Genomic DNA, 55313 nt, shown 5'->3' with positions numbered 1-55313 from the left:
GCCGGCGGCCATCTCGGCTGGCGATTGCGGATTGGTGAAGCGCTCGAGACCTCGCTCCCGCAGGGGATTGAACGTGATGATGTTGGCGCCGCGCCGCCTTGCCTGCTGCAGGTCGTGCAGCATGCGGGGGCTGTTCGAGCCCACGTTCTGGCCGAAGAAGAACAGGAGGTCGGTCTTCTCGAAATCGTCGAGCAGCACGGTGCCGACGGGGGCCCCGATGGATTCCGGGAGCGCCACGGAGGTGGTCTCGTGGCACATGTTCGAGCTGTCGGGCAGGTTGTTGTTGCCGTAGAGCCGCGCTAACAGCCCGTACATGTAGCTCGCCTCCAGGGAGGCTCGCCCGGAGGCGTAGAACACGGCCTTCTTCGGATCGGCCGCGCGCACGGCCTGGAGCTCGCGCCCGATCTCGGCAAAGGCCTCCGCCCAGGAGACGGGCCGGTAGGTGTCGGTCTGGGCGTCGTACCTCATCGGCTCGGTGAGACGGCCCTGCTCCTCGAGGGCGAAGTCGCTCCAGCCGCGCAGATCGGACAGCGTGTGCTCGCGGAAGAAGTCCGGCGTGCAGCGCTTGTCGGTGATCTCCCAGGCGGTGGCTTTGGCGCCGTTCTCGCAAAACTCGAAGGGGTGGTGGTCGGCGGGTTTCGCCCAGGCGCAGCTCACGCACATGAAGCCGTCCGGCTTGTTCTGGGCCCAGAGCACCCGCGAGCCTTTGACCGGCACCTCCTCCTGCTGGAGAATGTTGCCAAGGGACTTCGCCGAGCCCCAGCCGCCTGCCGGACCCTCGTAGGGCTGGATGTCGGTTTCGTCGTCGCGCTGCATCCTGGTTCTCCTGCTCGCCGGCCCCGACCGCCCAGGGATGGAGATAGAGGATGCGTTCCCGAAAGGAAGGTGAGCCATGGCGTTCCTGCGGTCACGGAGGGGTGACAGGGCGGGGGACTTGGCCTATCGGCAGGGCACGTCGCAACCCTCTCAGCTCACGCGGTCCCGCACCGCCGACAGGCTTCCCGTGCTCCCTCCTCGAATCCTTCCCTGTGGCGACGCCGCCGTCTCGGTCGAGTTCGGCGACGCCATCGATCCAGGTCTCAATGCCAGGGTCCTGGCCTTGGACGAGGCCCTGCGCCGGGCCGCGCCGAAGGGAGTGGTCGAGACGGTTCCGACCTACCGCTCGCTCCTTGTCCACTTCGACCCTCTGGCGACGGATCACGACGCCCTGACGGCCTTCCTCGAGGAGCAGGCGCGGTCCGTCGCGCCGCTGGAATCCACGGGACGCCGCTGGAGGGTGCCGGTGGTGTATGGCGGCGCCTTCGGAGAAGACCTCGACGATCTGGCGGGCGCGCACGGGCTGACCGCCGCCGAGGTGATCGAGCGGCATGCCGGAGCGGTCTACAGGATCTACATGATCGGCTTCCTGCCCGGCTTCGCCTATCTGGGAGGGCTCGATCCGGCGCTTGCGACCCCGCGCCGGACCCAGCCGCGCGCCAGGATTCCGGCGGGGTCCGTCGCCATCGGCGGCGCCCAGACGGCGATCAGCTCCATCGAGGGCCCGAGCGGCTGGCATCTCCTGGGCAGGACGCCGGTGCGCAGCTACGATCCGGGTCGTGAGCCCGCTTTCCTGCTGGCGGCCGGGGACGAGGTGGTGTTCGAGCCGGTCGATCCCTCCCGTTGGGACGATTTCGAGCGCGCCGCGCAGGCAGGCCAACCCGTCGCCGAGCAGGTGCATCCATGAGCGGCCTCCTGGTGCGGGAGTGCGGTCCGATGACGAGCCTCCAGGACCGGGGGCGCTACGGCTATCAGAACGTGGGCGTGTCGCCGTCCGGGGCCATGGACGGCCGGGCGCTGGCGCTCGCCAACGCTCTCGTGGGCAACGCCCTGGACGTTGCCGCCATCGAGTTCATGAACCTGGGCGGAGCCTTCGCGGCCATCGGGGGAGACGCCCGCATCGCGGTGGCGGGCGCGTCCTCCCTCGCCGTCGACGGTGTTCCCGTACCGCCGAACACCGCCGTGCTCTTGCGGGACGGACAGGTCGCAGGGGTCAGCCACACGCGGGGCGGGGCGTTCGCCTATCTGGCGGTGGCGGACGGCTTCGATCTCCCGCCCCAGCTCGGCAGCCGCTCCCTCCATCCGCGCTCGAAGCTCGGCGGGTTGAACGGCGCGCCCTTGAGGGCCGGCGACCGCCTGCCCCTGCGGGGGGATCCCGGCGGCGAGCCGCTTCATTACCCGGGCGAGATACCGTCGGAATCCGGGCCGATCCGGGTGATGCTCGGGCCGCAGGACGATTACTTTACGCCCGAGGGCCTGCGCACCTTCCTGGAGGAAGAATTCACGATCAGTCCGCTGGCCGACCGGATGGGCTATCAGCTCGCCGGCCCGGCGATCGAGCACGCCAGGGGCTTCAACATCGTGTCGGACGGGATCGTCACGGGCCATGTCCAGGTGCCCGGCAGCGGGCAGCCCATCGTTCTGATGCGCGACCGGCAGACCACCGGTGGCTATCCGAAGATCGCCACCGTGATCAGTGCCGATCTCGACCGTTTCGCGGGGATGCAGCCCGGCGCCGTGCTCCGGTTTCGCGCCGTGGGACGCGACGAGGCCCTGGCGGCCGCCCGGGCGCTGGCGGATTGGCGGGACTCCTTGCCGTCCGCGCTGGTGCCGGTTCGGTTCGAGCCGACGACGGAGCGCCTGATGGGTCTGAACCTGATCGACGGCATGGTCGATGCCAGGGCAGCGCATCTCTAGAGCGGCGGGGGCCCGCCAGGCTCTTGCGCCGCCTGGGGTAGGCCTAGCGGCTCGACGGCTCTCAGGAGACCGTGGGCTCCGGCACGTCTTCCAGCGGGACCAGGGCCTCGTCCTTAACGAGGTCCAGGGTCAGCGCCGTGCGCACGTTGCGCACGTTGGGCAGGGCGGTGAGCTCTGACACGAAGCTCTGGAAGGCGGACAGGTTCGGCGCCACGCATTTCAGGATGAAGTCAACGTCGCCGGACAGGACCCAGCACTCCCGCACCATGGACCATTCCTTGATCCGCTTCTCGAAGCCGTCGAGCTCGGTCTTGCCCTGGACCGCGAGCTGGACCATCGCGAAGCAGACGATCTCGAACCCGAGCGCCTTGGGGTCCAGCATGGCCCGGTAGGCCTTGATGATGCCGGCATTCTCCAGGGCCCGCACCCGCCGCAGGCAGGGCGGCGCCGACAGCCCGACACGGCGCGCCAGCTCCACGTTCGTGATGCTGCCATCGGCCTGAAGCTCCCTCAGGATAGCCCAGTCTATGGAATCGAGGCGTCCGCGCACATGACCTCCGGGAATGGCTCGTCTTGGCTGACTAGACCGTGTAGAGGGAAGGCACAAGGAGGACGCGCGCTCAAGTCGCAACGATCCTCATGAACTCCACAGGCAGTTTGATCGAATGTTGCGTGATCCAGCCGGCCCGACCGAGCCCGGCCCCATCACCTCCTGGGTGCTCACGGACGGCAAGGCCGGGGACGAGAACCAGTGCCTGGGGGTGGCGACGGCCCTGGGGATGACGCCGGAAATCCGCCGGGTCCGGCCGCGTCCGCCCTTCACGTGGGCGATGCCGTGGGGACCCATCGACCCGCGCGAGCGGCCCGGCGCCCACAACAGCCCCATCGTGCCGCCTTTTCCGGATCTGCTCATCGCATCCGGCCGGCGGGCGGTGCCCTATTGCGCCTTCGTCAAGCGGGCGACCGGCGGACGCACCTTCACGGTGTTCCTGAAGGATCCGCGCACCGGAGCGGGGGCGGCCGACTTCATCTGGGTGTCGGAGCACGACCGGCTGCGCGGCCCCAACGTGCTGGCCACCCTCACGCCGCCCCACGGCATCCTGCCGGGCCGTCTCGCGGCCGCGCGGGCGGCGCCGGATCCGCGCCTGGCGGGCCTGCCCCGGCCCCGCGTGGCGGTGCTGGTGGGCGGGTCGAGCCGCCACCACCGGTTCACGGATGCGGACGTGTCGCGGTTTCAGGCTCAGCTCGAAACCCTGGCGAAGGGCGGCGCAGGGCTCATGATCTCGGCCTCCCGCCGCACCCCCGACGCCCTGAAGCGGGCCTTGGCAGGCCTTGCCGCGACCCATGGCGGCTTCTTCTGGGACGGAACCGGCCCCAACCCTTTCCTGGCCATGCTTGCGCTCGCCGACGCCCTGGTGGTCACGGCGGATTCCACCAACATGGTGGGCGAAGCGGCCGCCACGGGCCGGCCCATCCTTCTGTTCGAGCCCCAGGGCGGCCACCCCAAGTTCACCGCCTTCCTGAACGGCCTGAAGGGCAAGGGAATTGTGCATCCCTTCACGGGCTCCCTTGTGGGAGACCCGTACCCGCCCTTAAATGCTACCCTTGAGATCGCGGCGGCCATCGCAGAACGATGGAACCGCCACCGCCGGGCCCTCGGCTTGCCCGCAGCGGACCTTGCACCGGAGACACCCTGATGGCCCATATCCACGCCAAGCTCATGATCATCGGCTCCGGCCCGGCCGGCTATACGGCGGCGATCTATGCGGCCCGCGCCCTGGTGGAGCCGGTGCTCATCTCCGGCTTCCAGCCCGGCGGCCAGCTTATGATCACCACGGACGTGGAGAACTATCCGGGCTTCGCCGACACGATCCAGGGACCCTGGCTCATGGAGCAGATGCGCATGCAGGCCGAGCATGTGGGCACCCGCATGATCTCCGACCACGTCACCCGGGTCGACCTGAACCAGCGCCCCTTCCGCCTCGAGGGCGATTCCGGCAACACCTACAGCTGCGACGCCCTGATCATCTCCACGGGCGCCCAGGCCAAGTGGCTGGGCCTGCCCTCCGAGGCGCTCTTCCAGGGCTTCGGCGTCTCGGCCTGCGCCACCTGCGACGGCTTCTTCTACCGGGGCAAGGAGGTGCTGGTGGTGGGCGGCGGCAACACGGCCGTGGAGGAAGCGCTCTATCTGGCCCAACTCGCCTCCAAGGTAACCCTCGTGCACCGGCGCGACTCCCTGCGCGCCGAGAAGATCCTGCAGGACCGGCTGCACAAGCATCCCAACATCAGCGTGATCTGGAACTCGGCCGTCGAAGAGATCTGCGGCACGCAAGGGCCCGCCTCGGTGACCCATGTGCGTCTCAAGAACCTCGTCACGGGGCAGGTCTCGGACTTCAACACGGACGGCGTCTTCGTCGCCATCGGCCACAAGCCCTCGACGGAGCTGTTCGCGGGCCAGCTCGACATGAAGGCGGGCGGCTACCTCCAGACCAAGCCCGGTTCCCCGGAGACCAACGTGCCGGGCGTGTTCGCGGCGGGCGACGTGACCGACGACGTCTATCGCCAGGCCGTCACGGCGGCCGGCATGGGCTGCATGGCGGCGCTGGAGGCCGAGCGCTACCTCGCGACCCTGGAAGAATCCCGCGAAGCTGCCGAATAGCCACACATAAACAGAGAATTAAGCCTTCGAACGGAATTCCTGTTGCGTCTGCCCATGTATTGGTAAGACGATCACGCGACCTGCTTCCAGAGGGAGGGTCATCGGGGGAATACCGTGGACTGGGACAAGATCCGGATTTTTTACACCGTCGCCGAAGCTGGCAGCTTCACGCGCGCCGGTGACGATCTGGGGTTGAGCCAGTCGGCGGTGAGCCGCCAGATCAGCGCCCTGGAGCGGGAGCTCAAGGCCCCCCTGTTCCACCGCCACGCCCGCGGTCTCATCCTGACCGAGCAGGGCGATCTCCTGTTCCGGGCCGCCCGTGACATGCGCATGCGGCTCGAAACCACCAAGGCCCGCCTCGTGGAGACGAGCGAGCGCCCGTCGGGGGACCTGAAGGTCACCACGACGGTCGGCCTCGGTTCCATCTGGCTCGCGCAGCGCATCGCCGAGTTCATGGACCTGTATCCGGATGTGCGGGTCGAGCTGCTGCTCTCCAACGAGGAGCTGGACCTGGCCATGCGGGAAGCCGACGTGGCGATCCGCCTGCGTCGCCCCGCCCAGCCGGACCTGATCCAGCGCCGCCTGTTCACGGTGCACTTTCACGTCTATGCGTCGACGGACTACATCAAGCGTTTCGGCGAGCCCAAGAGCCTGGAAGACCTGGACGAGCACCGCATCGTTTCCTTTGGCGGCCAGCAGCCCTCCTACCTCATGGCCGTGCACTGGCTCTCCACAGCCGGCCGCGAGGGCAAGGAGCCGCGCGCCTATCATTACGTGGTGAACAACATCACGGCCTTGAAGATCGCGGTGGAGACCGGCGCGGGAATCGGCGTGCTGCCGGATTACGCGGTGGTGGGCAATCCCAACCTCGTGCAGATCCTGCGTGACGTGGAGATGCCCTCTCTCGACAGCTATCTGGTTTATGCAGAGGAAATGCGCTCGGTAGCGCGGGTGCAAGCCTTCCGCGACTTCCTCATCAACAAGGCCCAGCGCTGGACGTTCTAGACTCATCTTTGCAGAAAAGCCTGCACAGACAGCCTCTTGAGCCTTCTAGCCTAAAGCCAAGCTTCAAAGCTTGACGGAATTATGTCGTCCCTTGCGTCAAGCTATGCGCGCGGCGCAGCCCTTTCATGAGGCATATTGCATTGCGAAAAAGCACGATGCTTGCGATATCGGCATTGGCTGATTTCACACGGCACCGCTACTTCCTCCCAGCGCTGTCGTGTCGGCCGTTCCCTCTGGAAGGTTTTGACGAATTTTTGTCGGACCTCTTGACTTAGCCGGGCCCCGCGCCCGGCTTTTTTCTTTTGAGCCCCCCGCATTGAGCGTAGAATCCGGGACATCCGCCGGAGGATCGCGCCATGCTGCGCATCATGCTCACGATTGCGGCTCTGGTCGCCGCTCCCGCCCTATCGATTGGTCAGGTCCACGAAGCCAAGCTGCCGGACTGCTATTGCCGCATGGAGGGCCGCATCTTCGCCGAAGGAGAAAGCGCCTGCATGGCCACGCCGGACGGCCCTCGGGTGGCCGAGTGCGGGATGGCCATCAACGTCATGTCATGGGTGGTGACGAGCCGGCCTTGTCCGGTGATGTGAGGATTGCCGGGGGGCAAAGCGCAAGTCCTCATCCTGAGGGAATAGCAGAGCCATTCGTCTCGAAGGATGATTCAGCGGAGTGCTTCCGGTGCCAACTGGACCATCCTTCGAGACGCCCGCTATGCGGGCCCTCAGGATGAGGCTTCGAGACAAACGACACTGCGATCATGAGGCCGGCACGACCTTTTACGCCGCGCCCATGGCCTCGTCCTTGAGCGCCCGGCGCAGCACCTTTCCGACGTTCGTCTTCGGAAGCGCCTCCCGGAACTCGATCCGGCGCGGCACCTTGTAGCCCGTCAGGTTCTCGCGGCAGAAGGCCCGCAGGGCATCGGCCTGAAGGGCCTGATCCTTGCGCACCACATAGGCCACCACGGCCTCGCCGGACGCCTCATCCGGCAGCCCGATCACGGCGGCCTCCAGGACGCCCGGATGGCGAACGAGCACGTCCTCCACCTCGTTGGGATAGACGTTGAAGCCCGACACGAGGACCATGTCCTTCATCCGGTCGACGATCCGCACCCTGCCGTCCGGCTCGATTACGGCGACGTCGCCGCTGCGGAAATAGCCGTCGGCGGTCATGACCTTGGCGGTCTCGTCGGGTCTCTTCCAGTAGCCCGCCATCACCTGGGGGCCCTTGATGCAGAGTTCCCCGCGCTCGCCGTAGGGCAGGGGCGTGCCGTCACCGGATCGCACGGACACGTCCGTGGACGGGATCGGATACCCGATGGTGCCCGTGAAATCCTCGATGTCGAGGCGGTTGATGCACACGATGGGCGAGGTCTCGGACAAGCCGTAGCCCTCCACGATGGGTTTGCCCGTGATGAGCTTCCACTTGCGCGCCACGGCCTCCTGCGTGGCCATGCCGCCGGCCGCCGCCAGCACCATGCGGGAGAAGTCGACCTGCTCGATGCCCGGCGCGTTGGCGAGGGCGTTGTAGAGGGTGTTCACGCCGGCCATGAGAGTGAAGGGCCGGGACTTGAGCGTTTTCACGAAGCCCGGAATGTCGCGCGGGTTGGCGATGAGGAGCTGGCACCCGCCGATCCTCACCACGAGCAGGGAACAGACCGTCAGCCCGAAGATATGGTAGAGCGGCAGCGCCGCGATCATCACGTGATCCGTCCGCTCGCCGAAATGCGGCCGCATCCAGAACTCGGTCTGGATCACGTTGGCGGCGACGTTGCGGTGCAGCAGGACGGCCCCCTTGGCGATGCCCGTGGTGCCGCCGGTATATTGCAGGAAGGCCACGTCGTCTGGCGAGACCGCCACCGCCTTCGGCTTGCAGCTTCCCTCTTCCTTCATCACGGTCTTGAACGTGATCGAGCTCGGCAGACGGTAGGGTTTGACGGCCCGCTTCACCCGGCGGGACACGAGGTTGACGATCGCGCCCTTGAGGCCCAGCAGGTCGCCGGGCGCCACGATGACGGTACGGTCAAGCTTGAGGGAGGGAAGCGCTTCCTCGACGGTGTGGGCGAAGTTCTCCAGGACGAAGAGGATCCGGGCGCCGGAATCCTGGATCTGGTGACCGAGTTCCCGCGCCGTATAGAGCGGGTTGACGTTGACCACGGCATAGCCGGCCTTGAGGATTCCGAAGATGACCGCCGGATAGGCCATGACGTTCGGAAGCATGATGGCGACGCGGTCGCCTTTCTCGAGCCCCTGATGCTGGAGCCAGGACGCCACGGCGTCCGAGGCGCGGCCGAGCTCGGTATAGGTCATGCGGGAGCCGAAGCTCTCCACCGCCGGGCGCTCCGGAAAGGCCGAAACGCTGGCCTGCAGCATGTCCACGAGGGTCCCGACATTCTCGTCGATGGCGGGCGGTACGCTGGGCGGGTAGGACGCAAGCCAGGGTTTTGATGGAGCATCCGCTCCGGCCGAGAAAGTGGCCGCCTGGGGCGTGGCGTTCATGGATCCTCCCTTCGCGCTGCACGCGAAGCTGTTACGCTGGAGATGGCGTCTCCTTACATGGCTCTAATGTGGCGCGACGGAACTCTTTTGTCGATGGGGAGGCGGCAAAGCTTGGATGCGAGGATTCTCGACCTCGCTGAGGCAAGTTGCAAGACAATGCCTGCCAAGCTCAAGCCGGAGTGGAATGTTCCAGCGTCAGGCGCTTGGGTTCTCTGGAAATGAACTACGAATCCTCCGAGGCATCGATTTTGCCGCCCGCGAATTCATAGAATCCTGCCAATTGGCGGGCGAGCATGCCGGCCAGGAGCGCTTCCATCTTCGACACATTGACCTGACCGTGGCTCCAGGCTTCATCCGCGGCGTCCAGGGCATCGAAATAGGGGACGCGGTTTTCAACAATCTGATCGGGGATCGTCGGTGTTCCAGGAAGCAAGGACTGCGCCCGGATCGACATCACGACATAAGAGAGGATGCGGGACGTCCTGCCATTGCCATCCGCGAAAGGATGAATCCAGTTGAGGCGCCACATAAGATAAGCCCCAAGGTGGATTGGCGTTGAACTCTCCCAGTTCTCATTGACGTAATCACACATTTCCTCGATCAGTTCCGGAACGAGGTGTGCCCCTGGCGGCTCGTGCTTGCTTCCTTCGATTTCCATTCCGGCAGGCCGAAAGTTGCCAGCATACATGCTGATCCCCTTCAGCGCTTCTCGCTGAAGTCCCAATACGAGCGACGGTCTCAACTTGAACGACCCTCGATCGAGCGCGCTTTGTACGGCAGAGATACCAGCATCGTATTGCCGTAGGCCATTGAGAGCCTCCGCCTCCGCTTTTATCTGCGGGTCATTGATGAGTTCAGGCTCAAACGCCTTACTGTCCCGCTTCTCAGGGCCGCTTGGGTTCATGCTCTTCCCTGGCGAGCTTCTCCGCCTGTTCATCAATCATCTTGCGCGTGATGCGACTATTCTCGAAATGGGTGTTCCCATAAGCGAAGCTGCGCCTTTGCTGCTCGCGATGCTCGCGCGTTACCTCCACGGTTTTAGCGGCCTCCAGCAGTGCTTTGAGAGACTTCGTCATATCATGTCCTAAGAATCGCCCTATGAGGGAGCCAATGCCGCTCAGCCTACCGAGGCTGACGCTCCACCAATCTGAACCTCGTGACAAGGCTGCCGTTCCGCTGCTTCCTGTGGAAAAGGTCAAGCTTGTCCGAATGGGGGTGACGCTTCCACAGATCCTGGAACCTCGCAACTTCCTTAAGGCTGTATTCAGGGATGCGATGAGGTCATCGGTATTCTGACACACCGATGACCGTCCAGATCTGATTATCCAACCGCGAATATCGTCAGCCCTAGTGGGCATTCATCCGCACCACCGCCTCGGAGGGCCGCCCCGACATCTCGGCCATGTGGTCGAACCGGGTCGAGAACGTGCCCACCCCCGCCGTCACAGAACGGAGCTCCACGATGAGGTCGCCCATCTCGGCCTCCGGGATCGAGGCGCTGAGCACGTCCCAGCCGTCCCAACCGGGGCGTGCGTCATAGCCCAGGATCTGGCCCCGGCGGGCCGTCACGAGGCCCGTGGCCCGGGCGAGCGCCTCCGACGGGACGGCGATTTCCACGGACAGGACCGGCTCCAGCAGGACCGGCTTGGCCTTGGGCAGGGCCTCGGCCAGGGCGATCCTGGCGGCGGCCTGGAAGGCCGCGTCGGAGGAATCGACGCTGTGATAGGAGCCGTCCGTCAGCCGAACCGCGAGGTCGACGACGGGAAAGCCGAGGGGACCGCACCTGATGGCGTCGCGCACTCCCGTCTCCACGGACGGTATGTACTGCCGGGGCACCACGCCGCCCGTGATGCTGTCCTGGAACGCGAACCCCTCACCCCGGGGCAGGGGGGCCACCTCGATGGCCACGTCGCCGAACTGCCCATGTCCGCCGGTCTGCTTCTTGTGGCGTCCCCGTGCGGCAGCCGGCGCCCGGATGGTCTCGCAATAGGCCACGTGAGGCTTGGCCGTCTCCACCTGGACCTGGAAGCGCGAAGCCAGACGCTCGATGGCGACCCGCAGGTGCATCTCGCCTTGCCCGTGAAGGCGGATCTCTCCCAGCTCGGGCCGGGTCTCGACCGACAGGGCCGGATCCTCCTCGACGATCTTCGTCAGCGCGCTGGACAGGCGCACGTCGTCCTTGCGGTCCCGCACCTTGAGAGCGAAAGCGTAGACGGGTTTGGGCACGACGACTGACAGGACCGCGTCGGGCTTGGCCTTGCCGGTGGCGAAGCTTTCCGCCGTGGCGATGCCCTCGAGGCGGCCGAATCCCACGAAATCGCCCGCCCTGGCCTCCTGGATGCGCGTCGCGCCCGAACCCACCAGGGAAAACAGGCTGGCGATGCGGCTCTCCTGCCCGCGCGATCCGATCACGGTCTCGCCCTCATGGAAGGCGCCGCGCAGGACCCGCGCCAGGGACAGCTTGCCGCCTTGCCCCGCATGGAGCGTTTTGACGGTCTGGGCCAGCGGCGGCCCGTCGGGCGCCACGCCCAGCCGCGCGCAGGTTTCGGACAGGAGCGGGGCCTCGTGGCGCAGGGCTTTCAGGAGCCGTGTCACGCCGTTGCCCCGCTCGGCGGAGCCGATGAGCGCCGGGACCACATGGCCGCCCCGCAACTCCTTGGCGAGATCGTCGAAGACCCGGTCCTTGGGCGGCTCGATCTCAGAGATGAGTTCCTCCATCAGGGCGTCGTCGTAATCGGCGAGCTTTTCCAGCATGGCGAAACGGGCCTCGCGCTCCCGGGGCAGCTCCCCGTCCGGCACGTCCACGATCTCGCTCGGCGCATGCTCGCGGTAGATGAAGGCTCGCTCCAGGGCGAGGTCGATGAAGCCGATCGCGATGCCGTCCTTCCAGATCGGGATCTGGCGCAGCAGGAGCGGGGTGCGGGAGGCGCGCTGCAGGAGCGCAAGCGTTTCCCGCAGCCGGCGCGTGGCCGTATCGATCTTGTTGACGAACAGAAACCGCGGGATCTGCGCCTCCTCGAGCTCGCGCAGAACGATTTCCAGCGCCGGGATCTTCCGCTCGTCCGCCTCGCACACCACGATGGCGGCGTCGCAGACCGGGGCCACGTTGCGCAGATCGTGCAGGAACTCCACCGAGCCTGGGCAATCGATGAAGGTCATGGCCTCGCCCAGGAACGAAACCGTCGCCACATTGGGCTCGACGCTCATGGCGTGGGCGCGGGCCTCCGCGCTGGAATCGCCCGCGCTGGCGCCGTCCGAGACCCGTCCGGCCCGGCTGATGGCGCCGGTGCGCTCCAGGATGGCTTCGAGGAGCGTGGTCTTGCCGCTTTGGAAGGGGCCCACGATGGCAAAGCATCGAGGACCCGCAGGATGTCTCGCCTGAGGTGCCGCCTGTCCGTTGGGTGCCATGGGAAATCTCCTCCCGCCCCCGCCGATGCGTCGAACCCTGCGCTTCTTCAACGGCGCATGCCCGCGATGGTCTGCCCCCGGACAGGGCTTGGCAAGAGGGCGGTCTCGCAGGCGCGAAAGCGGAAGGCCGGGCCCCTGGCCCGGCCTCCATCGGCGCCGATACGCCCTAGCGTCCGGCGCGCAGTTCCAGGTCGCCGACGCCGACCGCGAGGTTCAGCCCACGCTGGCGGCTGACGGAGAGCGGCTGCAGCGAGATCGAGCGGTTGGATCCGCCCACGAGGATATTGGTGCCGACGCCGCCTCCGATGGTGGCCTCGCCCGTGCCGCCCACATAGGTTCCGGCGAGCGAGCCCGGCGCCATGCTGCCGTCGGCGATGACCGCCCACGTGATCACGCCCGACTTCGTCGCACCGATATCGAGGCCGAACTTGCGGATGACGCCGGTATAGGTTTCGGCCGGACCCCGGCGCGGCCTGAAAGTGCAGCTCGTGGCCTTCTGGGAGCCCAGGATCAGGCCGACGCCGCCCGCCACGTTGCAGGTGAGCACGCCCGCCCGGGTCTTGGGCTGGGCCTGGGCCTGCGACAGGCCGCCGGCCGCGACCAGCGCGAGCGCGGCCATGAGGGGAACGATACGGGACATCACGATCTCCTGAAGCTTGGCTTTTCAGAAGATCAACGGAATGTGATCGGGGAGGTTCCGTCAGACAGGATCGCCGTTATCGGGCGCCGCGAGGCGGGCCTCGTAGGTCATCCGCGCCTGGTTGTGGCCCATGTTGCGCTCCAGGCGCCGGGGCACGAAGCCCGCGTCCCGGAGCAATTCCTCGATCTCGTCCTCGGCGTAATGCGACAGACCGATCTCCTCGCGGATCTTGCGGTATTCGGAAAAGGCCGTGCGGCCCAATCCCAGCAGGGCCGATTTCAGGAAGCCGCCCTGCCACGCGAGCGACAGCAACGCCCTGGCGTCCGTGATGGGACTGACGTCGTGCGGGATGATGTCGGCCAGGATCAGCCGGCCATCCGGCGAGAGCTTGCCTCGCCAGATCGCCAGCAGGCCGCGCAGATCCTCCAGCGAGAGATATTGCAGCAAGGAGTTGACGACGATGAGGTCGAGGGAGCCGTCCTCGATGTGGTCGAGCTGCTCCGGCGCCAGGACCGTGATGCGCCCGTTCGCGCCGAACCGCTCCACGAGCCGGTCGCGCACCAGCGGAGCACCGTCGCACAGGTAGAGGTGCGAGCACTGCCGGGCCACGCGCTCGGCGAAGAGCGCCTCGCCGCAGCCATAGTCGAGCACCTGGGCGTTCGCGGAGGGGAGCAGGGCCACGATATCGTTGGAGACGAGCCGGTAATGGAGCAGCTTGTGCCGCTCGCCGCTGTAGATCGGCGTGTCCTGGTTCCAGTATTCGCGCCAGCTCATCCGGGCTCGTCCTCCTGTATGGCCTGCGGCTCGTAGGCCTGCAGCCTGCCGCGCAGATCCGCAAGCTGCCCCAGCAGGGCGCGATACTCGTCTCCCGCCATGCCGAGGGTGCAGCCGATTTCCTGGGGCACTCCGCTGGCCCTTTCCTGGAGCGCGCGGCCTTCGTCCGTCAAGCTGATCCTGACTTGGCGCTCGTCCGCCTTGTCGCGCGCCCGCCGGACATAGCCTTGGGCCTCCAGGCGCTTCAGGAGCGGCGTGAGGGTGCCGGAATCGAGAAAGAGCTTCGCGCCGATCTCCCTGACGCTCAGGCCATCCTCCGCCCAAAGCACGATCAGGACCAGATATTGCGGATAGGTCAGGTCGAACGGCGCCAGGATGGTCCGGTAGGCGCGGTTGAAGGCGTGCGCCATGGAATAGACCGTGAAGCAGAGTTGGTTGTCGAGAGCCTGTGCGGGGTTCTTTGCAGTCATATCAACCTCGCCGAGAAGATTGTCGGATTTATCAATTGCGCGCAATTCATTTCCATGTCACACCTAGTTATCGATTGCGGACAATTTAATTGCGCAATTGTTAAAGCGAACGATCAGGAGACGACGATGCAGGCCCTCTACACAGCACATGCGACGGCAACCGGCGGGGGACGTGAAGGTCAGGCTTCGACTGATGACGGAACCCTCGACCTGCGCATCACGACCCCCAAAGAGCTGGGCGGCGCGGGCGCGGCGGGCACCAACCCGGAGCAACTGTTCGCAACCGGCTATGCGGCCTGCTTCCTCGGCGCGCTGAAATTCGTGGCCTCGCAGCAGAAGGTCGCGCTCCCGGCCGACGCGTCCGTCGCGTCTTCTGTGGGGATCGGCAAGCGCGACGACGGCCAGGGCTTCGGGCTGGTGGTGGAGCTGAAGGCGCACCTGCCCGGCGTGCCCCGTGAGCAGGCCGACGACCTCATGCGTCGCGCCGACGTCGTGTGTCCCTACTCGCATGCCATTCGGGGCAACGTGCAGGTGACCCTGTCGGCCTAAACCCAGCGATCTACTATGCGACGGAGGCCGTCCGCGATCTGGGCGGCCTTCACCGTCTCAGGACCAGAGCTTCATCAGGGGTCCGTCGGTCCCGTCGATGGGATCGGCGTCCGGGAGGGGCACGGCGGCGATGCGCTGGCGCGCGCCCGCGATGGCGCCGGCATCGTCGCGGATGAGGTCGCATTCACGGCCATCCGCATAGGCGCCCACCACCGACAGGTCGGCGGTGCCGTTGATGAGCGCGTGTCCGACGCCGGCTGGGATGACCACTACGTCGCCCGCCGTGAGCCCGACCAGATCGCCGCCTTCGCCGCCGAAGCGCACGCTGGCCGAACCCGATACGAGTCCGAGCACCTCGTGGGCGGTCGAGTGATAATGGTGGTAATCGTAGATGCCGTTCTGCCAGGCCCCGGTCCAACCGTTCTTGGCGAAGGTCGCGATCAGGGATTTGGCGCGATCGGACGCGGCGGGGGACATGGCGCGCCGCTTCACGATCAGCGGCAGCTTGTTGTTCGGGATCAACCCGTCATCCGCGAACACGAACGTCTCCGTTCCCAGCGGCACATTGTACGCATGCCGCTCTCCATAGGCTCTCGCATCGGTCATGGACGTTCCTCCCAACCGGAGTGAACGTCGCGGCGTGACGAAAGATCGACCTTGGCTATCGATTTAGGAGCCGATCAGGATGGCCGTGACGGCGCGGTCGACCGACAGGTAGAACAGGCCGAAGGCCACGGCGGCCGCGATGGCGAATTCGAGGGTCTGGTTTTTCAGCATGCGAAGCTGGAGCATGACGCTGCGTCCGAAAACGGCGATGAGCCAGGAGACCGTCAGAACCACGGGGAAGATGAAGAGAAACGACCAGGTGCTCTCCACGTGACCCGAATACGACGGGTCGATGAGCGGACGGATGTTGCGCACCCAAGGCGCATACATCGACGCGTAGAGCGAGGTCAGCCAAGACAGGCTGACGGCCACGCCGAGATGGAACGTGAAGATGTTGTGCAGCCGGGCAAAGTGGCCCGATTCATCGTCAAAGGACATCCGAGAACCCCCAAATCAAGTTTTTATGGTCGATTGCAATGCTTAACGACCGGTTAACTCGATTTGGGCGGGGGTGACAATGCTCCCGGATGTCGCGCCTTGTTGTCGCGGATGGGAACTATCGGCGGGTTCGACTTCGTTGCCGATGGGAAAGACTCGCGAAAACTTCCGTTAAGCCCGGGCCTTAGCCTTGTTCTCCTCGATCAGCTTCACGAAGCGGTCGAAAAGATAATGGCTATCCTGCGGGCCCGGCGAGGCCTCCGGGTGGTACTGGACCGAGAAGGCCGGGCGATCGGTGAGCGAAATGCCGCAGTTCGAGCCGTCGAACAGGGACACGTGGGTCTCGACTGCCGTCGCGGGCAGGCTCTCTGGATCCACGGCGAAACCGTGGTTCATGGAGGTGATCTCCACCTTGCCCGTCGTCTTGTCCTTCACGGGGTGGTTCGCGCCGTGGTGCCCCTGGTGCATCTTCTTCGTCGTGCCGCCGACAGCCAAGCCCAGCATCTGGTGACCGAGGCAGATTCCGAAGGTGGGAATCTTCTCCTCCAGGACCTTGCGAATGACCGGCACGGCGTACTCGCCCGTGGCCGCCGGGTCGCCAGGTCCATTGGACAGGAAGACCCCGTCGGGCTTGAGCGCCAGCACCTCCTCGGCGGAGGCGTTGGCGGGCACCACCGTGACCTTGCAGCCCGCCCGGGCGAGCAGGCGCAGGATGTTGCGCTTCACCCCGTAATCGATGGCCACCACGTGATGCTGAGGCGCGTCCTGCTTGGCGAAGCCCTCGCCCCGCTTCCAGGTGATCTCGTCCCAACCGTAGCGCTGCGAGCTCGTGACCATGGGCACGAGGTCCTGGCCGTCCATGGAGGGCAGGGCGGCCGCGCGGGTCTTCAGAGCCTCGACGTCGAAGGCCCCGTTGGGATCGTGGGCGATGACCGCGTTGGGCATGCCCTTGTCGCGGATCAGCACGGTCAGCGCCCGGGTGTCGATCCCGGTGAGGCCGACGATGCCGCGGGCCTTCAACCAGGCGTCCAGGTGCCGGGAGGCGCGCCAGCTCGACGGGTCGGTGATGGCGGCGGACAGGATCGCGCCGCGCACGCCCGAGGCGGCGGCCGCGTTCACGCTCTCGACGTCCTCGTCGTTGGTGCCCACATTGCCGATATGCGGGAACGTGAAGGTGATGATCTGGCCCGCATAGGACGGGTCGGTCAGGATCTCCTGGTAGCCCGTCATGGCGGTGTTGAAGCAGACCTCGCCGGTCGCCTCGCCGATGGCGCCGATGCCGAAGCCTTCGAGAACGGTGCCGTCCTGGAGGACCAGCAGGGCGGTCGCGCGCGGTTCCGTCCAGCCGTCCGAGAGCCCGGCCGAGGTCCCTTTGGCTTGATTGTCTTGCAGCATCGTCCCGATCTCTTGTAAGTCGCAGCCCAACGGGCCGCACGGGTGGCGGGCCGCTCTCGGGCACTTTGGGGAAAACCTTCGGTGACTTAAGGGGCGGCACGCCCGCCGTCAACGCTCGGCGTCTCTTCTTACAAGGATAACAGCCATGCGCGAACGCTTCACCACCGAGATGAAGGAGGCCATGAAGGCCGGCGACAAGCGCAAGCTCGGCACCATCCGGCTCATCCAGGCCGCCCTCAAGGACAAGGATATCGAGCTGCGGGGGACCGGCAAGGGCCCGGCCACCGAGGACGAGATCCTCGCCCTCCTGCAGAAGATGATCAAGCAGCGCCAGGAATCGATCACCATGTACGAGCAGGGCGGCCGCGAGGAACTCGCCCAGCAGGAACGGGAGGAGGCAGCGGTCATTTCGTCGTTCCTGCCCCAGCAGATGGACGAGGCCGAAATCAAGGCGGCCATCCAGGCCGCCATCGCCGAGACCGGCGCCGCCTCCATGAAGGACATGGGCAAGGTCGTGGGCATCCTGCGGGGCAAGTATGCGGGCCGGATGGATTTCGGCCGCGCGAGCGGGCTCGTGAAGGAGATGCTGCCGAAGGGGTAACGCACCGGTTTTCCTTCTCACCCTTGCGGGAGGGGGATCCGCGCGGCTCGAGTCTGTGGATTCAGAGGGCAACGCCGGTGCAGTTTCAATGCTTCGTTTCCCGTTAAGCTGTCCTAGTTTAAGGAATAGGCCCGGAGAAAACGCCGCGTGCGCTACCCGCCCACCATCCTCGAAGAGATACGCGCCCGGCTGCCGATTTCGGGGGTCGTAGGCAAGCGCGTGCGTCTCAGGAAGGCGGGGCGCGAGTGGAAGGGGCTGTCGCCGTTCAACGCCGAGAAGACGCCCTCCTTCTACGTGAACGACCAGAAGCAGTTCTATCATTGCTTCTCGTCCGGCAAGCACGGGGACGTCTTCACCTTCCTCATGGAAACCGAAGGGCTGTCCTTTCCGGAGGCCGTGGAGCGGTTGGCCGGGGAGGCGGGGGTCGCGCTGCCCAAGCTTTCCCGCGAGGACGTCCAGCAGGAGACCCGGCGTCGGAGCCTTTACGACGTCATGGACATGGCGGCCGTCTTCTTCGAAGCCTCGCTCCAGGGCCGCTTCGGCGCCAAGGCGCGGGATTACCTGACGGGCCGGGCGCTGAGCCGGGACACCCAGGCGCGGTTCCGGGTCGGCTACGCGCCGCCGGAGCGCTACGCCCTTCGGGACCACCTGGCGGACAAGGGAGTCTCCCTGGAGGTCATGGGTGAGCTCGGCCTCCTCGTGACGGGCGAGGACGTGAAGGTTCCCTTCGACCGGTTCCGCGACCGGGTGATGTTCCCCATCTGCGACGTGCGCGGCCGGGTCATCGCCTTCGGGGGACGGGCCATGAGCGCGGACGTTCCGGCCAAGTACCTGAACTCGCCGGATACCCCTCTCTTCAATAAGGGCCGGCTTCTCTACAACTATCACCTGGCCCGCGGCCCGGCGCACGACAAGGGCACGGTCCTGGCGGTCGAAGGCTATGTGGACGTGATCTCGCTCTCGGCGGCGGGCTTTCCCAACGCGGTCGCTCCCCTGGGCACGGCCCTGACCGAAGACCAGCTCACGCTCCTGTGGCGGCTCTGCGACGAGCCCATCCTGTGCTTCGACGGCGACAAGGCGGGGCAGCGGGCGGCCTATCGGGCGCTCGAGACGGCCCTGCCGAACCTGACCGTGGGCAAGTCCCTGCGCTTCGCCATGCTGCCGGACGGGCAGGACCCGGACGATCTCGCCCGCGCCGGCGGGGCCTCCGCCATCGAGCGGGTGCTCGCCGGCGCGCGGCCCCTGGTCGACATGCTGTGGGCGCGCGAGATGGAGGCGGGGCCCGTCGACACCCCCGAGCGCAAGGCCATGATGGACCGGCGTCTTCGCGAATCACTTGGGGTGATTCGGGACGAGACCTTGAAGCGTTATTACCGGGAGGAGGTCGAGGCGCGGCTTTCGAGCCTCTCCCCGGACACCCGGCCGGCGCGTTTTCAGCGGGGCGGCGGGGGCGGCCGCCGGGACTGGCGCGGCCCCACGCCGACGGTTCCGAGCGCCCGCCTGAGCGTCAGCCCGCTCCTGGCCCGCAGCGCCCTTTTCACCGGCGGCGGGGCCGACTCGCCTCGCGAGGCGATGATCCTGGGCACCTTCCTGAGGCATCCCGAACTGTTGCACGATCACGCGGAAACCCTTGCGGAGCTTGAATTTGAGGGCAGGGGATCCCAGATGTTGTGCCGGATGCTTCTTGATGGCGCGGCCAGTGGCGACCCGGCGGGCGTCGAGGTCATGCAGGCGCGGGTCGAGCGGGCAGGACTGACGGAGATCACCGACCGCATGATGTCCGTTGTCCGTCCCGGCGACCGCTGGATGCTCGATCCTCATGCCGATCTCTTGCGGCTTGAGGACGCATTACGCCAGGCCATCACCTTGCATCGCCGCTCACGCACGTTACATAGCGAACTTCGAGCTGCCGAGCGCGCGCTCGCCGAAGAGGATAACGAGGCCAATCTCGCCTGGCTGCGGGAGGTCCAAACACAGTTGTCTTCGGTGGAGGGTGCCGAGGCCGATCCGGACGGCGGATCCGTCCATCGCAATCATTGAAGCCCCGGCGACGGGGAATGGGGGCGGCGAGGGTGGCCTTGTGGCTTGAGCGGGACGATGTGGGTAACGGTTAGTCAAGCGACTTGCTGTTTATAGGTTGGGACAAGAATCCAGGTGGTGAGGCTCCGCTTCGCCGCCCATTTGCGTATCGTCGGGCCTGCGGCAGGCTCGGGCGGGGCGCCGGAGCAGAATAGAGCATGGCGACGAAGACAACCGATCGGGACGAAGGCGAGACGACAGTGACCGAGCCGCAGGGCGATGGGCCGCTTCTCGATCTCAGCGATGCCGCCGTCAAACGGATGATCAAGCTCGCGAAGAAGCGGGGCTATGTCACCTACGACGAGTTGAACGAAGTATTGCCCTCCGAGGAGTTTTCCTCGGAGCAGATCGAGGACGTTCTGGGCCAGCTCTCCGAGATGGGCATCAACGTCGTCGAATCCGAAGAGGCCGAGGAAGGCGAGAAGGCCGAGGGGGCCGAGGAGGAGGAAGCCGAGAGCAGCGACCTCGTCGAGACCACCCAGACCCGCGCCGTCGCGACCCGCGAGACCACGGCGAAGGAGCCGACGGACCGCACCGACGACCCGGTGCGCATGTACCTGCGCGAGATGGGCTCCGTGGAGCTTCTGTCGCGCGAGGGCGAAATCGCCATCGCCAAGCGTATCGAGGCGGGCCGCGAGGCCATGATCGCGGGCTTGTGCGAGAGCCCGCTGACCTTCCAGGCCATCATCATCTGGCGCGATGAGCTCGTCGAGGGCCGCGTCCTCCTGCGCGACATCATCGACCTCGAGGCGACCTATGCGGGCCCGGACGGCAAGGGCGCCCCGAAGGTGGACGAGTTGGGCGGCTCCGAGGAGGAGCAGCTCGCCGCCGGCGCTAACGAGGAGGCCGACCCGCTCACCCCTCCGGAGGGCGACCTCGACGACGACGACATGGAGAACAACGTGTCGCTCTCGGCCATGGAGGCCGAGCTGAAGCCGCGCGTTCTCGAGACGTTCGATTCGATCGCCGACAATTACAAGAAGCTGCGCCGCCTCCAGGTGGAGCACGTGGAGCAGCGCCTCCAGAACAAGCAGCTGACCCCGGCCCAGGAGCGCAAGTACAAGGAGTTGAAGAGCGACATCGTCACCTCGGTGAAGTCCCTCTCGCTCAACAACAACCGCATCGAGGCCCTGGTCGAGCAGCTCTACGACATCAACAAGCGCCTCATCTCCCATGAGGGCCGCCTCATGCGCCTGGCCGAGAGCCATGGCGTCGCCCGCGAGGAGTTCCTCAAGCACTACCAGGGCTGGGAGCTGGACCCGAAATGGGTGCTGCGCGTCTCCAAGCTCGGCGGCCGGGGCTGGAAGGACTTCGTCGCCAAGGCGAAGGACGGCATCCACGACCTGCGCGAGAACATCCACAACCTCGCCTCCGAGACCGGCCTGGAGATCCAGGAGTTCCGCCGCATCGTCATGATGGTGCAGAAGGGCGAGCGCGAGGCCCGCCAGGCCAAGAAAGAGATGATCGAGGCCAACCTGCGCCTCGTGATCTCCATCGCCAAGAAGTACACGAACCGCGGCCTCCAGTTCCTGGACCTGATCCAGGAGGGCAATATTGGCCTCATGAAGGCGGTCGATAAGTTCGAGTACCGGCGCGGCTACAAGTTCTCGACCTATGCCACCTGGTGGATCCGGCAGGCGATCACCCGTTCGATCGCCGACCAGGCCCGCACCATCCGCATCCCGGTGCACATGATCGAGACGATCAACAAGATCGTTCGCACCTCGCGCCAGATGCTCCACGAGATCGGCCGCGAGCCGACCCCGGAGGAGCTGGCCGAGAAGCTCGCCATGCCGCTGGAGAAGGTCCGCAAGGTCCTGAAGATCGCCAAGGAGCCCATCTCGCTCGAGACGCCCATCGGCGACGAGGAGGATTCGCATCTCGGCGATTTCATCGAGGACAAGAACGCGATCCTGCCCATCGACGCGGCGATCCAGAGCAATCTTCGTGAGACCACCACCCGCGTGCTCGCCTCGCTCACGCCCCGCGAGGAACGCGTCCTGCGCATGCGCTTCGGCATCGGCATGAACACCGACCACACCCTCGAGGAGGTCGGCCAGCAATTCTCGGTCACCCGCGAGCGCATCCGCCAGATCGAGGCCAAGGCGCTGCGGAAGCTGAAGCATCCGTCTCGAAGCCGGAAGCTCAGGAGCTTCCTGGACAACTGAGAGTTTGAAAGCGGCCTCCGGGCCGCTTTTTCGTTGTGACATGAGCCGCCAGCTCCTTCCCGAACCTATGGGGCCTGCCCGGTCGACGCTGCCTGTTCCTTCCCCCTTGAGGGGAAGGTGGGCGCGAAGCGCTCGGATGGGGTGGGACGACTAGGTGAGCGCCCACCAAGTTCCTACCACCTTCATCGCTCCCCCGCCGTCATCCCCGGCCTTGAGCCGGGGACCCACGTCTTGCGACGCGGGTGCGTGGGTGGCCGGGTCAAGCCCGGCCATGACGGTCTGAGCGTTTGCGCTCTGATGATCGACCGATTGTTCTGAAGTCTCCACCCCCGGCCCGGTCGCTTCGCGACTTGGGCCCCCCGCGAGAGTGGAGGGCGCATGGTGGGTGTCCCTGCGACCGGGTCATGCCTCAAATGAACCCAGGCTTGGCTTCCCGTCCGAAGCCTCGATATGCTCCGGCTCTCCGCCGAGGTGCCGATGATCGCCAGCCTGACCCTTCTCCTTCTCTGCCAGCTCGTCGGCGAGGTCGTGGCCCGCACTCTCGCGTGGCCGGTCCCGGGTCCGGTGCTCGGCATGATCGTCATGCTGGCCCTGCTTGCCCTGCGGCCCGCCATCGGGCAGGTCCTGCCTGGTTTCGGGCAGGCGCTGGATACGACCGGCCGGGGGTTGCTGTCGCACCTCTCCCTCCTGTTCGTCCCGGCGGGCGTGGGCATCGTACAGCGGCTCGACGTGATCGGGGCGCATTGGCTCGGGCTGTCCATCACCCTGGTCGTCTCGACCGTGCTCACGCTGGTGGCCACGGTCGGCACCTTCCTGGTCGTCTCCCGCCTCGTGGGCGCGCGTGACGAGGGCGAGTCCCATGAGTGAGCCGACCTTCGCGCTCTGGACGTACCTGACCCGCACGCCGCTCCTGTGGCTGACGGTCACGCTGATCGCTTATCTGGCCGCCGACCGGATCTCGCTGGCGACGCGCCGCCATCCCGTGTGCAACCCGGTTCTATTGTCGGTGGCGATCGTCGCCCTCGTGCTGTGGGCGACCGGCACGGCTTATCCGGTCTATTTCGAGGGCGCGCAGTTCGTGCATTTTCTGCTCGGCCCTGCCACCGTGGCGCTGGCGATCCCGCTCTGGGACAACCGGCGGATCGTGCTGCGCTCGCTCGTGCCGATGCTGGCCGCTCTCGTGGTAGGGTCGCTCACCGCCATCGTGTCGGCCGTCGTGATAGCCCAAGCCTTCGACCTGCCGCGCACCATCGTGCTGTCGCTGGCGCCGAAATCCGTCACGGCGCCCGTGGCCATGGGCATCACGGAAACGCTGGGGGGCGACCCGTCGCTCACGGCGGTGCTGGTGCTCATCACGGGCGTGATCGGGTCGGTCATCGTCACGCCTCTCATGAATTGCCTGCGCATCCGCGACTGGCGGGCGCGCGGCTTTTCCGCGGGGCTCGCGTCCCACGGCATCGGCACCGCGCGGGCCTTCACGGTGCATCCGCTCGCCGGAACCTTCGCGGGCATCGCCATGGGCCTCAACGCGCTGGTCACCGCGCTCCTCCTGCCCGTGGCGCTGCGCTGGCTGCTCGGTTGAGAATCCGGAAATCTTTCGACGTCAGTGTCGGGACGACGCGCGCCCATTCGTCCTGAGAGGGACCGCACAAGGAGCATACGATGACCGCCGCCCCCCAGACCCAGCCCTCGAACGACCGCGAACTCGTTCTCACCCGCCTCATCGATGCGCCGCGGGACAAGCTCTTCCGGTGCTGGACCGAGGCCGACCTTCTCAAGCAATGGTTCGTGCCCGCGCCATGGACCATCGCCAAGGCGGAGGTCGATGTGCGGCCGGGCGGCGCCAGCCTCGTGGTCATGCGCGATCCCGACGGAAACGAGTATCCCAACCGGGGTGTCTATCTTGAGGTGGTGCCCAACGAGCGCATCGTCGTCACGGACGCCTACACGTCCGCGTGGGAGCCCTCCGAGAAGCCCTTCTTCACGGCGGTCGTCACCTTCGAGGACGAGGGCGGACAGACCCGCTATACCGCCCGCGCCCTTCATTGGCGCGAGGAAGACCGCGAGGCCCACGAGAAGATGGGCTTCCATGAAGGGTGGGGCGCCTGCGCCGATCAACTCGCCGCCTTGGCGAAACGGATTTGAGATCGACCCCGGGGTAGGGGCCGCGCGAGCGTTTGCGGTCCCTCAAGGCTCGGCCGGGGCCGCGACCTCCCGCAGCACCTCCGCCAAGGCCTCGGCGTCCCGCCGCCGGGCGGAGGAGCCGCGCCAGGCAAGGCCGACCATGCGCATGGGTTCGGGCTCGGTGAACCGCGCGAGCTGGATGCGCTCCACCGCCTCCGTCCGAGCCGCCATCTCCGGCAACAGGGTGACCCCGTAGCCGTTGGCCACGAGATGCATCACCGTGGAGAGACTCGACGCCCCGAAGGCCGCGTTGAGCTGCGGGGCGACCAAGCCGCAGACCCCCAGGGCCTGGTCGCGCAGGCAATGGCCTTCCTCAAGCAGCAGGAGCCTCTCCTGGGAAAGCTGCGCCGGGTCGACCCGGCTGTTGCCGGGATCCTTGCCGATCTGGCGAGCCACCAGGAATCTGTCCGGGAAAACGTCGAGCGACTCGATCCCCGCGTGGCGGACCGGCATGGCCGCCACGATGAGGTCGAGGTCCCCTCGCACCAGTTCCTCCACGAGGGCGGCTGTCAGGGTCTCCCGGATCTGGAGCGCCAGGTCCGGGTAGCGTTCGTGCAGCTCCGGCAGGGCGCGGGGCAGGAGATAGGGCGCGATGGACGGGATGATGCCGAGACGCAGTGGCCCGGCCAGAACCGGCTTGGTGCTGCGGGCGTAATCCTGCAGGTCCGTGACCGAAGCCAGGATGGCGGCGCCGCGCCGGGCGATCTCACGGCCCTCCGGGGTCAGGTCGATAGAGTTGCGCCGCCGTTCCACGAGCTGGAGGCCGAGTAGGCTCTCGAGGTCCTGGATCTGCATGGACAGGGCCGGCTGCGTCACGTTGCAAAGGGCGGCCGCACGCCCGAAATGGCGGGTCTCCGCAATGGCGGAGAGATAGCGGAGCTGCCTGAGCGTGAGCATGTCCATCAGATAAACTGATCGTCGAGGTCAGGCAATCAAATTAGACTTATTCAAAGCTTGGCCTATGGGTAGGCCTCCAACAAGGAGGACAGGCTCATGACGAAGCCGACCATGACCACCACGGCGGGGGCGCCGATTGCCGACAACCAGAACTCGCTCTCGGCCGGTTCGCGCGGCCCGCTGCTGCTGCAGGATTACCAACTGGTCGAGAAGCTGGCGCACCAGAACCGGGAGCGGATCCCGGAGCGGGTGGTCCATGCCAAGGGTTCGGGCGCCTACGGCACCTTCACGGTGACGCAGGACATCTCCTCCTACTCGAAGGCCAAGCTCTTTTCCGAGATCGGCAAGCAGACGGAAGTCTTCCTGCGCTTCTCCACGGTGGCGGGCGAGCGCGGCGCGGCGGATGCCGAGCGCGACGTGCGCGGCTTCTCGGTGAAGTTCTACACCGAGGAGGGCAACTGGGACGTGGTCGGCAACAACACGCCGGTCTTCTTCGTGCGCGACCCGCTGAAGTTCCCCGACTTCATCCGCACCCAGAAGCGCCATCCCGCCACGAACCTGCGCAGCCCCACCGCCATGTGGGATTTCTGGAGCCTGTCGCCGGAGAGCCTGCACCAGGTCACGATCCTGTTCTCGGATCGCGGCCTGCCCCAGGGCTACCGGTTCATGCACGGCTTCGGGTCGCACACCTATTCGTTCATCAACGAGGAGGGCGTGCGCCATTGGGTGAAGTTCCACTTCAAGTCCATGCAGGGCATCAAGACCTGGACCAACCAGGAGGCCGCCGCCGTCATCGCCGACGACCGCGAGAGCGCTCAGCGCGATCTCTACGACGCCATCGAGGGCGGCGATTTCCCGCGCTGGCGGGTCTGCGTGCAGATCATGCCCGAGACGGACGCCGAGATCACGCCTTACAATCCTTTCGATCTCACGAAGGTGTGGCCGCACGCGCATTACCCGCTGATCGAGGTCGGCGTGCTGGAGCTCAACCGCAACGCCCGGCACTACTTCGCCGAGGTCGAGCAATCCTCGTTCTCGCCCTCGAACATCGTGCCCGGCATCGGCTTCTCGCCGGACAAGATGCTGCACGGGCGCATCTTCGCCTATGCGGACGCGCACCGCTACCGGGTTGGCACCCATTACGAGGCGCTGCCCGTGAACCGTCCGCGTTCCACGGTGGCGCATTATCACGCCGACGGCGCGATGCTGCACGACATCCCGAACCGGGGCGACGCTTATTATGAGCCGAACTCGTTCAACGGTCCCGTCGAGACCGCGCGTGCCGCCGAGCCGCCCTTGAAGATTTCCGGCGATGCCGACCGCTACGACCACCGCGCCGGCAACGACGACTACACCCAGGCCGGGAATCTCTTCCGCCTGATGCCGGCAGACGAGAAGGAACGCCTGTTCTCCAACATCGCGGGCGCGATGCACGGCGTTCCCTTCGAGATCGTGAAGCGCCAGATCGCGCATTTCTACGCCGCCGACCCGGCCTATGGGCTCGGCGTCGCCGGAAAGCTCGGCTTCACGGCCAGCGAAGTGCTGCCGCAAGCGGCCGAATAAGCCCCCAACGGCGCGACGGACGATCCCCGACGCCATTCGGGGATCGTCTCATGGGGCTGCGGACGGGGCCAGGTCCCGCAGCGAGCCGATGACCGCGACCGGCGCGAAGCTCTCGTACTCGTCCGGGAGGTTTAGCCGGTTCACCCAGATCGAGGGAAAGCCGAACAGGGTCGCGCCCGCCACGTCCCAGCGGTTGGAAGACACGAAGGCGACCGCAGGGGGCTCCATCGCGAGCGCATCCGCGACGAGGTCGTAGGCGGCGGGACTCGTCTTGAACACGCCCGCCTCATCCACGGACAGGACTTCGTCGAGGCGGTCGCTCAACCCGGCGGACGCGACCGCGTCCGCCAGCATGCCGGGGTCGCCGTTGGACAGGATCCCCGTCTTCAGGCCCCGCGCCCGCAGGGCGTCCAGCACGTCCGTCACATCGTCATAGGCGTCGAGGGCCCGGTAGGCGTCGAGCAGGAGGGGGCTCAAGGAGCGGTCGACGCCGGGGCATCGCGCGAAGGCGTAGTCCAGGGCCGAGACGGTCAGGTCCCAGAACGGTCGATACTGCCCCGCCAGGGACAGGACCCAGGAATATTCGAGCTGCTTGGCGCGCCAGATCTCGGACAGGCGCGCCGCCTCCGGGCCGATCCTCGCGGCGTGCCGCGCGACGGCGGAATGCACGTCGAAGAGCGTGCCGTAGGCGTCGAAGATCACGGCTCGGGTCTGGGGCGCGAGAGAGTGGGACGGCATGACGATTCCCGGCGGTGGTCGGGCGAGTGTCGCCGGATCACCGTCCGAGATGCAACCCATCAAAAGTCTTGAACGGATTTGCTGCGCCGCAGGATTGACGCTGTGCCCGCGAAGGCGTTTCGATGGGGCAACATCGCTGACCAAAAGGACGACATCCGTGGCTTGGTATTCGCACACTTGGAACTGGATCGACGGCGCCTGGCACGAGGGGAATCCCTCGATCATCGGGCCGCGCTCGCACGTCTCCTGGCTCGGCTCCTCCGTGTTCGACGGCGCCCGGGTGTTCGAAGGAGTCATGCCCGACCTCGACCGGCATTGCGCCCGGGTGAACCGCTCCGCCCTCACCATCGGCCTCAAGCCCACCATGGAGCCGGAGGCCATCATGGAGCTCGTGCGGGAGGGCGTCCAGAAATTCGCTCCCGGCACGGCGCTCTACGTCAAGCCCATGTACTGGGCCGAGGCCGAGGGACCCTTCACCATCGCGCCCGATCCGGATTCGACCCGGTTCTGCCTGTCCCTGTTCGAGGCGGCCATGCCCGTGCCGGGCGGCCTTTCGGTGATGAAGTCGAGCTTTCGCCGCCCGACTCTCGAATCCATGCCCACCGACGCCAAGGCGGGCTGCCTCTACCCCAACAATGCCCGCGTTCTCCTGGAGGCCAAGCAGAAGGGCTTCGACAACGGCCTCGTCTGCGACGCCCTCGGCAACGTGGCCGAGACCGGCACCTCCAACATCTTCATGGCCAAGGACGGCGTCGCCTACACGCCCGCGGCCAACGGCACGTTCCTCAACGGCATCACTCGCCAACGCGTGATCGGGCTCCTGCGCGACGCGGGCACGCAAGTGGTGGAGGGGACCCTGCGCTACGAGGATTTCGCGAACGCGGACGAGATCTTCATCTCCGGCAACTACTCGAAGGTCATGCCCGTCCTGCGCATCGACAGCCGCGAATTGCAGCCCGGCCCGGTCTACCGCAAGGCTCGCGAACTCTATTGGGACTTTGCCCATAGCGGGAGCCTCGGCAAAGCTGCGTGACGCCAGGCCTCTCAAGCGCTTGTGATCCGCCCGCCGCGACACGGACGGGCGGAATGCCCTAGATTCCTCCCTCGATACAGGGCGATGGGGGATCACAGATGGGATGGATCAGGCGGGGCGTCTCGGGCGCCGTTCTCGGCGCGGCCATGTTTCTCGCCGGTCCCGTCCAAGCGGAGCCCGTGGATCTGGAACTGGTCTTCGCGGCTGATGGGTCGGGCTCCATCGACAACGACGAATTGCGGCTCCAGCGCAAAGGCTGGGCCGACGCCCTCATGACCCCGGACGTGCTCACGGCGATCCGCAACGGCATGCTTGGCTCCATCGCGGTGGCCTTCATGGAATGGGGCGGCCCGAACTCCCAGGTTGTGATCGTCGACTGGCACGTGATCAAGGACGAGGCCAGCGCCAAGGTCTTCGCCGACAAGCTCATGAGCGCCCCGCGCGGCGCCTACGGCTACAACTCGATCTCCAACGCGATCGACTTCTCCGTCCGTCTCGTGGAGACCAACCAGCACGACGGCACCCGCAAGGTGATCGACGTGTCGGGCGATGGCCCGAACATGAACGGGCGTTCCCTCGAAGCCGCGCGGGCCGATGCGCTCGCCAAGGGCTTCACCATCAACGCTCTGGCGATCCGCCGCTCGGGCGGCAGGCCCGGCGGTCCCGGCGGCATGTCGCTGGAGGATTACTATGCCCAGAGCGTGATCGGCGGACCGGGATCCTTTGTGGAGATCGCCGACGAGACCCAGCCCTTCGCCCTCGCGGCCCGGCGCAAGCTCCTGAACGAGGTTGCCGGCACGGTGCCGCGCTCGCGCTTCGCGCAGCGTTAGGAGGCGGACCGTCCGACGCGCGCCTTCAGGGCTAGAACCAGCCCCACGTTGAGAATCGCGAAACCCGCTAGAACCGGCAGCAGCGCGCCCGTGCCGCCGAGGCCGATGAGGCCCGCTCCGAGGGCAGGCGCGATGGCCTGGGCGATGAGGCTCGGCCGGGCGATGCGCCCCATCAGCACCGGATAATGGGACGCCCCGAAGAGAGCCAGCGGGACGGTGCCTTTGGCGATGGATCCGATCCCGTTTCCGGCGCCGTAGAGGATGAGCGCAATGGCGGCGACGGCGGCGCCGGGCAGCAGGAGGCCGATGCCGAGAGCCATGAGGCCGACCGAAGCCAGCATGGTCCAGACGGGATGGTAGCGCCGCCCGAAGGTCATCTCACCGAAGCGCGCCAGAACCTGCGCCGGTCCGAAAAGGGTGCCGAGCGCGACGGCGGCGGCGAGACCGCCGCCCTGGAATTGCAGCAGGGTGAGGAGGTGCACGGATAGAACGGATGCGATGCTGCCGCTGATCGTCACGATGGCGGCGATCAGAAGGATGGTGGGCACATGCTCGCGCAGATCGATCGATGGGGCAGGGGCCCCGGTGACGGTTTCGGGCTGCTCCGGCGGCTTCCTTGCCGAACCCGGCAGGAGCCGGAGATGAAGCGGCAGGGCGAGGCCGAGATGGAGGGCGGCATAGACCCCGCAGGTTCCGCGCCAGCCGAGATGCTCCACCAGGAAGGCGCTCAGCGGCCAGCAGACCGTGCTGGCGAAGCCGCCCCAGAGCGTCACCATGGTGATGGCGCCTCGCGCATTCTGGCCGTAGATGCGGCCCAGCGTCGAGAAGGTGGCGTCGTAGAGGCCGCCGCCCATGCCGAAGCCGACGATCACCCAGGCGGCCAGATAGACGGGAAGGTTCGGCGCAAGTCCTATGACGACCAGCCCGATCGCGAGCAGAACCGAACTTGAGGCCAGGACCATTCGCCCGCCACGCCGGTCGATGGTCTCACCGATGGAGGGCGACACGAGCCCGGCCGTGACGAGCGCGATGGATAGCCCGCCGATCACCCAGGCCAAGGGCCAGCCCGTATCGACCGTGATGGGTTTGGCCAAGACCGCCGGGAGATAGAGCGTCGTTCCGAAGGCCAGGATCTGGACGATGCCGAGCGCCGAGACGAGCACGCCCCGGCGTGGAACGCCGTCAGGTATCGACCTCATGCACCGCAACTCCGTTTCGCGACGCTTGTGGCATGAAAGCGGGCGGTTCGGTAGCCGGCTTTGGGAATGATGAGGCCGGAAGGACCGGGCGAACGCTCCTTCCATCTCTCATCGCCGTCATCCCCGGCCTTGAGCCGGGGACCCACGTCTTATGACGTGAAAACGTGGGTGGCCGGGTCAAGCCCGGCCATGACGGTAGAAAGGTTCGCGCTTCACCGGTCAACCGAGCGCTCCGACGCTTCGATCGTCGCTGAGAACGGCACCATTCCGCGACTCCTGCTCGTCATCAATCCGTGCTATCAGGCGCGCCATGAAACCTCTCGATTACGTGCAAAATCCTCGTCCGAACGGGAATGGGCCGATCATTTCGGTCTCCGGCCTCACCAAGGCCTATGCCTCGGGCTTCCAGGCCCTGAAGGGAATCGACCTGGAGATCCGCCGGGGCGAGATCTTCGCGCTCCTGGGGCCGAACGGCGCCGGCAAGACGACGCTGATCAGCATCATTTGCGGCATCGTCAATCCGAGCACCGGCACGATCCTGGCCGACGGCCACGACATCGTCCGGGACTATCGCGCCGCGCGCTCGATCATCGGTCTCGTACCCCAGGAACTGAACACGGATGCCTTCGAGACCGTGTGGGACACGGTGAAATTCAGCCGAGGCCTGTTCGGATGCAAGGCGAACCCCGCTCATCTGGAGCGGGTGCTGCGGGACCTGTCCCTCTGGGAAAAGCGTGACAGCAAGATCATGACCCTGTCTGGCGGCATGAAGCGCCGAGTCATGATCGCCAAGGCGCTGTCCCACGAGCCGCGCATCCTCTTCCTCGACGAGCCGACCGCGGGCGTCGACGTGGAATTGCGCCGGGACATGTGGGGCATGGTGCAGCGCCTGCGCGAGAGCGGCGTCACCATCATCCTGACGACCCATTACATCGAGGAGGCCGAGGAGATGGCCGACCGGATCGGCGTGATCCGGAAGGGCGAGATCATCCTGGTCGAGGACAAGAATGTCCTGATGGAAAAGCTCGGCAAGAAACAACTGACCCTGCACCTGCAGAACCCGCTCGCCGCCGTCCCGGCGGGCTTGAGCGGCTACAATCTCCAGCTCTCAGGCGATGGGCAGGAACTGGTCTACACCTTCGATGCCAAGAGCGAGCAGACCGGCATCGCCGACCTGCTGCGCCGCCTCGGCGAGAACGGTATCGATTTTACGGATCTCCAGACAAGCCAGAGTTCGCTCGAGGAGATTTTCGTCAACCTCGTCAGCGAGCGCACATGAACATCTATGCCATCAAGGCCATCTACAAATTCGAGATGGCGCGCGCCTGGCGCACGCTGATGCAGAGCATCGCGTCGCCGGTGCTGTCGACATCGCTCTATTTCATCGTCTTCGGCTCGGCCATCGGATCACGCATGGCGAACGTGGACGGGGTCAGCTACGGGGCGTTCATCGTGCCGGGCCTCATCATGCTGTCGATCCTCACCGAGAGCATCTCCAACGCGTCGTTCGGCATCTATTTTCCGAAATATACCGGCACGATCTACGAGCTTCTGTCGGCCCCGATCTCCGCTTTCGAGACGGTGATCGGCTATGTGGGTGCGGCGGCCAGCAAGTCGATGATCCTGGGCGCCATCATCCTCGTGACGGCACGGCTTTTCGTGGATTTCTCCATCGCGCATCCGGTGTGGATGGTCGCCTTCCTGATCCTGACCTCGATCACGTTCAGCCTGTTCGGCTTCATCATCGGCATCTGGGCGGACAGCTTCCAGAAGCTGCAGGTGGTGCCCCTGATGATCGTCACGCCGCTCGCCTTCCTGGGCGGGAGCTTCTACTCGATCAACATGCTGCCCCCCTTCTGGCAGACGATCGCGCTGTTCAACCCGGTGGTCTACCTCGTCAGCGGATTTCGCTGGAGCTTCTACGGCGTGGCGGATGTCGGCGTGGGCTTGAGCCTCTCCATGACGCTCCTGTTCATGCTGCTCTGCCTCGCGGCGGTGTGGTGGATCTTCAGGACGGGCTGGAAGATCAAGACGTGAGGTGAGCGCCCACCTTCCCCTCGAGGGGGAAGGTCGCCGCGGAAGCGGCGGGATGGGGTGGGAAGCGCGACCTCTCAAACTGTGGTGATTCCACCCCACCTCGACCTTCGGTCGATCCTCCCCCTCAAGGGGAGGATGGGCGTTCACCGCCGCGCCAGCCTGATCCCGGACAGCTTCAACCCCGCCAGCAACACCGCACCGTAGAGCACCGCCCCGCAAGCCCCGAGCGCCGCGAGGAGCGACTCGCTGCGCCAAGCCGGTAGGGCCGACGTCCAGCGTTCGAATGGGTCGTAGGCCAGAACCGCGAATCCGGCGAGCAATAGGCTCGCCACGGCAACGGACAGCACGGTCTTGCCCAAGACCCGGTTCGGCTCCGCCCAGCCGCGTCTATAGGCGAGGGCAAAGAGCAGCAGCAGGTTGACCCACGCCCCGATGGAGGTGCCGAGCGCAAGGCCCACCACCCCGTAGGTGCCCATGAGGGCGATCTTCAGCACGATGTTGGCCGCCACGGCCGTGAGCGAGGCGATGAGGGGCGTGAGCGTGTCCGAACGGGCATAGAAGCTCGCCACCGCCGAGCGGATCAGCACGGCGGCAGGCAACCCGACCGCGTAGGCCGACAGCACCGCGCCCGCGCGCTGCGCCGCCGCCACGTCGAAGGCGCCGCGCTGGAACAGGGCCGACATGATGAGGTCCGGCATGGCCATGAAGGCGACCACGAAGGGTGCCGCGATCACGAGGGTGAAGCTCACCGTCCGGTTCTGCGCCGCGTAGGCGGCCTGAGCGTCGCCCGCCGCGATCCGGCGGCTCATTTCGGGAAGAAGCACCGTGCCGGCTGCGATGCCGATGACGCCGAGCGGCAGCTGATAAATGCGGTCCGCATAATAGAGCGACGACACCGCGCCAGTGGGCAGGAACGACGCGATGATCGTATCGGCGAACATGGCGAGCTGCACGCCCGCCGAGCCGACGACGGCGGGCCCGAGGGTCCTGAAGAAGCGCTTCATCACGGCATCGAGCCGGGGCCGCTCCAAGCCTGGGTCGATCCCGGCGCGCCGGGCCGAGAGCCAGACGAGGCCGAGTTCGAGGATGCCCGCAATCGTGACGCCCCAGGCCGCCGCATAGCCCGCATTGGGAAACAGGAACGCGACCGCGAGCGCCGCGATCATCGACACATTCAGCAGAATCGGGGCGGCGGCGGCGGCCGTGAAACGGTCATGGGCGTTCAGCACGCCCGAATAGATCGTGACCAGCGTCACGCAGAGCAGGTACGGGAAGGTGATCCGCGTGAGGGTGACGGCGAGCGCGAACTTCGCGGGATCCTCCGAGAAGCCTGGCGCCAGAAGCCGGACGACGGCCGGCATGGCGAGGTAGGCCGCGACCAGGAGCGCGATCTGCACGATCAGCATCAGCGTGGTGATGCGGGCCGCGAAGGACGAGGCCGCACGGTCGCCTTGGGTTTCCAGGCTCTTGGCGTAGGTGGGCAGGAAGGCGTTGTTGAACGCGCCCTCGCCGAATATCGCGCGGAAATGGTTCGGGATGCGAAACGCGACGAAGAAGGCGTCGGCGATGGGTCCGACGCCCATCACGGCGGCGATCACCACGTCGCGGATGAACCCCGTGAGGCGGGACAGGAGCGTCCACCCGCCCACGGATATGATCTTGCGGAACATGGAACGGTCAGACCCGGCGGAAGCGTTGATAGTCTTCGTTGACGAGGCTCGAGCTGATCTCGGCCGCCCCACCGATGCGCTCGGCCACCACGTAGAGCGGGCGGCGCTTCACCTCGGCGAAGATGCGGCCGATATACTCGCCGATCACGCCCAGCGACATGAGCTGGATGCCTGAGAAGAACATCACCGACACGATAAGGCTCGGGAAGCCCGGCAGGTCCGTGCCGAAGAGCAGGGTGCGGATCGCGAAGTAGAGCGCGGTCGCGATGGACAGGATCGAGATCAGCGTTCCCACATAGGTCCAGACCCGCAACGGAATGCTTGAGAAGGACGCGATGCCGTCAAAGGCGAAACGGAACAGCTGGCGGAAATTCCATTTGGAGTTCCCGAACTTCCGGTCCCCGACCACGAAGGGCACGCCGGTGCTCCTGAAGCCGATCCAGGCATAGAGCCCCTTCGAGAAGCGGGCCTTCTCGCCCAGCATCCGCAGCACCTCGACGCCTTTGCGGTCGATGAGCCGGAAATCGCCCGCGCCCTCGGGCAGGGGCACCTCGCCGAAGGTGGAAAACAGGCGGTAGAACAGGTGGGCGAAGTTGCGCTTGATGCGGGTCTCGTCGGAGCGATCGGTTCGCTGGCCATAGACCATGAGGTAGCCCTCCTGCCAGCGCTGCACGAAGGTCTCGATCATCTCCGGCGGGTGCTGGAGGTCGGCGTCCATGATCACGACGGCCTCGCCTCGGGCATGGTCGAGACCCGCCGCGATGGCGATCTCCTTGCCGAAATTGCGGCTGAAGGAGACCGCGCTGATCCGCGGCTCCTCCCGGTTGCGCGCCTTGATCCGCTCCAAGGTGTCGTCTCGGCTGCCGTCGTCCACGAAGACGATTTCCCAAAGGGAAGAGATCCGGTTCAGCACGGGCACGAGGGCGTCGCAAAGCGGCGCGATATTGGCGCTTTCATTGTGAACCGGGATGACGACACTGATCTTCGGCAACGCCACGCAAGGCATCCTCTCTCGAAACGGGGCATTGAGAGCCGAGATTGCGCGCCCGCTCAAGAGCATTAGAGTGGTGGGGCGCCCGATTTTGGAGAATACGATGAATTTGCCGCGGCCCGTGGTCCTCTGCGCCGATGATTTCGGCCTGACCGACGGGATCAGCCGCGCCATCGTCGAACTGGCCGAGGGGGGACGGGTCTCGGCCACGGGGGCCATGACCAACATGCCGGGCTGGCGGCGCAATGCCGCGAGCCTGCAAGGGCTCAAAGGCCGGATCGGCATCGGACTCCACCTCAACTTGACCGTAGGAGAACCTCTTGCGCCCATGCCGGGCGTCGCGCCGGGCGGGGCGCTCCTGCCCCTCGGCCGCCTGCTGCGCGGGACCTTTCTGCGCAGTCTTCCGGTGTCAGAGCTCAAAGAGGAGATCGGCCGGCAGGTCGATGCCTTCGAGCAGGTTCACGGTGCGGCTCCGGATTTCGTGGACGGCCACCAGCACGTCCACGTGCTGCCGGGCATCCGGCAGGCCTTGCTCGAGGTGCTGGTGTCGAGAGGCTATCCGGGGCGCGTCTGGCTGCGCGATCCAACCGATGCCGTAACGTCCATTCTCAAGCGCGCGGTGAGCGCCGGAAAGGCCCTCACGGTCCAGGCGCTGGCCTCCGGGTTCCGCCGGGAGGCCGAAGTGGCGGGTTTCGAGACCAACCGGGGTTTCTCGGGCTTCAGTCCCCTGGAGGACGAGACCGATGCAGGGCTCGTGATCCGCGCCGCCTTCGAGCGGGTGGGGCCAAAACCCCTGATCATGTGCCATCCGGGCTACGTGGACGACGAGTTGCGCGCCCTCGACCCCGTGGTGGAGAGCCGGGCCGCCGAGCGGGCCTTCCTGGCCTCGTTCGGGTTCGAGAAGTTCCTGTCTGGGAAGGGATTCGCCCTCGTGCCCCGGCCAACCGCCCGATGATGCCGGAAACGAAACGGGGTCCCGAAGGACCCCGCCAAGGTGTTGCGCTGGGCCGCCTTTACTTGCCGGCCGCCTCGTACATCTCCTCCACGTGCTCCCAGTTCACGAGGTTTTCGAGGAAAGCCTTGAGATAATCGGGGCGACGGTTGCGGTAATCGATGTAGTAGGAATGTTCCCACACGTCGACGCCGAGGATCGGCTGGGCGCCGTGGACCAGGGGGTTCTCGCCGTTGGGGGTCTTCATGATGGCGAGCTTGCCGTCCTTGACGGCCAGCCACGCCCAGCCGGAGCCGAACTGGCCGACGCCCGCCTGGATGAAGTCTTCCTTGAACTTGTCGACGCCGCCGAGGTCCGAGGCGATCTGCTGCTCGAGCTTGCCCGGAATCGCGCCGCCGCCATTGGGCTTCATCCACTTCCAGAAGTGGATGTGGTTGTAATGCTGGCCGGCATTGTTGAAGAGCGCCTGGTTCTTGCCGTAGGAGCCCTTCACGACCTCCTCGACGCTCTTGCCTTCGAACTCGGTGCCCTTGAGCAGGTTGTTGCCCGTGTTCACGTACGCCGCGTGGTGCTTGTCGTGGTGAAATTCGAGCGTCTCCCGCGACATGTAGGGCTGCAGCGCATCGTACGCGTAGGGCAGTTCCGGCAGCGTGAAGGACATGGACGTCTCCTTGGGTTGGATCGGGTCTGCCCGCTTAGTTAAAGCGGGCAGGCCCCCAGGGCAACGGCCAAGCTTTCGACTTTTTCGTGCTTAAGCTTCCCTTGAGATGGCGTTTGCCATATATGACCTTATCCACAGCGGACTGATGCGTTCCGCCGAAACTGCAGTTGCGTTACGGAGAAGACATGATCATCGGGCTCTTCGCACTGGCTCTGGCGATGATTGTCGGTGGTCTGCTCTCGGCCCTCTTCGGTTGGGAGATCGTCCTGGTCGAGCGGGGCTGGACCATGGTGATCGCGGGCATCGTCGGGGCCTCGGCGGGGGCCTTGCTGCTCGGGATCACGGCCGCCGTCTCCCGCATCGCCGCCGTCCAGGCCCAGCTTGTCGAGATCAGCGCCCGCATCCCTTTCGGCGAGCCCTCCGCCTCCATCGCGACCCGCCGCCTGGCGGACGACCCGACCACCACCTGGGGCGAGCGTGAGCCGGATGCCGAGGATCGGGCCGGCGGATTTCAGCCGGACCTGCCCTTCGTCGTGCCGCCCTTCGAGACGCCGGACCGCGAACCCGTGCGCGAGGACGCGCGGATCGAGCAGGACGAGGTCGTCGCCCGTCCGGCTCACGCGGACGACCATGTCGACATCTCCAAACTGAAGCTCCCGGACTTCCTTCTCGAGCGCAACCGCGACACCGTCGAGGCCGCAAACGACCGCGTGGAGGCGTTCGGGGAGCCATTTCCCTTCCGGCAGGAGCGGGAGGCGGCGCCGGAGATCCTCCCGGAGGAGCCCGCCATCAAGGAGCCCGAGGCCGACGAGTTCCCGTCCCCGACGCCGGACGAGGCTGCCAAGGATTCCGAGCCGTTCCCGGTCATCGACCTTTCGGAACTCGACCGTCCTCTCGACGGCTTCGAGCAGCCCGCGCAGGACCGGCTCCCGGACCCGAAACCGCCTGAGCCCGATGAGGATCGCGAGCCGTTGCTCGAGCCGGCCGTCGAGGCCGACCTATCCCAAGCGGCGGTGATCGGCACCTACAACTCGGGCGACAACCGGTACGTCATGTTCTCGGACGGCTCCATCGAGGCCGAGACCCCGCAGGGCAATTTCCGCTTCGCATCCCTCGACGAACTCAAGGAGTTCATCGCATCGGGCGGCGAAGGCGGCGAGGGCGGCCATCGACCAGCCTGATCGGCCTATTTCAGCAGGGGCGCCAGGGCTCGGAAATCCTCCGTCGCGGCCCGCTCCATCCATTCGAAGAGCGCCATCTCGGCCGTGACCCAGTGGCAGCCGGCGTGAAGCAGGCGCGCGCAGGCCGCGCTGACGCTGTGCGGCGAGCGGCTGGAGACGGCATCGCCCACCACGAACACCCCCAATCCGGCCTCATGAAACCCCAGGGCGCTCTGCAGCACGCAAACATGCGCTTCGGTCCCGCAGACCACGAGCTGGTCTCGCCCCTCCCTCGAGAGGCCGATCACCCGCTCCCGGATGGCGGGGTCCTTTTCGGCCGAAAAGGCAAGCTTGGGCAGGATCGCGGCCTCCGACGGCACGGCCTCCATGACAGACGCGACGCTTGTCCCGAGGCCTTTGGGGTATTGCTCGGTGACGGTGACCGGCAGGGCCAGGCGCGCGGCACCCTTCAGCAGGAGGTCGACGTTCCGCAGAACCCGGTCGCTCTCCGCGATGGCGGGCAGGAGCCGCTCCTGCAGGTCCACGACGAGGAGCTGGGACCGGGCTGCGTCCAGGAGCATGGGTCAGCGATCCGGGTTGAAGAGCGGCGGGTCGCCCGGAACGGGCATGACCATGGTGAAGCGTAAGCCCTCCTGGTCGAAGTCCATGTTCACGTCCGCCTGGAGCTGCGTGGACAGAACCCGCTGGAGCAGGCGCGAACCGAATCCTTGCCGGGTCGGGGCCGCGACCTTCGGGCCGCCATGCTCCGTCCAACTGAAATGCAGCTTGGGCGGCTGGGAGACGTCGTCGCGACGCCAGCGGACGTCGACCTGTCCGCCGAAGGTCGAGAGGGCCCCGTGCTTGGCGGCGTTGGTGGTCAGCTCGTGGATCGCCATTCCGATCGGAACGGCGGCTTCGGACGGCAGCTCGATTTCGGGGCCCTCGATGACGATCCGGTTGCGGTTGTCGTCGTCGTAGGGGCCGAGTTCCGTCTCGACGAGCTGCGCCAGGGAGGCCTTCTGCCAGAGATCTTCGGTCAGAAGGTTGTGGGTCCGGGCAAGCGAGACGATGCGGCCGACGAAGCCCTGGTAGAACTCCTCGATGCTGGAGGCCGTGCGGGCGGTGGAGCCGACGATGGCCTGCACGGTCGCCAGGGTGTTCTTCACCCGGTGATGCAACTCGCGGATGAGAAGCTGCTGGCGCTCCTCCGCGGCCTTGCGCTCGGAGATGTCCTGCACGACGCCGGTCATGCCGCTGACGGTCCCGTCCGGGTCGTAGGTGACCTGCCCCTGGACCGCCACCCAGGCATCGGGAGTGTTGTCGGGACGGCGCACCCGGTACTCCACATTGTACTGGCCACCCGATCGGAAGGATTCCTCCATGGTCTCGACGGCGCGGGCCACGTCCCTCGGGTTGATGTATCCCTGGAGGTCGGCCCAGGCCATCGGACTGTCCGACGGGAGGCCGAAGATCGCGGCGGCGCGGTCGGAGAAGGTGAGGACGTCCGTGGCCGTGTCCCAGCTCCACACGCCCATATGGGCGGCCTGCAGGGCGATGCGCAGCTGCGTGGCGTTCTGGCGGAGGGCCTCCTCGGTCTGCTTGAGATCGTGGATGTCGACGCTGGTGCCCGACCATCCCCGGAACGTCCCCCGCGCATCGTGGATCGGCTCCGCCCGGATGATGTGCCAGCGGTAGAGCCCCGTGCGGTCGCGGTAGCGCAGCTCGATGGAGAACGGCGCCTCGTCCCGCTTCCAGTCCGGCATCTGTCCGACGACCCGGGCGACGTCGTCGGGGTGCATGATCTCCATCCAGCTGAAGCCCAGCGCCTCGGACTCCTTCAAGCCCGAGAAGCTAGTCCACCGCAGGTTGGCATAGACCAGCTTCAGCTCGGGGCTGATGATCCAGACGAGGGCCGGAAGGGTTTCGGCGATGACCCGCAGGCGCGCCTCGCTCTCGCGGAGGTTGATCTCGGCCTGCGCGCGCTCCACGGCGTTCCAGGTTCGCTCGGCCAGGTCTTCCGCGAGAATGGCCTTGCGGGGCGTGTCGATGGCATGGGCCTCGATCACGTAGAGCAGCGCGTCGAGGCGCTCCGCCTTGATGATCGGCACCAGGATCACCGACGATTCCATGATGGTCACGTAGAACGCATGGGTCCGGCCGCTCACGCGGCGATCCTTCGACGGGTTGTCGATCATGACCTTGCGGCCCGCGCTCAGCTCTCCCACGACGGCGGACCCGAAAGCCTCAAGCGGGAAGGAAACCCCCGTCGTGGCCCCGGTTCCCCGATGCCACTCGCGGCCGCTCAGCTCCCCGGCTTCCTTGTCCACCTCGCCGTAGCCGATGCGATCCGCACTCAGATACGTGCCGAGCGCGACGGTCGCCGCGTCCATGATGGCGAACGGGTCCTCGATTTCGCGGAATTGGTCGTTGACGCCCAGCAGCAGTTCCTGCTGGCGTTGGGTCGTCTGGAGGACCTCCTGGGCGCTCTCCCGCGCCGTCACATCCATGGTGACGCCCACCATGCGGGTCGCGACCCCGTTCTCGAAGACCGGGCTTCCTTTCGCCACGAGGCGCGCGACGGACCCGTCAGGGCGGATCACCCGGTAGGCGACGTCGTAATCGTGCCGCTTGGCGATGGCCTCTTCGACGGTGCGGTTCACCCGTTCGACATCGTCGGGATGGCGCATCGCGATCAGGCGGTCGAAGGTCAGCTTCGTGTCCGGCGGCAGGCCGAGATTGGCCAGGTAGGTGGGCGAGCACCGCATCTCGCCGGTGCGGATGTCGCGCTCCCACGTGCCCAGGTTGGCAGCCGCCATGGCCAGACGCAGCATCTCGGTCGTTTGGCGCAGGGACTCCTCCAAGATGTCCGTCGAGGCTTCGCCGGAGGGTCCACGCGAGGCGATCCCGGAGACGTCCTCCACGGCGTCCTGGCTGTCGTACGGGCGCGCCGAGGGAGCGGAATCGCCACGGGTTTCGTCGTCTTCCGCAGAAACAGTGCCGCCGGCCTCGGGCGCCTCGCTCCGGTGGATCATCGTTTCAGCTCTTCCGGTCTTCCAGGGTCCAAATAGCGCCCTCGTGACTTTGTTCCAGCGGCGGGGCCCGCCGGACGAGGATTCCAGGTTTGGAATCCAACTCTGGAATCTAGGTCTGGAAGCCCGTCACGCTCTTGATAGCAAAGGCATACGCGAGGGCAACCTCCTCCAGCCGGTCGAAGCGTCCCGCCGCGCCCCCGTGTCCCGCATCCATGTTGAGGCGCAGGACGACGGGACCGCCCCCCGTCATGGTGTCCCGCAGGCGCGCCACCCACTTGGCGGGCTCCCAATAGGTCACGCGCGGGTCCGTGAGGCCCGCGAGCGCCAGGATGGCCGGGTAATTCTGGGCCTTGACGTTGTCGTAGGGCGAATAGGCCAGGATGGTCCGGAAGGCCGCCTCGTCGCTGCCCGGGTTGCCCCATTCGGGCCACTCGGGCGGCGTGAGGGGCAGTTCGGCGTCCAGCATGGTGTTGAGCACGTCCACGAATGGAACCTCCGCCACGATGCCAGCGAAGAGGGACGGAGCCAGGTTCGCGACCGCCCCCATGAGCATGCCGCCGGCGCTGCCGCCATGGGCCACGATCCGCCCGCGGGCGGTGTAGCCGGCCTTGATGAGCGTCTCGCCGCAGGCGATGAAGTCCGTGAAGGTGTTCGGCTTGCGCTCCCGCTTGCCTTCCAGGTACCAGCGCCATCCCTTTTCGGTTCCGCCCCGCACGTGGGCTATCGCATAAACGAAGCCCCTGTCGACGAGGGACAGGATGCTGGTGCGGAACCCGGCCGGCATCGACATGCCGTAGGATCCATACCCGTAGAGCAGACAAGGGGCGGAGCCGTCGAGGGGAACCTCCCGCCGGTGCAGCAGGGAGATCGGCACCTGCTCGCCGTCCGGCGCGGTCGCGAACAAGCGGCGCGTGACGTAAAGGGAGGGGTCGTGTCCGCTCGGCACTTCCTGCTGCTTCCGCAGAGCCCGCTCCCCCGTCAGGAGGTCGTAATCCATAACCTCGCTGGGGATGCGCAGGGACGAGTAGCGGTAGCGGATCGTCGTCGTGTCGTACTCGTAGCCGGGGTCGATTCCGAGTGAATAGGTCTCCTCGTCGAAGGCTACGGTGGTTTCCCGGCCGGTCTCGAAATCCCGGACGACGATGCGCGGCTTGGCGTCTTCCCGCTCCAGCCGGATCAGATGGCGCACGAGGGGCATCGCGAAGAGGATCATCACGCCCGGCTTGTAGGGCACCAGATCCCGCCAGTGCTCCCGGCCCGGCGTCTCGCGGGGCGCCGTCATGATCTTGAAGTCCTCGGCCCCGTCGGCGTTGGTGAGGATGATCAGGTCGTCCCCGTGATGCTCCACGTCGTATTGCAGGCGCGGGGTCCGCGGCTCCACGAGGCGTGGCGTGGCGGTGGGGTCGCGGCGGTCGAGAAGCCAGACCTCGGAGGTTTCGTGGTCGCTGGCCTCGATGAGCACGTAGGCGTCGGACTGGGTGCTGCCCACCTTCACGAAGAAGCCGGGGTCCTTCTCCTCGTAGACGACCGCGTCGTCCGTGTGGGGCGTCCCGAGCCGGTGACGCCGGACCCGCACCGGGCGGTGGTTCTCGTCCAGCTCGATATAATAGAAGCCCGCCGAATCGCTCTGCCAGACCACGCTGCCAGAACTGCCCGGCACTTCGTCGGGCAGGTCCGTGGCGGCCTCGATGTCGCGCACCCGGATGGTGAAGTATTCCGACCCCTTGATGTCGCATCCCCAGGCCATGAAGCGATGATCGGGGGAATGTTCGGCACCCCCGAGATCGAAGAAGGCATGGCCCTGGGCCTCGCGGTCGCCGTCCAGCATCACCTGCTCGGATCCGCCCGCCCGGGGCGTCCGGCAGACCAGGGGATGCTGTCCGCCTTCACGATACCGTGTGAAATACGCAAACGGCCCGTCCGGCTCGGGCACGGAAGCGTCGTCTTCCTTGATCCGTCCCCGCATCTCGGCGATGAGCTTGTCCCGCAGGCCGTCCTGGCCCGCGAAGGCAGCCGCCGCGAAGGCGTTCTCGGCCTCGAGGTAAGCCCGGATGTCCGCCGGCAAGGCGGCCGGGTCCTTGAGGACGTCCTTCCAGTTCTCGGCCTTGATCCAGGCGTAGTCGTCATGGATCTCGACGCCGTGAGCCGTGAAGACATGGGGATGCTTTGGAGCGGCGGGCGCGTCGGGAAGAGGCGGATTGGGCAGGGATTCAAGCTTCATCAAGGATGTCCGGCTACGGTTCAAGCATTCGAAATAGGGCGGGCGACCCGAAAGGAAGCCTACCGGACGAGTTAATGCTTGCCGAGCGCGCGGTTCAACAATAAAGCACAATATTCCTCAAGAACGTTCCTGCAGAATGGCTGCCTCGCAGAGGGACGGCAACTCTTCCCGTTCGGAAGCGCCGGGCTGCGGGATTGATCGCTTTTATTTGATCGCGCAAGTTGATGCACAGTTTTCCAAAGTTTTCGCGGTTGCCGTCTTGTAATTAGACGGAAATTGACATAACTCAGGCTTCGATCACGATTTCAGAGCTGCGTACTGCACCTGTTGCGGCGATCCGAAATGGAAATCAGGCGCGACGTTCGGAAAGACTTCCGAAGTTCATGTCGGCGCCGGTATTCGCTTCGTCGTAGGGATCAGAAAGGAAAACTATTATTATGAGCGATTCTCTCGCCACCTCGAACTACATTGAATTGGCGGCCGACATCGTATCCGCTTACGTGAGCAACAACTCCGTTCCGTCGGCCGATCTACCGATGCTGATCAACGATGTTCACACGGCCCTGCTGCGTGTCGGTGGCGGCACCGTCGAGGCTCCGGCAGAGGCTCCCAAGCCCGCCGTTCCGTTGAAGAAGTCGGTCACGCCGGACTACATCGTGTGCCTGGAGGACGGCAAGAAGTTCAAGTCGCTCAAGCGCCACCTGCGCACGCAGTACAACATGACGCCTGAGCAGTACCGCGAGAAATGGAACCTGCCGGTCGATTACCCGATGGTCGCCCCGAACTACGCCAAGGCCCGTTCCGAGCTGGCGAAGGAGATGGGCCTCGGCCAGCAGCGCCGCAAGCGCCGCTCCGCGCGCGGCTGATCGAGCCCTCTTCGGCGCTCCGGCGCCCGACAAGAGCCGCCTCCGGGCGGCTTTTTTGTTGGCCTGGTCTGCTGCCGTAACAAGCCCGCCGCGAACTTGACATGGGCCGTAGCCGACCACGTCGGCCGCTTCTCCGCGGGTCTCGGCGGGGCCAGGGCAGAGGTCCCGCCGGCGTCGCGATCCGCAAGAGCTCACCCTGTCCACAGCCTTATCCACAACGCCCACCCTTGGTTGACTCTCGAACGCCATGCGTCACGATAAGCGACCCGGGGACTCGGTCCCCGCTCTGGTTTTATAGAGAACAAAACATGAACAAAAATGGCGATTGCGACCGTAAGGCTCAGGATTGGAAGAGCCGTCCGAGCCATGGAAGCGGGAAAGGCGGTGGGGCGGGGGGAGGCGATTCCGGTCCGCTGCCCAAGGGCGCCCTCAGGCTTCTGCGAGCACTGGGGCAGGAGGGCGGTCTGGGCCGGGTCGATCCGGTGGAGGAGGGGGCGGTGCTCGTGAGTCGTGCCGCTTCGGGCCTGTCGGTCAGCGCGGGCCGCTTCCCGACAGCCGACGCATCCCTGCTGGAGCGCCGGAATCTGGTCGAGTGGACGGGGGAGGCCTCCCGAACCCTGCGCATCATGGAGGCCGGACGCGCGCATCTGCGCCGCCGCGCCGCCTCAGACCGCGATCCCGAGGGGGATTCCTACCGGGCCCAGCACGGAAGGCTGGAGCCGATGGTGGTGCTCACCGAGGAGGGGCGGGGCTACCTCCTGGCCAACCAGCACGAGAGCCCGCTCCAATGGCTGCGCCGCCGCAAGGGGCGGGACGGCCAGAGCCTCATCGACGAGGCCTCGTACCAGGCGGGGGAGCGCCTGCGGGTGGACATCACCCTCGCGGGCATGCTGCCCGGCGTGACCTCGCGCTGGGAGGCGCCGAGCGCGGCCGGTCCCTCCGCGCCGGGGGAGGCCACGGACCGGATGATCGCCGCGCGCCAGCGTGTCCGCCACGCCTTCGACGCGGTGGGCGCCGATTTCGGCGACCTGCTGACAGACCTGTGCGGGTTCCTGAAGGGGCTCGAACTCATCGAACGCGAGCGCCGCTGGCCACCCCGCTCGGCCAAGGTCGTGGTCGGGCTCGCCCTCAAGCGGCTGGCGGAGCATTACGGTCTGGAGGCCTCGGCCCGTGGCCCCGCAGCCTCGCGCGGCATCCGAGCCTGGCAGGCGGTGGTGATCGAGGGCGGCCGGACGCAACGCTAGCGCCTGCCCCCGGGTCCGAGTTCCGGCCCGCCTTGCGAGGGCGCCGGCTCTAGACCGCCATCGCGGCCTGGGCGTCGTGACGGACCCGCTCGACCATGGACCTGACGCCGTTGGAGCGCTGCGGCGTCAGGTGCTCGGACAGCCCCAATTCCTTGAACAGGCCCATGGCATCCGTCGACAGGACCTCAGGCGGCGTCTTGCCGCGGTAGAGCGCCGTGATGAGGGCGATGAGGCCGCGCACGATGTGGGCGTCGCTGTCGCCCTTCAGGTGGAGGACCGGACGGTCGCCCTGCGGCTCGAAATCCGTCACCAGCCAGACCTGGCTCGCGCAGCCCTGGACCTTGTTGGTGTCGCTATAAGCCTCCTCGGGCAGCTTCTCGTTCTGGCGGCCGAGCTCGATGAGGTAGCGGTAGCGCTCCTCCCAGTCATCGATCAGCTCGAAATTCGCGACGATCTCGTCGATTGGCGGCAGCATGGCTTTCCAGGCATCGGTGAACACGCCTCATATAGGCATGGCCCGGACCTTTGGCGACCGGTCAGCCATAGGGATCGACATCGTCGGGGGAAAAGTCGGGCAGGCCATGGCGGCTCGCGTTGCCGAGGAGATCCGCGGGGCTCCAGTCCGGATGCTCCGGAACGCCCTCCGTTGGCTCCGCGCCCGTCCCGGCGGTCCAGAGCGGGTGCGGGAGAATCCCGTCGGCCTGCGGGTCGAAAGGCGGCACGAAATTGTCCCGCGTGAGATCCTCGATACGGGTGTTCTCGAGGGTGAGGAACACGGTCGGAATCCCGAGCCAGGGGTGGAGGCCCGTGATCAGCGTGCTGGTTCCCGCCTGCTCGAAGGACAGGTAGCCGTTGCGGAAGGGATCGCCCCCGCCGAGATCGTTGAGAAGGGGCGTGTAGTCGATGATGTCGCCGCCCGGCCCCGCCTCGAAATCGGTGACGACGTCGCCGACGGAATCGAAGATGTTCTCCAGCCGGAAGGTGTCGCGGCCCGCGCCGCCGGTGAGCCGATCCACGCCCTCGATGGGATAGAACTCGTAGGCCAGGATGTCGGGCCTCCCGGACGTGTAATAGAAAAGGTCGTCGCCCGCGCCGCCCAGGATGGTGTTGCCGTGGTCGTAGTTGCCCGCGCGCCAATCGTAGATGACGTCGTTGCCGTCGCCCGCATCGATGAAATCGCTGCCGCCGGGCGGAGCGGGCCTGTAGCGGTTGCCGTCGCGCCAGTCCGGGTCCGCGTGGATCACGTCGTCGCCTGCGCCGCCGAGGATCGTATCGTCGTGCTCGTTGCCGAAAATCAGGTCGTTCCCCGCACCCGCATCGATCCAGTCGCTGCCCACGCCGCCTTCGATGGTGTCGGCGCCGCCATGGCCGAGAAGCACGTCCCGGCCGGGGCCGCCCATGAGATGATCGTCGCCGGCGCCCGCCCAGATGGTGTCGTTGCCGCCATAGCCCCAGATCGGGTGGCCGCCGTCCATGCCCGCGAGGATGTCGTCCTGCGCCGTCCCGTTGGGCGTGGCGCGCAAGGGTGGATAGGCGGGCGTGAAGTTGTCGGCCGTCAGCGAGGCGCGATCGATGCCCTGGAGCACGAGAACGACCCTTGCGTCCTCGGGAAACAGGCCTCCCGACGCGCTCGCCACCAGGGCGGTCCCGTCGCCCAGGGTCTCCAGGGAGAGATGCCCCGTCGCGAAAGGATTGACCCCCGCGAGCGGCTCCATGCGCAGGGCCGGAAGCAGGCCGGCCAGATCGTTGAGATCCCCGCCCGGCCCGGCGGCGAAATCGGTGACCACATCGGCCACTGAGCCCGGATCCAGGGCCGCGCCGAGCGCGAACGTATCCCGCCCCGCGTCGCCCGTCAGAACGTCCTGATGCGCCGAGGCTCCCGCTCCCAGGAAAAGGTCGTCGCCGCCCCCGCCCGCCATGACGTTGGCGCCGAGGCTGTCCCGGAAGACGTCGCGGCCTGCGCCTCCCACGAGGTGATCGCCGCCCGGTCCGCCGGACAAAAGGTCGTCGCCGTCGCCTCCCAGGAGGACGTCGCTGCCCCGGCCGCCTTCGAGCCGGTCGTCCCCGCCGAGCCCCAGCAGGACATCCGCGCCCGGGCCGCCCGTGAGGCGGTCGCGCGCTCCGGTTCCTCGCAGCAGGGTCTCATCGGGTAGGTTCGAGCGGACGAAAGCGGGAGCACGGGACATGATGGACCAACCTCGCGCCATGTAGAACCGTGCGAATTTACTCTCGGATGCTTCAAATCGGAAGTATAAATCTCAAGATCGATAATATTGACAGTCGATATGATTTGAAATCAATTTGCAGGCGATATGCGGGGATCGCTTCAGCCCTGCGGTTTATGGCCCTCGCCGCGCCAGGCGGGCTTGCGGTCGCCGGGGTGCAGCGTATCCGCGCCCTTCGGGGCGGGCGCGAGGCCCGACCGGTTGACCAGTTCGTCGACCACCGCCTGCTTGGCCGTGTCCGGCAGGGCCTTCCACAGGGTCTCGAGCTTCGCGCCCGTCTCCGGGTGGGGTGTTGGCGATCCGGATGCGGGCACGATCCCGATCCAGCCGAGCGCCGCCGAGGCCAGCGCGAGCGGATCGCCGCCCTGGCGCACGGGAGAGAGATAAAAGATGACGCCGACAATGACGGCGGCTCGCAGCAACCAAAACATCAGCAGTCAACAATGCGCGCCGGAAACCGGCCGGCCCGCATCATAGCGGCTCCGGGACGCTTTGCGCATGGCGGGCGGGGCCGGATGTGCGAACAGCGTGAACGAAGTCTTAAAGCGCGATAAATCTTTGCCGCTCCTGTTAAATTCTATGTTCGGAAAGTGGCGCGAGCCCCCGGGCCGGGGGCACGGTCCGGCTGCCGGCGCGCCGCGTTAAGGGTTCGCTTATGGCGGGTCCGGCAGGGTTGGGGCGGTTTCGGAATCGGCCGATGCGCCGCCACGGGTGTGCCTTGCAGACGAATCTCACATGGACATGGTTGGACGGCTGGCTCTCCGGCCTGCTGCCCGCGCCGGGCCGCTCCGTGGACGATGCGCGCCGCGAACGGTTCGCGGTGGCCCGGACGGCCACCGCGCTCGCGGCTCTCGTGGCGCTGCCGCTCCTGCTCATCGGCGCGCGCGCCCCGCTCGCGATCGAGTGCGCCGTCGTCCTGACGGCGCTGGCCCCTCTGGCGGCGGTGTTCGTCCTGTCGCGCACGGGCCGGATCGCCCTTGCGCAAGGTCTGGTGTCCGCCGCCCTCACGGCGTGCATCCTCGGCGCCGCCCTGACGGCGCCGGTTCCTCTCGCGGCGGTGGCGGGTGCGGGCCTTCTGGTCGTCGCCGACGCTGCCGCCTTCCCGTCCCGACGCATGACCGCCTTTGCGGCCGTCCTTGCGGTCTCGGCCTGGATCGTGGCGGCGTGGATGGAGCAGGGGGCCGGAACACCGGGGATCGCGGGGACCGGGGACGCGGTCTTGCCCTGGGGCGAGGCCCTGCTCATCGCCGTATCCTTCGCGTTCGGCCACGTGGCCTCGCTCCTCTTCGCGGATCGCCGGATGCAGCGTCTCCTGCGCGACCTAAAGCTTTCCGCCGAGAGCTGCGAGGCGGGAACGCTGTACGCCATCGACGATCTCGTGACCTGGCACGATTCGCAGGGCGCGGTGCTGCGCGCCACCCCGGCGGCTTCCGTCCTGCTCGGGGTCCAGCCCGCGGCGCTGACGGGCAGCGGGCTGTTCACGCGGGTGCATGTGGGCGATCGCCCGACCTACCTGAAAACCTTGAGCGACGCCGTCCATTCCCGACGCGCCGTCTCGGCGCAGATCCGGCTCAAGACGGGCGAATCGGGCTTTCCGCCGGAGCCCCGGGCCGCCGCGCGGGACGGGCGCCCGGATTTCCTCTGGGTGGACATGCGCGCCCACGCGTTCCGGGCCGCATCGGACGAACGCTGCGCGGTGGTGTGCGTCCTGCGCGACGTGACGGCGCTCCGAAGCGAGATGAGCGCGCTCAACGACGCGCGCCGGGAGGCCGTCCAAGCCAATGCGGATCGCACGCAGCTTCTGGCCACCGTCAGCCATGAGCTGCGCACGCCCCTCAACGCGATCCTGGGCTATTCCGAACTCATGGCCGCCAAGGGCGTGGCGCTCCCGCCCGACCAGCGCCTGGGCTACGCGCAGACCATTCACCAGTCCGGGCAGCATATGCTGGAGGTGGTGAGCACGCTCCTCGACCTGGCGACCATCGAGTCCGGCCATTACGAAATGGCGTTCGAGCGGGTCGACATGGGGGCGCTGGCGCGGGAATGCTGCGCCGTCATGGCGCTGCCCGCGCAGCGCGGCGGCGTCCGGCTGCGGGAGGACATCGCGTCCGACCTTCCGGCGCTGCATGCCGACCGGCGCGGCTGCCGTCAGATCCTTCTCAACCTGCTGTCGAACGCGATCAAGTTCACGCCGGAAGGCGGCCAGGTGATCGTGCGCCTGCGCCCCAAGGGCGAGGCCGTTCTCCTCACGGTGCAGGATAACGGCGTCGGCGTGCCGAGAACGGAGCTGCATCGCCTCGGGCTGCCCTTCTATCGCGGGTCGGCGAAGGGCGGAGGCGCGAAGGGCAGCGGCCTCGGGCTCTCCGTCGTGCGCGGTTTGGTCGACCTCCATGGCGGCCGGTTGCGCATCGACAGCACCCACGGCGCGGGCACCTCCGTGGAGGTCTGCCTGCCGTCCCGGCCCGGACAGGCCATGGAGGTCGACGCAGCCCCGGTCGAAAATCTCGTGCCCGCCGTCGACCGGACGATCGTGTCGCATCCCTCGGGCGGCCCGTCCGCCCGTCCATCGATTTCGAAAGCAGGATAGCCAGCCTTGCGTGAAGCCCTCGCCGCCCGTTCCGATGACGACTTCATCGTCGAGAAGCCCGTGCGACAGGCGCGTCGCCGGAAGGCGGCGGCCAAGCCGGCACGGGACGAGCCCGGCCTTGCCGCGACGGCACTCATGGCGGTCCTGCGTCGCCCGGGCACCATCCTGGCGACGCTCCTCCTCTCCGGCTGCGGCGGCTTCATCGCCTACAACGCGCTCGTGCTGCAGAAGGCCCATCACCCCGCGCCGCTCTTCCGCAGCGTCGTGACGGAGATGCCCGCAGCCCCGGCATCCGCCGCGCCGCTCCCGCCGCATCGCGCCGCCCAGGAGGCGGCAGCGGACGCGCTCACGGCGCCCGAACGGCTGGCGACGCAAGCCCAGCCCCTCGTTCCGCCCGCGCCGCCCTCCGGCGTCGCGGCGGCGACCACTGTGGCTCCCGTGCCGCCGAAACCCGCGGGCCGCAGCGCCATCGGGGACCTCATCCGCAACGGCGGCGAGGTTCCGCCTCCCGCGCCCGCGCGACCGGCCCCCGCCGCTGCGCCCCAAAGGACGGGTGCGCCCGATCTCATCGCCGACATGATCCGCATGGGCGGACCCGTGCCCGTCCCGCCCGCGAATGTCGGTAGCCAGCCGGACGATCGCGTGACGGCGGCGCAGCGGGCGCTCGTCAAGCTCGGCTACAGCGTGAAGGTGGACGGGCTCGCGGGGCCCGGCACGCGACAGGCCATCGAGTCCTTCGAGCGCGACCGGCGTCTTGCCGTGACGGGCGAACTCGGCCCCAAGACCATGCGCGAACTCTCGGCCTTGTCCGGACTCGCGATTCAATAGAGCCTGTCGTCCGCAAAAGCTCCGTCCGGAAGGCTCCCGTGTCCCGTCTGAGATCCGATTTCTGGGTATCCGCCTATCTCCGCCGCTGTGGGGTCGAAGGCGTGGAGGCGGCCCTGCGGCGACGCGGAGCGGCGGAGGCGGGTGCGATCTTCGTGAAGGTGGACCGTCTCGACGGCACCGCGAGCCTCTACGGACCCGCGCCGCAATCCCTCGTGGACGACAGCGGCGAGAGACGGTTCACGCCCGTCCTTCAGGACGTGATGCCACTCGACGTGGAGGACAAGGTTCGCCGCGAGACCTCCTTCGATCCGGATCTCTGGCTGGTCGAGGTGGACGACCGGCAAGGCCGGCACTTTCTCGATCTCGCGCCGGAGGCCGGCTGAGGGAACCCGTCAGGGCAGCGCTCGCGCGTCCAGGATCGCCGCGACGAGAACGAGCGCCACCGGCTCGGACGCCTCGTTGAAAACCCGCACCAGCGCGTTCGTGACGGCAACGTGGTGGGACAGGGCAGGGTGGAGCGTCATCAGCACCCGCTTGGCTTCCTTCTCCACGAGACCCAGCGCCCGCAGGGACAGCGGCAGCAGGTCGTGTCGTCCGATCGCCAGGAGTTCCCAGGCGGTATGGGGCGCGAACGAAAACAGCGCCGACAGGCGGCGCTCGAAACCCGCCGCATCGCCCTCGAGAGCGAGCGCGAAGAGGGCGCCGAGATCGGCCTCGGTCAACGGGCCGCGAGGCTCGGTTTCGCCAGACCGTTCGTCGGTCGCCACGCGGTCGCGGATCCCGGCGCGCCGGCTCGCATCCGCCATCAGGTAGAGCGCGGCCTCATCCCACGCGGACAGATCGGATCGCTGCAGCAGGATGCGCGCGAGGCCGGGGCGTCCGCGCGCGAGGCGCATCAGCTCCCGGCCCCCGGACTGCGACAAATCAAGGGACGGATTGGCCGCGAGCGCATCCTCCACGCCGGTCTCGCGCAGCACGAGCAGGCGCGTCACGGTCGGTGGATCGAGCGTGTCGCGCCGGGCGAGGGTCAAGCGTCCCTCCGGGGTTCCGAGCAAGCGCCTGACGAAGCTCGACGACATGCGCGGCGAGAGCGCGAACACGATGTCGCGCGTCTCCGGCGAGTGACCGATGAGGTGGTCGAGGATGGCGGTGGGCGTGTCCTCGCACGGGGCGAGAAGGCGTGCCAGGGTCACGAGGGCGACGTGGTCCATGCGCGGCAGGAACCCGAGCGCCAGCGATTCGAAGGTGCGGATCGTCTCCCGGTCGCGGGTCGGCGCGGCGATGAACATCTCCGCATTGACCGTGAGCAGCGTGGTCCACGCATCGGGAGGGGGATCGGGGGTCCCGATCAGCGGCATTTCGGTCCAAGCCGGCGACGACATACGCAACTCTCTCGAACGCAACCCAGCGCCCCCGATCCTACAGACCGAGCGTTAGCGCACCATTAACCGAATCCGTTATTCGCCCTGCCGCGTGGCCCTGCACGAGGCGCCGTGTGCGTCATCACACGATTGGCATCCCGCCGCCCGCGACCCGGTCGATTTGGCGGGAACAACGGCCCCACTGTCGAGGTTGGTTTGATGTCCCGCCAGAGCCCTCCCGGCGAAGACAGGGCCGGGGAAACGGTCTGTTAACCATACCGCTTTCTTGTGGGCGAGACGGCGATGCGGCAACCGCATCGGACGCATGGAGACGGACATGGACGGAATCTGGACACGGCCCTCCGGGGTTGTCATCGCCTTCCCAGCCAATGCGTTGCGGCCGATCCGTCCGGAACCGGACCCCAGCGAGCCCCGCGGCCAGCTCTTGCTCTTCACCGGTATCCGCTACGAACGTCCCGGCCGATCCGACGTGCCACCAGCCTTGTCGGGCGGTCCCGGTCGTCGCCGTCGGCCGTGACGTCCGGATCCGGCGGTCAGCCGACGCGCTTGGTCATGAAGGCCGCATCCGGCCCGTAGCTCGCGAGCCTGCGCGCCAGAGCTTCCGAGCGCTGATCCTCGAAGCCGAGCCGCCGCCAGAACCCCTTCGAGTCGTTGACAGCCACCAGCGACAGGCTGTCCAGGCCGCCCTTGGCCGCCAGCGCCGAGAGGTGATCGACCATGGCCCCGGCATGGCCCTGTCCCCGGCCTTCGGGCAGAAGCGCCAGATCGTGCACATAGTAGGTCGTCGGATCCGGCGGCAGGACACCCAGGAGGCTGTTCAGGGCCGGCGGCTCGCCCCACCGCCAGGGATGGCTCAGCACATAGCCGGCGATCGCTTCCTCACCGCCCTGCGGCGCGCCCAGCTCCAGAACATGGCAGCCCTGTGGATGGAGGGAAACCCGCTCGGCGAAAACGGCCCGATCCTCCGGGAAGCCCGGATGAACCCGGTCCGCCACGGCCGCCATCGCGTCGAGGTCCCGCGGGAGCATGGGCCGCCACCGCATCGGGTGCCTCAACCTTCCTCGTCGATGGTGCAGGAGACCGACCCTGCGGCGCTCTCGGCGGCGGCGTTCTGGCTCGGCGTGGGCGACACGGTGCGCACGATCACGAAGCCCTGGTTCTCCGGCGCGACGATCCGCACCTCCTGCTGGCCCACGGGCTCCGCATCGTCCTCGGCGGCGCGGGCCTCGTCGAGCTGGCGCGGCGTCATCACGACGATGTCGAGCTGGTCGCGCACGGCGGCGCGGTCGGTGACGGCGTAGAAGACGCCCGTGGCCTTGGCGTGGAAGGACAGGGATTCGAAGAGCGGCGTGGTCTTCATCAGGATCCGGGCCGGCCCGTTCGCGAGGTTGAAAGCGCAGGCCGCCAGCGCTACCGCCGGGTCGGGCTGCGGCAGCCACGTGCCGGTGCCGCCAAGACCGGCGATCACCTGGGCCTTGTCGGCGTCGAGGGTCGCGCGCAGGCGGTCGAAGGCGTCCCGTTCCGCCATGAAGGGGCTGGCGAAGATCACGACGATGTGGGTTCCGGCCGCCAGGACGAGGCCGCACAGGGTTGCGATCAGGAAGCGTCCCCACCGGCTCATGCGCCGCACTCCAGACGTTCGATGGACGGCATCGCCTCCGCCCCGAGCTTCCAGGCTCCCGCCACGCCGGGCATATCGTAGAGGCGCAGGCTTAACGTGAAGGGTCCGCTCCCCGGAAGCTTGAGCCAGTTGCCGGGCTGCAGCAGGGGCGACAGCACCACCGCAAAAGTGTCGTCGGGGTTGCGCAAGAGCTCCGCGGACGTGAAGCCGCTGCGCCTGAGCTCGGATTGCACGGGCTGGCCCGCGCCGTCATACGCCGCGAGGGTCCACAGCCGGGTGGGCGGCATCAGGGCGCCGATGCGATAGGTGCAGGCCGCGTCGAGGGGCTGGCCCTTGCTGTCCTGCGTGGCCCGAAGGGCAAGGCCCTCGCCGAGCGCCAGCGGAATGTCGCCGCGCTTGGCCAGGATGGCCCGGGCGTAGGGGTCCGCCCGGCCGGACCCGAGATCCGGCCAGGTGTGCCAGGGGCCGATCCGCGCCGCCCCGAAGGGATACTCGCCGCGCATCACCTCGTAGGCCGAGCCGAGGCCGAGGCCCAGGCCGAGGGCGAGAGCGTAGACCGTCATCGTGAAGGGCGAGAACAGGCGGTCGAGCAGGCCTCGGCGCCTCGGGCGCAGGGGCGACGCGACGGGCGTGGACGCGGCGGCCTCGACCGTTCGGGACTGGGCGTTCATGGTCAGGGCATCGCGAGCCGGCTCTGCGCCGGGTTGGCGGAGGTTCGCACCGAGGCCGTGCTGCCCACGCCTCGGAACAGGTCGCCCAGATCCTCGAGCATGTCGTAGGAGCGCCGGGACAGGGTGCCGGTCAGCATGGTCTGCGAGGCGGCCTGTCCTCCGTTGTTCTGCTGCGAGGCTGCAACCGCACCGCCGCGGCCCTTCTCGGGCTCCACGCCGGGAAGCGGGCGCAGCTCGAGGTTCTGGTGGGCGAAGCTCATGACCTCTTTCCACGTCATGGCCGGCAAGGTGCCGCCCGTCATGTTGTTCATGGTCGAGTGGTCGTCGTTGCCATACCACACGCTCGCCACGAGATTGCCCGTGAAGCCCACGAACCACGCATCCCGGTAGGCGTTCGTGGTGCCGGTCTTGCCGGCCGCCTTGATGCCGTCCAGGAGAGCGCGCTTGCCGGTGCCTTCCTCGACGACCTTGTTCATCATGAAGTTCATGTCCTGCACCACGCGGGGCGTCAGAACCTGCGGCTGGGGCGCGTCCCTGTCGTGCCGGTAGATCACGTCGCCCTGCGAGTTGCGAACCTCCCAGGCCGCATAGGCGGGAGCCTTCTTGCCCCCGTTGGCGAACACCGCATAGCCCGAAGCCATGTCGATGGCCGTCACCTCGGCGGCGCCGATGGGAAGCGAAGTGGAATCGGTGAGCGGATG

54 protein-coding genes (2 of these 54 running past the window's edge) are annotated in these 55313 nt (G+C 67.0%); 25 read left to right on the top strand and 29 right to left on the bottom strand.

What is annotated here, in order from left to right:
• A protein-coding gene (locus ILT42_RS00530; protein ID WP_204213354.1) for an FdhF/YdeP family oxidoreductase crosses the window boundary here: on the bottom strand, positions 1-816 show its beginning. It extends 1512 nt beyond the left edge of the window; 816 of the gene's 2328 nt are visible here — the first part of the coding sequence; its start codon is at positions 814-816; its stop codon lies off the left edge, out of view.
• A gap of 76 nt (positions 817-892) precedes the next feature.
• Between ILT42_RS00530 and pxpB the strand changes: the two genes are divergently transcribed.
• Positions 893-1723: a 5-oxoprolinase subunit PxpB gene (pxpB, locus tag ILT42_RS00525; protein WP_204213353.1), complete on the top strand. Its 831-nt coding sequence runs from the start codon at positions 893-895 to the stop codon at positions 1721-1723.
• The gene (locus ILT42_RS00520) at positions 1720-2733 is read left to right on the top strand and encodes a 5-oxoprolinase subunit C family protein (protein ID WP_204213352.1); all 1014 of its coding nucleotides are present in this window, start codon (positions 1720-1722) and stop codon (positions 2731-2733) included. The genes pxpB and ILT42_RS00520 overlap by 4 nt, the downstream gene beginning before the upstream one ends.
• Before the next feature lie 61 nt (positions 2734-2794).
• Here ILT42_RS00520 and ILT42_RS00515 read toward each other — a convergent pair whose 3' ends face one another.
• Positions 2795-3283 (bottom strand): Lrp/AsnC family transcriptional regulator, encoded by a 489-nt coding sequence (locus tag ILT42_RS00515; protein WP_204213351.1) that lies wholly within the window; start codon positions 3281-3283, stop codon positions 2795-2797.
• Between the two features lie 115 nt (positions 3284-3398).
• Between ILT42_RS00515 and ILT42_RS00510 the strand changes: the two genes are divergently transcribed.
• From ILT42_RS00510 to ILT42_RS00495, 4 genes are all read left to right on the top strand, one after another.
• The gene (locus ILT42_RS00510; RefSeq protein ID WP_204213350.1) at positions 3399-4430 is read left to right on the top strand and encodes a mitochondrial fission ELM1 family protein; all 1032 of its coding nucleotides are present in this window, start codon (positions 3399-3401) and stop codon (positions 4428-4430) included.
• On the top strand, positions 4430-5392 hold the full coding sequence (gene trxB / locus ILT42_RS00505) for a thioredoxin-disulfide reductase (RefSeq protein ID WP_204213349.1): 963 nt from the start codon (positions 4430-4432) through the stop codon (positions 5390-5392). Before ILT42_RS00510 ends, trxB begins: the two co-directional genes overlap by 1 nt.
• Before the next feature lie 114 nt (positions 5393-5506).
• The gene (locus tag ILT42_RS00500; RefSeq protein ID WP_204213348.1) at positions 5507-6397 is read left to right on the top strand and encodes a LysR family transcriptional regulator; all 891 of its coding nucleotides are present in this window, start codon (positions 5507-5509) and stop codon (positions 6395-6397) included.
• Between the two features lie 356 nt (positions 6398-6753).
• Positions 6754-6987, top strand: a complete 234-nt coding sequence (locus ILT42_RS00495; protein WP_204213347.1) for a hypothetical protein — start codon at positions 6754-6756, stop codon at positions 6985-6987.
• Between the two features lie 186 nt (positions 6988-7173).
• Here the strand turns inward: ILT42_RS00495 and ILT42_RS00490 are convergent, their stop codons facing one another.
• The 7 genes from ILT42_RS00490 to ILT42_RS00460 form a co-directional block, all read right to left on the bottom strand.
• The gene (locus ILT42_RS00490) at positions 7174-8892 is read right to left on the bottom strand and encodes an AMP-binding protein (RefSeq protein ID WP_204213346.1); all 1719 of its coding nucleotides are present in this window, start codon (positions 8890-8892) and stop codon (positions 7174-7176) included.
• 223 nt (positions 8893-9115) lie between these two features.
• Positions 9116-9796 carry a Fic family protein gene (locus ILT42_RS00485; protein WP_204213345.1) on the bottom strand — a complete coding sequence of 227 codons (681 nt, stop codon included), beginning with the start codon at positions 9794-9796 and terminating at the stop codon, positions 9116-9118.
• Positions 9777-9968 carry a hypothetical protein gene (locus ILT42_RS00480; protein WP_204213344.1) on the bottom strand — a complete coding sequence of 64 codons (192 nt, stop codon included), beginning with the start codon at positions 9966-9968 and terminating at the stop codon, positions 9777-9779. The genes ILT42_RS00485 and ILT42_RS00480 overlap by 20 nt, the downstream gene beginning before the upstream one ends.
• Positions 9969-10239: 271 nt before the next feature.
• Entirely contained in the window at positions 10240-12300 is a 2061-nt protein-coding gene (locus tag ILT42_RS00475; RefSeq protein ID WP_204213343.1) for an elongation factor G, read from the bottom strand.
• A 166-nt stretch (positions 12301-12466) separates the two neighbouring features.
• A complete protein-coding gene (locus tag ILT42_RS00470) occupies positions 12467-12940 on the bottom strand; it encodes a DUF992 domain-containing protein (protein ID WP_204213342.1) in 474 nt (157 codons plus the stop codon).
• 60 nt (positions 12941-13000) lie between these two features.
• Positions 13001-13714 carry a class I SAM-dependent methyltransferase gene (locus ILT42_RS00465; protein ID WP_204213341.1) on the bottom strand — a complete coding sequence of 238 codons (714 nt, stop codon included), beginning with the start codon at positions 13712-13714 and terminating at the stop codon, positions 13001-13003.
• A complete protein-coding gene (locus ILT42_RS00460; protein WP_204213340.1) occupies positions 13711-14184 on the bottom strand; it encodes a MarR family winged helix-turn-helix transcriptional regulator in 474 nt (157 codons plus the stop codon). The genes ILT42_RS00465 and ILT42_RS00460 overlap by 4 nt, the downstream gene beginning before the upstream one ends.
• Before the next feature lie 126 nt (positions 14185-14310).
• On the opposite strand from ILT42_RS00460, the gene ILT42_RS00455 reads away from it, so the two are divergent.
• Entirely contained in the window at positions 14311-14733 is a 423-nt protein-coding gene (locus ILT42_RS00455) for an organic hydroperoxide resistance protein (RefSeq protein WP_204213339.1), read from the top strand.
• Positions 14734-14790: 57 nt separating this feature from the next.
• Here the strand turns inward: ILT42_RS00455 and ILT42_RS00450 are convergent, their stop codons facing one another.
• The 3 genes from ILT42_RS00450 to carA form a co-directional block, all read right to left on the bottom strand.
• Entirely contained in the window at positions 14791-15339 is a 549-nt protein-coding gene (locus tag ILT42_RS00450; protein ID WP_204213338.1) for a cupin domain-containing protein, read from the bottom strand.
• Positions 15340-15402: 63 nt separating this feature from the next.
• Positions 15403-15777: a hypothetical protein gene (locus tag ILT42_RS00445; RefSeq protein ID WP_204213337.1), complete on the bottom strand. Its 375-nt coding sequence runs from the start codon at positions 15775-15777 to the stop codon at positions 15403-15405.
• 171 nt (positions 15778-15948) lie between these two features.
• The gene (carA, locus tag ILT42_RS00440) at positions 15949-17172 is read right to left on the bottom strand and encodes a glutamine-hydrolyzing carbamoyl-phosphate synthase small subunit (RefSeq protein ID WP_204213336.1); all 1224 of its coding nucleotides are present in this window, start codon (positions 17170-17172) and stop codon (positions 15949-15951) included.
• Between the two features lie 145 nt (positions 17173-17317).
• Between carA and ILT42_RS00435 the strand changes: the two genes are divergently transcribed.
• The 6 genes from ILT42_RS00435 (at position 17318) to ILT42_RS00410 (ending at position 24165) form a co-directional block, all read left to right on the top strand.
• Positions 17318-17773 (top strand): GatB/YqeY domain-containing protein, encoded by a 456-nt coding sequence (locus ILT42_RS00435; RefSeq protein WP_204213335.1) that lies wholly within the window; start codon positions 17318-17320, stop codon positions 17771-17773.
• Between the two features lie 147 nt (positions 17774-17920).
• The gene (gene dnaG / locus ILT42_RS00430) at positions 17921-19813 is read left to right on the top strand and encodes a DNA primase (protein WP_204213334.1); all 1893 of its coding nucleotides are present in this window, start codon (positions 17921-17923) and stop codon (positions 19811-19813) included.
• Positions 19814-20010: 197 nt separating this feature from the next.
• Entirely contained in the window at positions 20011-22020 is a 2010-nt protein-coding gene (gene rpoD / locus ILT42_RS00425) for an RNA polymerase sigma factor RpoD (RefSeq protein ID WP_204213333.1), read from the top strand.
• Positions 22021-22497: 477 nt separating this feature from the next.
• Positions 22498-22887, top strand: a complete 390-nt coding sequence (locus ILT42_RS00420) for a CidA/LrgA family protein (RefSeq protein ID WP_229428380.1) — start codon at positions 22498-22500, stop codon at positions 22885-22887.
• Positions 22880-23602 carry an LrgB family protein gene (locus tag ILT42_RS00415; protein ID WP_204213331.1) on the top strand — a complete coding sequence of 241 codons (723 nt, stop codon included), beginning with the start codon at positions 22880-22882 and terminating at the stop codon, positions 23600-23602. Before ILT42_RS00420 ends, ILT42_RS00415 begins: the two co-directional genes overlap by 8 nt.
• A gap of 80 nt (positions 23603-23682) precedes the next feature.
• Positions 23683-24165 carry an SRPBCC family protein gene (locus ILT42_RS00410; RefSeq protein WP_204213330.1) on the top strand — a complete coding sequence of 161 codons (483 nt, stop codon included), beginning with the start codon at positions 23683-23685 and terminating at the stop codon, positions 24163-24165.
• A 42-nt stretch (positions 24166-24207) separates the two neighbouring features.
• On the opposite strand, the gene ILT42_RS00405 is transcribed toward ILT42_RS00410, so the two are convergent.
• A complete protein-coding gene (locus ILT42_RS00405; protein ID WP_204213329.1) occupies positions 24208-25107 on the bottom strand; it encodes a hydrogen peroxide-inducible genes activator in 900 nt (299 codons plus the stop codon).
• 90 nt (positions 25108-25197) lie between these two features.
• Between ILT42_RS00405 and ILT42_RS00400 the strand changes: the two genes are divergently transcribed.
• Positions 25198-26664 (top strand): catalase, encoded by a 1467-nt coding sequence (locus ILT42_RS00400; RefSeq protein ID WP_204213328.1) that lies wholly within the window; start codon positions 25198-25200, stop codon positions 26662-26664.
• A gap of 48 nt (positions 26665-26712) precedes the next feature.
• On the opposite strand, the gene ILT42_RS00395 is transcribed toward ILT42_RS00400, so the two are convergent.
• Positions 26713-27402 (bottom strand): haloacid dehalogenase type II, encoded by a 690-nt coding sequence (locus ILT42_RS00395; protein ID WP_204213327.1) that lies wholly within the window; start codon positions 27400-27402, stop codon positions 26713-26715.
• Between the two features lie 157 nt (positions 27403-27559).
• Here ILT42_RS00395 and ILT42_RS00390 point away from each other — a divergent pair, with 157 nt between their 5' ends.
• On the top strand, positions 27560-28435 hold the full coding sequence (locus ILT42_RS00390) for a branched-chain amino acid aminotransferase (RefSeq protein ID WP_204213326.1): 876 nt from the start codon (positions 27560-27562) through the stop codon (positions 28433-28435).
• 98 nt (positions 28436-28533) lie between these two features.
• Positions 28534-29265, top strand: coding sequence for a DUF1194 domain-containing protein (locus ILT42_RS00385; RefSeq protein ID WP_204213325.1), 732 nt, complete (start codon positions 28534-28536; stop codon positions 29263-29265).
• Here the strand turns inward: ILT42_RS00385 and ILT42_RS00380 are convergent.
• On the bottom strand, positions 29262-30464 hold the full coding sequence (locus ILT42_RS00380) for an MFS transporter (protein ID WP_204213324.1): 1203 nt from the start codon (positions 30462-30464) through the stop codon (positions 29262-29264). The genes ILT42_RS00385 and ILT42_RS00380 overlap by 4 nt on opposite strands.
• Before the next feature lie 310 nt (positions 30465-30774).
• Between ILT42_RS00380 and ILT42_RS00375 the strand changes: the two genes are divergently transcribed.
• The gene (locus tag ILT42_RS00375; RefSeq protein ID WP_204213323.1) at positions 30775-31743 is read left to right on the top strand and encodes an ABC transporter ATP-binding protein; all 969 of its coding nucleotides are present in this window, start codon (positions 30775-30777) and stop codon (positions 31741-31743) included.
• The gene (locus ILT42_RS00370; RefSeq protein WP_204213322.1) at positions 31740-32501 is read left to right on the top strand and encodes an ABC transporter permease; all 762 of its coding nucleotides are present in this window, start codon (positions 31740-31742) and stop codon (positions 32499-32501) included. Before ILT42_RS00375 ends, ILT42_RS00370 begins: the two co-directional genes overlap by 4 nt.
• Positions 32502-32644: 143 nt before the next feature.
• On the opposite strand, the gene murJ is transcribed toward ILT42_RS00370, so the two are convergent.
• On the bottom strand, positions 32645-34171 hold the full coding sequence (gene murJ / locus ILT42_RS00365; RefSeq protein WP_204213321.1) for a murein biosynthesis integral membrane protein MurJ: 1527 nt from the start codon (positions 34169-34171) through the stop codon (positions 32645-32647).
• A gap of 7 nt (positions 34172-34178) precedes the next feature.
• A complete protein-coding gene (locus ILT42_RS00360; RefSeq protein WP_407664494.1) occupies positions 34179-35177 on the bottom strand; it encodes a glycosyltransferase family 2 protein in 999 nt (332 codons plus the stop codon).
• Between the two features lie 88 nt (positions 35178-35265).
• On the opposite strand from ILT42_RS00360, the gene ILT42_RS00355 reads away from it, so the two are divergent.
• Positions 35266-36117, top strand: coding sequence for a ChbG/HpnK family deacetylase (locus tag ILT42_RS00355; protein WP_204213319.1), 852 nt, complete (start codon positions 35266-35268; stop codon positions 36115-36117).
• 58 nt (positions 36118-36175) lie between these two features.
• Here ILT42_RS00355 and ILT42_RS00350 read toward each other — a convergent pair whose 3' ends face one another.
• Positions 36176-36775 carry a superoxide dismutase gene (locus ILT42_RS00350; protein WP_204213318.1) on the bottom strand — a complete coding sequence of 200 codons (600 nt, stop codon included), beginning with the start codon at positions 36773-36775 and terminating at the stop codon, positions 36176-36178.
• Positions 36776-36960: 185 nt separating this feature from the next.
• Here ILT42_RS00350 and ILT42_RS00345 point away from each other — a divergent pair, with 185 nt between their 5' ends.
• Complete coding sequence (locus ILT42_RS00345; protein ID WP_204213317.1) at positions 36961-37956, top strand: hypothetical protein; 996 nt, start codon at positions 36961-36963, stop codon at positions 37954-37956.
• A 5-nt stretch (positions 37957-37961) separates the two neighbouring features.
• Here the strand turns inward: ILT42_RS00345 and ILT42_RS00340 are convergent, their stop codons facing one another.
• The 3 genes from ILT42_RS00340 to ILT42_RS00330 all read right to left on the bottom strand — a co-directional run bounded on the left by ILT42_RS00340 (position 37962) and on the right by ILT42_RS00330 (position 43188).
• Complete coding sequence (locus ILT42_RS00340) at positions 37962-38516, bottom strand: isochorismatase family protein (RefSeq protein ID WP_204213316.1); 555 nt, start codon at positions 38514-38516, stop codon at positions 37962-37964.
• Between the two features lie 3 nt (positions 38517-38519).
• Complete coding sequence (locus ILT42_RS00335; protein ID WP_204213315.1) at positions 38520-40967, bottom strand: PAS domain-containing protein; 2448 nt, start codon at positions 40965-40967, stop codon at positions 38520-38522.
• A 109-nt stretch (positions 40968-41076) separates the two neighbouring features.
• On the bottom strand, positions 41077-43188 hold the full coding sequence (locus ILT42_RS00330; RefSeq protein ID WP_204213314.1) for a S9 family peptidase: 2112 nt from the start codon (positions 43186-43188) through the stop codon (positions 41077-41079).
• Positions 43189-43625: 437 nt separating this feature from the next.
• Between ILT42_RS00330 and ILT42_RS00325 the strand changes: the two genes are divergently transcribed.
• Positions 43626-44054 carry a MucR family transcriptional regulator gene (locus tag ILT42_RS00325; RefSeq protein WP_204213313.1) on the top strand — a complete coding sequence of 143 codons (429 nt, stop codon included), beginning with the start codon at positions 43626-43628 and terminating at the stop codon, positions 44052-44054.
• A gap of 308 nt (positions 44055-44362) precedes the next feature.
• On the top strand, positions 44363-45298 hold the full coding sequence (locus ILT42_RS00320; protein ID WP_204213312.1) for a DUF6456 domain-containing protein: 936 nt from the start codon (positions 44363-44365) through the stop codon (positions 45296-45298).
• A gap of 49 nt (positions 45299-45347) precedes the next feature.
• Here the strand turns inward: ILT42_RS00320 and ILT42_RS00315 are convergent, their stop codons facing one another.
• The 3 genes from ILT42_RS00315 to ILT42_RS00305 form a co-directional block, all read right to left on the bottom strand.
• A complete protein-coding gene (locus tag ILT42_RS00315; RefSeq protein ID WP_204213311.1) occupies positions 45348-45773 on the bottom strand; it encodes a SufE family protein in 426 nt (141 codons plus the stop codon).
• Positions 45774-45834: 61 nt separating this feature from the next.
• Positions 45835-47484 carry a calcium-binding protein gene (locus ILT42_RS00310; RefSeq protein ID WP_204213310.1) on the bottom strand — a complete coding sequence of 550 codons (1650 nt, stop codon included), beginning with the start codon at positions 47482-47484 and terminating at the stop codon, positions 45835-45837.
• A 140-nt stretch (positions 47485-47624) separates the two neighbouring features.
• Complete coding sequence (locus ILT42_RS00305) at positions 47625-47954, bottom strand: hypothetical protein (protein ID WP_204213309.1); 330 nt, start codon at positions 47952-47954, stop codon at positions 47625-47627.
• A 287-nt stretch (positions 47955-48241) separates the two neighbouring features.
• Here ILT42_RS00305 and ILT42_RS00300 point away from each other — a divergent pair, with 287 nt between their 5' ends.
• The 3 genes from ILT42_RS00300 to ILT42_RS00290 are packed head-to-tail and all read left to right on the top strand — an operon-like array spanning position 48242 to position 51321.
• Entirely contained in the window at positions 48242-50110 is a 1869-nt protein-coding gene (locus tag ILT42_RS00300) for a sensor histidine kinase (RefSeq protein ID WP_204213308.1), read from the top strand.
• Between the two features lie 6 nt (positions 50111-50116).
• Complete coding sequence (locus ILT42_RS00295; RefSeq protein ID WP_204213307.1) at positions 50117-50938, top strand: peptidoglycan-binding domain-containing protein; 822 nt, start codon at positions 50117-50119, stop codon at positions 50936-50938.
• A 38-nt stretch (positions 50939-50976) separates the two neighbouring features.
• A complete protein-coding gene (locus ILT42_RS00290) occupies positions 50977-51321 on the top strand; it encodes a DUF1491 family protein (RefSeq protein ID WP_204213306.1) in 345 nt (114 codons plus the stop codon).
• 9 nt (positions 51322-51330) lie between these two features.
• Here the strand turns inward: ILT42_RS00290 and ILT42_RS00285 are convergent, their stop codons facing one another.
• From ILT42_RS00285 to ILT42_RS00265, 5 genes are all read right to left on the bottom strand, one after another.
• Positions 51331-52320, bottom strand: a complete 990-nt coding sequence (locus tag ILT42_RS00285; RefSeq protein ID WP_204213305.1) for a hypothetical protein — start codon at positions 52318-52320, stop codon at positions 51331-51333.
• A 533-nt stretch (positions 52321-52853) separates the two neighbouring features.
• On the bottom strand, positions 52854-53348 hold the full coding sequence (locus ILT42_RS00280; protein ID WP_204213304.1) for a GNAT family N-acetyltransferase: 495 nt from the start codon (positions 53346-53348) through the stop codon (positions 52854-52856).
• 23 nt (positions 53349-53371) lie between these two features.
• On the bottom strand, positions 53372-53941 hold the full coding sequence (locus ILT42_RS00275; RefSeq protein ID WP_204213303.1) for a DUF1254 domain-containing protein: 570 nt from the start codon (positions 53939-53941) through the stop codon (positions 53372-53374).
• Positions 53938-54612 (bottom strand): DUF1214 domain-containing protein, encoded by a 675-nt coding sequence (locus ILT42_RS00270; RefSeq protein WP_204213302.1) that lies wholly within the window; start codon positions 54610-54612, stop codon positions 53938-53940. Before ILT42_RS00270 ends, ILT42_RS00275 begins: the two co-directional genes overlap by 4 nt.
• A gap of 2 nt (positions 54613-54614) precedes the next feature.
• Positions 54615-55313 carry the 3' portion of a transglycosylase domain-containing protein gene (locus ILT42_RS00265; protein ID WP_204213301.1) on the bottom strand. The gene runs 1497 nt beyond the window's last position, so the window shows 699 of its 2196 coding nt (coding positions 1498-2196); the start codon falls outside the window, past its right edge; it ends in the stop codon at positions 54615-54617.

It is taken from the genome of Microvirga pudoricolor, from assembly GCF_016892705.1.
GTDB classification, from domain to species: Bacteria; Pseudomonadota; Alphaproteobacteria; order Rhizobiales; family Beijerinckiaceae; genus Microvirga; species Microvirga pudoricolor.
The sequence above is the reverse complement of the archived record's forward strand: the minus strand, read 5'-3'. Positions and strand labels throughout refer to the sequence as shown.

What these genes read in the sequence shown, in the direction of transcription:
- pxpB (WP_204213353.1), top strand. Translation starts at nt 893, where the DNA reads ATGGCGTTCCTGCGGTCACGGAGGGGTGACAGGGCGGGGGACTTGGCC.
- ILT42_RS00520 (WP_204213352.1), top strand. Translation starts at nt 1,720, where the DNA reads ATGAGCGGCCTCCTGGTGCGGGAGTGCGGTCCGATGACGAGCCTCCAG.
- ILT42_RS00510 (WP_204213350.1), top strand. Translation starts at nt 3,399, where the DNA reads ATGTTGCGTGATCCAGCCGGCCCGACCGAGCCCGGCCCCATCACCTCC.
- trxB (WP_204213349.1), top strand. Translation starts at nt 4,430, where the DNA reads ATGGCCCATATCCACGCCAAGCTCATGATCATCGGCTCCGGCCCGGCC.
- ILT42_RS00495 (WP_204213347.1), top strand. Translation starts at nt 6,754, where the DNA reads ATGCTGCGCATCATGCTCACGATTGCGGCTCTGGTCGCCGCTCCCGCC.
- ILT42_RS00490 (WP_204213346.1), bottom strand. Translation starts at nt 8,892, where the DNA reads ATGAACGCCACGCCCCAGGCGGCCACTTTCTCGGCCGGAGCGGATGCT.
- ILT42_RS00485 (WP_204213345.1), bottom strand. Translation starts at nt 9,796, where the DNA reads ATGAACCCAAGCGGCCCTGAGAAGCGGGACAGTAAGGCGTTTGAGCCT.
- ILT42_RS00480 (WP_204213344.1), bottom strand. Translation starts at nt 9,968, where the DNA reads ATGACGAAGTCTCTCAAAGCACTGCTGGAGGCCGCTAAAACCGTGGAG.
- ILT42_RS00475 (WP_204213343.1), bottom strand. Translation starts at nt 12,300, where the DNA reads ATGGCACCCAACGGACAGGCGGCACCTCAGGCGAGACATCCTGCGGGT.
- ILT42_RS00470 (WP_204213342.1), bottom strand. Translation starts at nt 12,940, where the DNA reads ATGTCCCGTATCGTTCCCCTCATGGCCGCGCTCGCGCTGGTCGCGGCC.
- ILT42_RS00465 (WP_204213341.1), bottom strand. Translation starts at nt 13,714, where the DNA reads ATGAGCTGGCGCGAATACTGGAACCAGGACACGCCGATCTACAGCGGC.
- ILT42_RS00460 (WP_204213340.1), bottom strand. Translation starts at nt 14,184, where the DNA reads ATGACTGCAAAGAACCCCGCACAGGCTCTCGACAACCAACTCTGCTTC.
- ILT42_RS00455 (WP_204213339.1), top strand. Translation starts at nt 14,311, where the DNA reads ATGCAGGCCCTCTACACAGCACATGCGACGGCAACCGGCGGGGGACGT.
- ILT42_RS00450 (WP_204213338.1), bottom strand. Translation starts at nt 15,339, where the DNA reads ATGACCGATGCGAGAGCCTATGGAGAGCGGCATGCGTACAATGTGCCG.
- ILT42_RS00445 (WP_204213337.1), bottom strand. Translation starts at nt 15,777, where the DNA reads ATGTCCTTTGACGATGAATCGGGCCACTTTGCCCGGCTGCACAACATC.
- carA (WP_204213336.1), bottom strand. Translation starts at nt 17,172, where the DNA reads ATGCTGCAAGACAATCAAGCCAAAGGGACCTCGGCCGGGCTCTCGGAC.
- ILT42_RS00435 (WP_204213335.1), top strand. Translation starts at nt 17,318, where the DNA reads ATGCGCGAACGCTTCACCACCGAGATGAAGGAGGCCATGAAGGCCGGC.
- rpoD (WP_204213333.1), top strand. Translation starts at nt 20,011, where the DNA reads ATGGCGACGAAGACAACCGATCGGGACGAAGGCGAGACGACAGTGACC.
- ILT42_RS00420 (WP_229428380.1), top strand. Translation starts at nt 22,498, where the DNA reads ATGATCGCCAGCCTGACCCTTCTCCTTCTCTGCCAGCTCGTCGGCGAG.
- ILT42_RS00415 (WP_204213331.1), top strand. Translation starts at nt 22,880, where the DNA reads ATGAGTGAGCCGACCTTCGCGCTCTGGACGTACCTGACCCGCACGCCG.
- ILT42_RS00410 (WP_204213330.1), top strand. Translation starts at nt 23,683, where the DNA reads ATGACCGCCGCCCCCCAGACCCAGCCCTCGAACGACCGCGAACTCGTT.
- ILT42_RS00405 (WP_204213329.1), bottom strand. Translation starts at nt 25,107, where the DNA reads ATGGACATGCTCACGCTCAGGCAGCTCCGCTATCTCTCCGCCATTGCG.
- ILT42_RS00400 (WP_204213328.1), top strand. Translation starts at nt 25,198, where the DNA reads ATGACGAAGCCGACCATGACCACCACGGCGGGGGCGCCGATTGCCGAC.
- ILT42_RS00395 (WP_204213327.1), bottom strand. Translation starts at nt 27,402, where the DNA reads ATGCCGTCCCACTCTCTCGCGCCCCAGACCCGAGCCGTGATCTTCGAC.
- ILT42_RS00385 (WP_204213325.1), top strand. Translation starts at nt 28,534, where the DNA reads ATGGGATGGATCAGGCGGGGCGTCTCGGGCGCCGTTCTCGGCGCGGCC.
- ILT42_RS00380 (WP_204213324.1), bottom strand. Translation starts at nt 30,464, where the DNA reads ATGAGGTCGATACCTGACGGCGTTCCACGCCGGGGCGTGCTCGTCTCG.
- ILT42_RS00375 (WP_204213323.1), top strand. Translation starts at nt 30,775, where the DNA reads ATGAAACCTCTCGATTACGTGCAAAATCCTCGTCCGAACGGGAATGGG.
- ILT42_RS00370 (WP_204213322.1), top strand. Translation starts at nt 31,740, where the DNA reads ATGAACATCTATGCCATCAAGGCCATCTACAAATTCGAGATGGCGCGC.
- murJ (WP_204213321.1), bottom strand. Translation starts at nt 34,171, where the DNA reads ATGTTCCGCAAGATCATATCCGTGGGCGGGTGGACGCTCCTGTCCCGC.
- ILT42_RS00360 (WP_407664494.1), bottom strand. Translation starts at nt 35,177, where the DNA reads ATGCCTTGCGTGGCGTTGCCGAAGATCAGTGTCGTCATCCCGGTTCAC.
- ILT42_RS00355 (WP_204213319.1), top strand. Translation starts at nt 35,266, where the DNA reads ATGAATTTGCCGCGGCCCGTGGTCCTCTGCGCCGATGATTTCGGCCTG.
- ILT42_RS00350 (WP_204213318.1), bottom strand. Translation starts at nt 36,775, where the DNA reads ATGTCCTTCACGCTGCCGGAACTGCCCTACGCGTACGATGCGCTGCAG.
- ILT42_RS00345 (WP_204213317.1), top strand. Translation starts at nt 36,961, where the DNA reads ATGATCATCGGGCTCTTCGCACTGGCTCTGGCGATGATTGTCGGTGGT.
- ILT42_RS00340 (WP_204213316.1), bottom strand. Translation starts at nt 38,516, where the DNA reads ATGCTCCTGGACGCAGCCCGGTCCCAGCTCCTCGTCGTGGACCTGCAG.
- ILT42_RS00335 (WP_204213315.1), bottom strand. Translation starts at nt 40,967, where the DNA reads ATGATCCACCGGAGCGAGGCGCCCGAGGCCGGCGGCACTGTTTCTGCG.
- ILT42_RS00330 (WP_204213314.1), bottom strand. Translation starts at nt 43,188, where the DNA reads ATGAAGCTTGAATCCCTGCCCAATCCGCCTCTTCCCGACGCGCCCGCC.
- ILT42_RS00325 (WP_204213313.1), top strand. Translation starts at nt 43,626, where the DNA reads ATGAGCGATTCTCTCGCCACCTCGAACTACATTGAATTGGCGGCCGAC.
- ILT42_RS00320 (WP_204213312.1), top strand. Translation starts at nt 44,363, where the DNA reads ATGAACAAAAATGGCGATTGCGACCGTAAGGCTCAGGATTGGAAGAGC.
- ILT42_RS00315 (WP_204213311.1), bottom strand. Translation starts at nt 45,773, where the DNA reads ATGCTGCCGCCAATCGACGAGATCGTCGCGAATTTCGAGCTGATCGAT.
- ILT42_RS00310 (WP_204213310.1), bottom strand. Translation starts at nt 47,484, where the DNA reads ATGTCCCGTGCTCCCGCTTTCGTCCGCTCGAACCTACCCGATGAGACC.
- ILT42_RS00305 (WP_204213309.1), bottom strand. Translation starts at nt 47,954, where the DNA reads ATGTTTTGGTTGCTGCGAGCCGCCGTCATTGTCGGCGTCATCTTTTAT.
- ILT42_RS00285 (WP_204213305.1), bottom strand. Translation starts at nt 52,320, where the DNA reads ATGTCGTCGCCGGCTTGGACCGAAATGCCGCTGATCGGGACCCCCGAT.
- ILT42_RS00280 (WP_204213304.1), bottom strand. Translation starts at nt 53,348, where the DNA reads ATGCTCCCGCGGGACCTCGACGCGATGGCGGCCGTGGCGGACCGGGTT.
- ILT42_RS00275 (WP_204213303.1), bottom strand. Translation starts at nt 53,941, where the DNA reads ATGAGCCGGTGGGGACGCTTCCTGATCGCAACCCTGTGCGGCCTCGTC.
- ILT42_RS00270 (WP_204213302.1), bottom strand. Translation starts at nt 54,612, where the DNA reads ATGAACGCCCAGTCCCGAACGGTCGAGGCCGCCGCGTCCACGCCCGTC.